This window comes from Nocardia sp. JCM 38205, assembly GCF_058222935.1.
Genome location: NZ_JBYHFL010000005.1, coordinates 1 through 56572 on the forward strand (window position 1 = coordinate 1; position 56572 = coordinate 56572).

Sequence of the window (56572 nt, forward strand, 5' to 3'; positions counted from 1 at the left end):
TCACCCACGTGTTACTCACCCGTTCGCCGCTCGTGTACCCCGAAGGGCCTTACCGCTCGACTTGCATGTGTTAAGCACGCCGCCAGCGTTCGTCCTGAGCCAGGATCAAACTCTCCGTTGAAGACTCACAATCACACCCACAAGGGGTGCAATCAGAAGAATTAACCAGAGTCCGAAAACCTTGGCAAAACAAAACACCAGCAAAAGATTTGCTGACTAAATGTCCGACCCCAACACACGGGGGTATGCGAGGCCGGAACCAATAAATTATTGGCACTGACATTCATCGACACACTATTGAGTTCTCAAAGAACAGGCGCACACACATCCACTCCAGGTTCTATCTGGGGCTTCTGTGAGGCAACTTTTCTATCCTAGCCAGTCCATGACTCGGAGTCAAACACCGGCTGGACCTGCTTCGTCAGGCGCTCCTCGTCCTACCTCGTTTCCCAGGCCCTGTGGGCTCCGGGTCGGTGTCCGTGTCGCTCTGACGTTGAATAAGTTACGCGGCGGAGAACACCACGTCAAATCGCCACGTCAGCGGGCGGTTCATGCAGGTCAGGGGCGTGCGAATGGGCCAGGAAACGGCCTGAATCACATGGATGTGACTCAGGCCACCAAGATCAATTTCCGGCCGCCCGCAGTACGCCGGCGAAGTTGCGCTTGCCGCGACGCAACACCAGCCACCGTTCGTGCAGGTAGTCCCCCGCTTCGGGGGTCCACTCGATATCGGTGACGCGCTCGTTGTTCACCGAGGCGCCGCCCTCGTTCACCGCGCGACGGGCCGCGCCGCGGCTTTCGCACAGTCCGGAGGCCACCAGCAGGTCGACGATCGTGTTCGGCTGGCCGGGGACGACCTCGGCGACGGTGCCGTCGACGGCGGCCTCGCGCAGCGCCGCCGCGAGGGTCGGTTCGTCGAGTTCGCGCAGGTCGGCACGACCGAACAGGGCCTGGCTGGCCAGCTGCACCGAGCGGGTGTGCTCGGGGCCGTGCACCAGGTCGGTCATCTCGGCGGCCAGCCGGCGCTGCGCTTCCCTGGCATGCGGACGTTCGACGGTGGCCTGTTCCAGTTCGGCCAGTTCCTCGCGGTCGAGGAAGGTGAACCAGCGCAGGTAGCGGATGACGTCGGCGTCGGCGGTGTTCACGAAGTACTGGTACCAGGCGTAGGGGCTGGTCATCTCCGGGTCGAGCCACAGGCTGCCGCCGCCGGTGGACTTGCCGAACTTCTTACCGTCGGCCGAGGTCACCAGCGGGACGGTGAGGGCGTGCACGTGCGCGCCGTCGACGCGGCGGTTGAGCTCGACGCCCGCGATGATGTTGCCCCACTGGTCCGAGCCGCCGACTTGCAGCACACAGCCATGGTTGCGGCGCAGCTGTAGGTAGTCGTTGGCCTGCAACAGCATGTAGCTGAACTCGGTGTAGGAGATGCCCTCGCCGTCGAGCCTGCGTTTGACGGTGTCGCGGGCGAGCATGACGTTGACCGAGAAGTGCTTGCCGATATCGCGCAGGAAGTTCACGGCCGAGAGCTGACCGGTCCAGTCCATGTTGTTGACGATCATCGCGCCGGTCGGCGAATCGTCGATGTCGACGAAACGTTCGAGCTGCGAGCGGATGCGCCCGGCCCATTCGGCGACGGTGTCGGCGGAGTTCATCGTGCGTTCGCCCACGTCACGCGGATCACCGATGAGCCCGGTGGCGCCGCCGGCCAGCACGATCGGCCGATGACCGGCCCGCTGGAAACGCTTCAACGCCAGCAGCGGCACCAGATGACCGGCGTGCAGGCTGGCCGCGGTGGGGTCGAACCCCGCGTACAGGCTCTGCGGGCCCTCGGCCAGCGCGGCGCGCAGGGCGTCGAGGTCGGTGGACTGCGCGATCAAGCCGCGCCAGGTCAGTTCGTCGATGATGTGGCCGCTCACGCCGTCTCATCTTTCCGTACGGCGGTCCAGCACCGATGCGCAGGTCCCGGGGCAAATCCGTGACCTGCGCGTCACTCGGCGAAGCGACCGGGACGGCGACGGCCACCTGGTACGACGCCCGAGGGCATCGCGACCAGATGGCCGTCGGACCGATCAGCGCCAACCCGACACATGATCGATCGCCGAAAGCACGACACGGCGATCGGTGGTTACCGATCGCCGGTCGTGCTCAGGGTCGGGTCATCGCGAGACTGCGGTGCGCAGGTCGGCGATGGTGGCGCGGCGCTCATAGGCGATCCAGGCGAAGATCGCGGCCAGCACCAGCGGGAAGATCGACATCTCGGGAGCGTCGGCGATGAAGGCCTGGGTGGCGGCGGCCAGCACGGTGAGCACGGACAGGCCCGCGGCGGCCAGGGCGCTCAGCTTCGGCACCATCAGCCCGATACCACCGGCGACCTCGACCACGCCGATGAAGATCAGCAGTCCGATCGGGATGGTCAGGTTCTCCGGGGCATTGTCCACCAGCGACTGCGGCATCACGAGCTTCGGGCCGCCGGAGGCGATGATGAAGAACAGGCCGAGCACGATCTGCAAGGTCCACAGGACGCGGTTGCGAATGGTGCCGGGGCGGTGGGCGGTGGCGGTGGTGGCGATGTTGGCGGTCATGTCGTTTTCCTTCTGGTCGTGCGCGCCGGGTTGGTAGCGCGTTCACCAGAGAAGACGGAGACCTCTCGCGGAATTCATCGCATCGGCCGAGAAATTTTTTTTCCGGCCCTCTCGCCGTGTGTTGTCCGAGGTCAGGCGCTGCGTTCCGCGCGGGGAGCGCGCGGACTGCGCCGATAGGCCGAGACCGCAGGGGAATCGGGTAGCCACAATCGCCACGGGCGGTCGGCGGCCAGGCTCACACCGACTCTCGGGCCGACGGCGATCGCGGCCGGATCCAGCACCGGGCCGAGCTCGAGCCGGATCGGCGATTCCGGGTCGAACAACCGGGTTCCGTAGTCGTCCAAGGTGATTCCGAGTGCGCTGCCGAGATTCCCTGGCCCACGCGCGAGGTCGTGCCCGTTGCGGGCGGCGGCGCGGCGGGTGCGGGCCACGTCCTCGCCGGCGACCACCTCACCGGAGCGGATCAGCACGGCGCTGGCCACACCGTCGGGGCCGCTGGTGACGTTGACGCAGGTGTGCATGCCGTAGCTGAGATAGACATACAGCACGCCCGGCGGGCCGAACATCACCGCACTGCGCGGGGTGCGGCCCCGCCCGGAGTGCGCTGCCGGATCGTGCCACGGCCCCGCCGGATCACCCCCGTACGCTTCGACCTCGACAATGCGCACGCCCACCGGGCCCGACCACAGCGTCGCGCCGAGCACTCGACGCGCGGCCGCCAGCGGTTCGACGGCAAGTTCCTCGGCACTCACCCCTTGGATTCTCCCAGCCGAGTGGAATCGGCTCGCGCACAGACCGATGTCGGGGTCGCGTCAGGGTGGAAACGGGGCCGCTGTCAGGGACGTTCCCGGATGTGCCGACCGGCGGGTAATCCCTAGCGTCAGATTATGTTTCGCAGGTCGCGGGCGGTGCGCCGTCTGATCATCACCGTCGTTTCGGCACTCTCGGTCGCGGCGCTCGCCATAGGAGGCGGCGTCACGCTCGTGTATCAGCGGGCCGATGTCTCGACGGTCGGCAGCGTGGACTTCACCGACGAGTTGCCGATCCCGCCGTTGGCCGATTCCCGGATCGCGGCCGACGGCGCCCGTGTGTTCGACCTGCAGATGCAGGCCGGTCGCACGGAGTTCCGGCCGGGGCGCTTCACCGAGACCTGGGGATTCAACGGCGACTACCTCGGCCCCACGTTGCGTGCGGCGCGCGGTGAGACAGTGCGGGTCCGGGTGCGCAATGCGCTGCCGGATGCGTCGACAGTGCACTGGCACGGTATGCATCTGCCCGCGGCGATGGACGGCGGCCCGCATCAGATGGTCGCGTCCGGCGCCGAATGGACGCCGCAGTGGACGATCGATCAACCAGCGGCGACCCTGTGGTACCACCCGCATCCGCACGGCGAAACAGAATCGCATGTGCGGCGCGGACTGGCAGGCATGTTCATCCTCGACGACCCGGCGGCCACCGCGACGCTGCCGCGCACCTATGGGGTGGACGACCTGCCGATCATCGTCCAGGACGTGAAATTCCGCGGCGACGAGTTCGACGGCAGCCACGCGATGTTCCGTGACGTGGGGTTTCTGGGAGATCAGACCATGGTCAACGGCTCGCTCACGCCGTACCGCGTGGTCGGCGACGAGCTGGTGCGGCTTCGCCTGCTCAATGCCTCCACCGCGCGCACCTACACTTTCGGTTTCTCCGACGATCGCCCATTCGCGCTCATCGGTACCGACGGCGGGCTGCTGGAACGGCCGGCCGAGCTGAACCGGATCCGGCTGTCGCCGGGTGAGCGGGCCGAGATCGTCGTCCGATTCGAGCCGGGCGCGTCCGCCGTCCTGCGCAGCTATCCGCTCGATGCCGGCCTGAGTTTCTGGACCCAGCGCTTCAGCGGCGGCGACGACACGTTCGACCTCATGGAATTCCGGGCTGCCGCCACCTTGCGGCCCTCACCCCCACTGCCGGCCACCCTCATGCCGCCCGGCCGAATCGACGTGGCGGGTGCAACCGAGCGTGCGTTCGACCTCAGTTTCGGTTCCATCAACGGACAGGCGATGGCGATGGACCGCGTCGATTTCGCGGTGACGCGCGGCAGCACCGAGATCTGGACGATCCGCAATATCGACGGGATGCCGCACAACTTCCACGTCCACGATGTGCAGTTCCGGGTGCTCGAACGCGACGGGGCGCCGCCGCCGGTGGACCTGTCGGGTCCCAAGGACACCGTGTTCCTGCCGCCGGGTGGTTCGGTGCGGCTGGCCTTGCGCTTCGACGGACCGGCCGACCCGGAGACGCCGTACATGTATCACTGCCATCTGCTCTGGCATGAGGACACCGGAATGATGGGCCAGTTCGTCGTCGTGGAGCCGGGTGGTGTGGCCGGCACGCCGCCGGTGCACGGGCATTGACCAGCGCCCATTGCGCTTGCGCGAGCAGCGGCGCAGAATTCATCACATAGTGAATTCAACACTCGATGAATTGAGGCGGCCATGTCGCAGATCCCGTCATCGCCTGCCGTCGAAGTAGACGGCCTCACCGTTCGCCGCGGCGGACGCGACGTGCTGCACAACGTGTCACTCACCATTCCGCGCGGGTCGATCACCGGGCTGCTCGGGCCGTCGGGATGCGGGAAGACCACGCTGATGCGCAGCATCGTCGGCACCCAGATCGTCGCCGCCGGTGACATCAAGGCGCTCGGCCTGCCCGCCGGATCGGCGGCGTTGCGCAAGCGCATCGGGTACGTCACCCAATCGCCGAGCATCTATTCCGATATCAGCGTGCGCGATAACGTCGCCTACTTCGCCGCGCTGTACGGCGCCGATCGCGGCGATATCGACGAAGCGCTCGGGGCGGTTGGCCTGCTGGACCACCAGTATCAACGCGGCGACGAACTGTCCGGTGGGCAACGCACCCGCGCTTCGCTGGCCTGCGCATTGGTGGCCGCGCCGGAACTGCTCGTGCTCGACGAACCGACCGTCGGGCTGGATCCGGTGTTGCGGGTCGACCTGTGGAAGCAGTTCCGTGAGCTGGCCGCGGGCGGCACCACCCTGCTGGTGTCCAGCCACGTCATGGACGAGGCCGAGCATTGCGATCGGCTGTTGCTCATGCGCGAGGGCAACCTGCTGGCCCAGCTCAGTCCGGACGAACTGCGGGCCGACACCGGCGAACAAAATCTCGAACAGGCCTTCCTGAGCCTGATCACGATGGGAAAGACAGCATGAGCACCGTCGTCGACCGCGTCCCGGCCCGCCGGAAGACGCTGCGCCCGTACCTGGCGACCACCACCCGCATTCTGCGGCAACTGCGCAACGACCACCGCACGGTGGCGATGATCCTCGTCGTACCCGCCCTGCTGATGACGTTGCTGTACTTCATCTACAAAGACACCCCGAAGGCGCCGAACCAAGCCACCACGCTGTTCGACCGGGTCGGCATCAGCATGCTCGGCATCCTGCCGTTCATCGTGATGTTCCTGATCACCGCGATCGCCATGCAGCGCGAACGCACCTCGGGCACGCTGGAGCGGCTGCTCACTACCCCGCTGTCGAAACTCGATCTACTCGGCGGTTACGGCACCGCGTTCTCCTCGGCGGCCGCGGCGCAAGCGGTGACGGCCTGCCTGGTGTCGTTCGGGTTGCTCGGACTCGACGCGGCGGGCAGCCCCGGCTGGGTGGTGCTGATCGCGGTGCTCGACGCGGTGCTCGGGGTCGCGCTCGGGCTGCTGGCCAGCGCGTTCGCTCGCACGGAATTCCAGGCGGTGCAGTTCATGCCGGTGGTGGTGGCGCCGCAGATCTTCCTGTGCGGGCTGCTGGTGCCGCGCGATCAGCTGCCGGGCTGGCTGGAGGCGATCAGCAATGTGATGCCGCTCAGCTATGCGGTCGACGCGTTGCAGCAGGTGTCGGTGCACCCCGAACCCACCGGCGCGATGTGGCGGGATCTGGCGATCGTGGCCGGATTCGCGGTGGTGGCATTGATTCTCGGGGCGGCGACACTGCGGCGGCGTACCCCGTGAGCGCGGCGACACCAGGAAGTGGTGCCGCGCGAACGCGCCGCGAGCGTCCCGCCGATACGCGCGGGACAGCCAACACGACGCGGACCGGACGCAGGCCGGGCCGATCCGGCGCGAAGCAGGCCATCCTCGAGGCGGCCCGCGCGCGCTTTGCCGACACCGGATTCGACAAGACCTCGATCCGGGCGATCGCCGCCGACGCCGGCGTCGATCCGGCGCTGGTCCATCACTATTTCGGCACCAAACAGCAATTGTTCGCCGCGGTGGTGCAGTTCCCGGTCGATCCCGAGATCATTCTGCGTGCCATGGACGACACGCCGCTGGATCAGCTCGGCGACACCCTGGTGCGGACCGCGGTGGGGATCTGGGATTCCCCGGCCGGGGCCGGCGTCATCGCGGTGGTGCGCAGCTTCCTCGGTGGCAGCGGGCCGGAGCTCACCCGCACCTTCCTCATGGAGGTCATCCTCGAGCGCATCCGTGCCCGGATCGCGACGCCCGACGACGACGGCAGGGTGCGGGCGAATCTCGCCGCGTCACAGATGGTCGGGATTCTGGTCGCACGCAAGATCGCGATGCTGGAACCGATAGCGACGATGCCGCTGCCCGAGTTGGTTGCCTTGGTGGGGCCGACGGTGCAGCGCTATCTCACCGGGGAGCTCGGCGCCGATCGTCCGGCCGTCGGCGCGCCCGGGATTCAGGATTCGGCGAACTGAGCGCTGAACTTCTCGTGCTCGGCGTCATCGACGTCGCGGGCCTCGTCGATGAGCAGCACCGGGATGCCGTTGTCGATCGGGTAGGCGCGGCGCAGGCGCGGGTTGTAGAGCACGCTCGCGCCCTCACCCGTGCGCACCAGATGCAGCGGACCCTTGTCCTGCGGGCAGGCGAGCAGGCTGAGCAGAGTCGGGTCGACGGTGGTTTCCTCCGGCATGAGGGCTAACCTACCCGCCGCCGGAACGAGATATGACGGTGGCCGAAGAAGCTCACCACCGCAACGAATCCCATCACCACCACCGCGGCCGGTTTCTCCGGGAATCCGAGCACCGTCACGGCCAGTTCGAGCAGCACAACGTTCATCAGCAGCCCACCGGAATTGACCGCGACGAAGGCGAGGAAATCGCGCAGCAGCCGCCCGCGCACCCGGAAGACCAGCGTCCGGTGCAGCACGAAGGCGACGACGACGCTGAGGCAATAGGCCGCGACAACGGCCACCGAGGGCGGCACCCCATCGCCGAGAATCGCCAGCCAGGCGACGGTGAGCACGATGCCGAGCAGCGTATTGAACGCGCCGACCACGGCGAAGGCCAGCTCCTGACGGCGGACCAGGCGCAGCAGCGGGCCCTGATCGGCCGGCACGATGCCGTCTGCCTCGGGCGTTCGACCGGTGTTCGCGGTGCCCGGCAAATGGTCCGGTGCCCGATCACTCGACGCGCCAGAGCCGGGCTCGACGGCACCCGCATCCCGGGCGCGTCCGTCGGCGGTGTCGGCGAGCAGTTGTCTCCTGGGCGCTGAGGGCTGCGGCGCGGCCGGCGCCGGCTCCGCGGTGCCGAACCCAGGTATCCCGCCGTTGTGCACCCGGCCCGGCTGATGCGGGTCCGGCCGGGTCGGGACGCCACTCACGGGCGGGCTTCCACGAGGTCGGGTCGGTCGGGTTCGGGTGCTTCTGGTTCTGCCGGAAGGCCCTCGGCCGGTTCTTCTTTGTCACGGCGGCGTCCACGCAGGTAGGCCCACTCCATGACGGCGAGCCCGAGCAGCCCGGCGACAATGGCCGCGCCGCCGATCTTCCAGCCCGGCGGACGCCAGCTCAGCACCAGTTCCGCGCCCTGGGTGCCCGGCGGGATCTGCACCGCGACGAACGTTTTCGCGACGACGCTGATCGGCACATCGCGGCCGTCGAGGCTCGCGCGATAGCCGGGCCAGCCGAGCCGCGCGAACACGACCTTGCCGCCGTCAGCGGAGTCGACCCGGACCCGGCTGGTCAGATCGGTTTCACCGAGCGAGGTGGCGGTGACGCCGTCGGTGTGGGCGATGCGGCCGTTGACGGTGGAGACGGGCCCGTTCTCGCGTTCGAGCACCCAGATGTAATCCTCGTGGCCCGGGTAGTCGACCCACTTCCAGCCGGTGGGCGCGGGCTGCGAGCGCGCGTCGGGGAACAGGGCGCGCTGCAACACGACTCGATCGATCTTCATCAGGTCGACGAAGGTGCGGCCGGTGTCGGGTTCGGTGGCGAAGGCGCGGCGGTAGGCATCCGGGCAGACGCTGGTGTCCCAGCGCATGCACAGCAGTTCACCGAAGTAGAAGTGCCCGTTCGGGGTGTAGCCGCCGACGTAGGTCAGTTCCAGATCCTTGGCGTAATTGCCGAAGACGAGCGAACCGTAGGCGCCGTCGAGGGTGTTCTGGCCGGGCTGGATCAGCCCGCGCTCACCCAGTTGCAGTGTGGTGCCAGCGAAGTCGGGGAAGGCCGCTTTCGCCTCGTCCCGGTCGGCCGGCAGGTTCCAGCTCATCGGTGTGGGCTGCGCGGCCCGCACCTGGAGATAGGCGATGGGCGCGACCGCGATGATGCTGAGCGCGCAGGCCAGGGCGGTGCCGCGGGTGCGGCCGAGCCAGACCACGGCAGCGCCGAGGATCACGACCCCGAGCGCCGAGACGATATGCCACACCGCCTCCGACGGCGCCGCCGCCAGCGAGCGCAGCAACAGCACGCCGATCAGCAGCCCGGCGCCGATCCCGCGTCGACGCCATCCCGCGGTGGTGCCGTAGCGGCCCAGCAGCACGCACACCAGCAGCAGCAGGCCGAGCGCCACCATCGGCAGCACCCGCGCCGGCCAGCGCAGCGGACCCATCGTGCCCGGACCCGCGGTCCACAGCAGCGCGGCCACGGTGACAACGCCGACGGCACTCAGTTCCCTTGCCGCACCGGCCGCGCGACGCCAATCGATGAACGCCAGCGCCGGAATCAGGAACCAGGCGATGTAAACCATCGGCAACGGCTGCACGAAACCCCACCACGAGGTGAACGCGGGCAGGGTGCTCGGCAGGCTGGCGTTCAGCGATTCCGACCACGGCACCGTCAGGAACGGGTCGTTCTTGATCTCGTCGGCGCCGCGCCAGGTGACGTCGGCGGTCAACAGGCTCGGCAGATAGGTCGCCAGACCGGCCAGCGCCGCACAGCCCGCGACCATCGCGAGCCGCAGCGACGGACCCCAGCGCCGCTGGTAGATCACCTCGCCGACGACCACCGCGGCGATCACCACCCCCGCCTCCACCGCCGGGAAGATGTACTGCACCGAGATCGCCAGGTACAAGAACACGAATACCGGGATCGGGCCGCCGCGCCCGCGCGCGTACCGCACCCCCGACGCCCAGGCGTGCACCAGCCACGCCGTGCCGGTGAACGCGGTCATCCAGCTGGCGGCATCGAAGAACAGGAGGAAACCGGTGAACGGAAACGACACGCCCGCCACCGCGGACCAAGCCGGGCCGGCGCCGTAGGCCAGGGCGACGCGGTACACGCCGAGACCGAGGATCACCGCGAAGATCAGCTTGACGATGGTGGCGTAGAGCCCGATATCGGGTACCGAGGGCGCGATCAGATCGATCAGCAGCTGCGGCGGATTGAGCAGCCCCGCTTCCTCGATGGTGTAGTTGCCGGCCAGCCAGTGTTCGGGCACCATCGCCGGGAAACGGCCTTCGCGCAGGTAGCGGCCGGTCATCACCCACAGCGGGGCGTATTGCGATTCGGTGTCGTCGGTGTAGAAATGCCGGACGTTGGCGGCGAGCACCGCCAGATACGCCACGACCACCCCGGCCGCGGTGATGATGCCCCACCTGAACACGTCCGACCGGGTACCGGCTCGACTTTCCACCACGAGTTCCAGACCATACATGCCCCGCATCGGCCGGTCGCGGACCCGATGACGCACCGGCGAATCGGGTCGGCGGCGCGGCCGCGACCCCGTGTTATTGTTCACGGCGGCTCGGGCTCACCCATCCGTGACGAGTACCGGCACGTGCACCGTCATCGAAAGTCGATCTCGCCAATGCCGATTCCTTCCCAGCCGGTTCCTTCGCAGCCGCCGGCGTCAGCTCCGGATACCGCCGCGTCGGCTCGGGAGTCGGATTCGGCCAATGGTTCCGCCGCCGTGCGTTCGGTGTCGGTCGTGGTCCCGGTGTACCGGGGCGAACACACCATCGCCGCGCTGGTGCGTGAACTCGACCGGTTGTCGCGGCCGACGCTCACTCCCGACGGCATCGCGTTCGTCGTCGACGACATCGTGCTGGTGCACGACCACGGTCCCGACCGCTCCGACGTGGTCCTCGAACAGTTGCGCCGCGAGTACCCGCAGGTGCGGGTGGTGTGGTTGAGCCGCAACTTCGGCCAGGACGCGGCGACCATCGCCGGCATGTCGGCCGCGCGCGGCGAATGGATCGTCACCATGGACGAGGACGGCCAGCACGATCCGGCCTGCATCGCCGCGTTCCTCGACGCCGCCCTGGCCGGCCGCGCCGACCTGGTCTACTCCAAGCCCACCAACACCCGCCCGCACGGCTTCCTGCGCAATCTCACCTCGCGTGGCGCGAAGATCGTGCTGGCGACGGTGTTCGCTTTCCCCGATTCGACCCGGTTCGAAAGCTTCCGGCTGATCCGCGGCGATATCGGCAGACAGCTCGCCGACGTCGCCGCCAACGGCGTCTACCTCGATGTCGCGCTGACCTGGGTGGTCGGCACCACGGTGACGGTGCCGGTGACGTTGCGCGCGGAAGGCCGCGAAGAATCCGGCTACAACTATCGGCGGCTGTTCTCGCTGTTCTGGAAGATGGTGCTGTGCACCGGCACCCGCGGACTGCGGTTGGTGAGCCTGCTCGGGATCACGCTCGCGCTGGCCGGCGGAATTCTCGCCGCCGTCATCATCTACACCGCCCTGACCAGCGACAACAATGATCCAGAAGGCTGGGCCTCGATCATCGTCGTGCTGCTGTTGTGCTCGGGTGCGGTGCTGTTCTCGCTCGGTTTGATCGCCGAATATCTCGGTGTCGCACTCCATATCCTGGTGGGCAAGCCGTTATATCTGACCGTCGCCTCCCCGCCGCCGCGCGGCGACGAGGTCACCGCCGACGCCCGCGAGGGGGCCGCATCGTGAACGCCGACCGCATCATCTTCAGCAGGCCCTACCGTGCCGGCGCCGAACTGGAGAATCTGCGCGCTGTCCTCGACTCCGACCACAGCCACGGCGACGGCCGGTTCACCAAGGCCGCCACCGCCAAGATCAAGGCCATCACCGGCAGCCCGCACGCACTGCTGACCACCTCGTGCACGCACGCGCTCGAATTGGCGGCGCTGCTGCTGGAACTGGGCCCCGACGACGAGGTGATCGTCCCCAGCTTCGCCTTCACCTCCGCCGCCACCTCCATCGCCTTGCGCGGGGCGACCTGTGTGTTCGTCGATATCGACCCGGAGACCGGCAATATCGATCCGGCGGCGGTCGCCGCGGCCGTCACCGCCCGCACCAAGGCGGTGCTGGTGATGCATTACGGCGGAGTCGCCGCGGAGATGGCGCCGCTGCTCGATATCGCCGCCCAGCACGGGCTCGAAATCATCGAAGACAACGCACACGGTCTCGGCGGCACCTGGCATGGCCGGGCGCTCGGCACCATCGGCACCCTCGGCACGCAGAGTTTCCACGACACCAAGAACGTGCACTGCGGCGAAGGCGGGGCGCTGCTGCTCTCGGACGAGATCCTCATGGGCCGCGCGGAAATCATCCGGGAGAAGGGCACCGACCGGGCCAGGTTCCTGCGCGGGCAGGTGGACAAATACTCCTGGCAGGACATCGGATCGAGTTATCTGCCCAGCGAACTCAACGCCGCCGTGCTGGATGCGCAGCTGGCCGAGTTCGATCGCATCCAGGCCGGGCGCCACCGCGTGTGGAATGCCTACGCGGCGGCACTGCCGGACTGGGCGCGCCGCAACGACGTCCGGTTGATGCGGGTACCCGGCGACCGCGAGCACACCGCGCACCTGTTCTACCTGCGGCTGCCCACCGAAGATGCCCGCGACGCGATGATCGGGCAGCTGGCCGAGCGCGGCATCGTCGCACCGTTCCACTACGTGCCGCTGGATTCCAGCCCCGCGGGCCTGAAGTACGGCCGCACGCCGGTGCCGTGCACGCGCAGCGCCGAATTCTCCGCCACCATCGTGCGTTTGCCGCTGTGGCCGATGCTCGCGGATTCCCAGATCGAGCGGGTGGTCGACGCGGTCACCGCCTTCACCGCCTTCACCGCCTGAACGCCCGGGACCGCCCCGCGGCCCCGGGCTCGCCGAGCTCAGCCGAGTAGTTCGCGCGCGGCCGTTTCCGTCAGCACCTCGTAGGACTCGGTGCCCGCGTCGTACCACCAGGTACCCGGCCCCGGCTGCGGCCGCCCCGCCGCCTGCACCGCACGGGTGGACGGCCGGTAGGACGCGCTGCGCGGGATGTCGTCCACCACGTACACCAGATCGGGGCGCTGCCGCGGATCGAGCGCGCGCAACGCCTCGGTGACGTCCTTGGGCTCCAACCGGAATCCGTCGCGCACACTGACCGCAGCCACCGCGAGCGTGCGATCCCGCACCGGCAGCCCGTAGGCGACCTCCATATCGACGGCGGTGATGTCGTTGAGCACATCGACGATCGGCTGGGTGAACACCGGCCCGCGCGGAGTGAGCATGACCGTATCGGTCCGGTCGACCAACCAGTAATCGCCGTCGGAGTCGCGGCGGAACAAATTCTCGGTCGGCATCCATGAATCACCAGCGGTGAACACCCCGCGCAGGCCGCCGCGCGAGAGATCGACGCCCTCGGAGGCCGAGCCGATGAGCAGACCCACCTCGTTGTCGGCGCACCGCCGGGCGAAACCGGATTCGTCGACCTCGATCTGCTCGGTCACCGGGTCGTAGGCCACCAGTTCGACGCGCGCGGTGCCCGGCACCGGCCTGCCCTTGCAGCCGGGCTTGCTGCCCGACACATGCGCCAGCACGACATCGCCTTCGATGGAGGCGTAGAACTCCAGCACCCGGGCGGGCGCGAACTGCTCGGTGGTGCGCCGCCACAGTCCGGCGGGCATGCCCGAGCCGATGAACAACCGGATCGGATGCCGGTGTCCGGCCGGGAAGACCTGCGCGTCGAGGATGTCGCGCAACATCGTCCAGGTGTAGGTGACCACGGTGACGCCGTAGCGGTGCACCTCCTCGGCGAAGCGCGCCGGGTCCAGCGACCGCGCCAGCGCGATCCGGCTACCGCCTGCGATCGCACCGCCCAGGCTCACCAGCAGCCCCGACGAATGATGCAGCGGCGCCAGGCAGTAGACGGTGTCGCGGCGGTCGAGGTCGGCCGCCGACGCGGTACCGAACGCCGACAGCGCCCACCGGTGGTTGGTGATGTATTTGATGTCGAGCCGGTCTCCCGTGCCGGTGACCAGGACGAACGCCAGCTCCCGTGCCAGCCCCGGGTTCGGGCGGTACCACGCGGGCAACCGCACCTTCGCCGGATCCACCTGCTCCAGATCGATGACGTCATCGCCGAGTGGGATATCGAGCCCGCGCGCGTCACCGCCGCCGAGGACCAGCACCCGATGCCCGGTCGCGGCCGCGTGCCGCAGATTCTCCGGATCGGAGATGAGGATCTTGGTGCCGGTCTGCTCGAGCGCACCGCGCAACTCACTGCCGGGCGCGAGCAACACCGCGACGGCGCCGAGCCGCGACAGCGCGGCCACCGTGACCAGCGCGCTGGGCCGGGTCTCCATCACCACGCCGACGCGGGTGGCGGGCCGGATGCCCACCGAGATCAGGCCGCGCACCACATTGTCGATGCGCACGTCGACGGCGGCGTTGGTGTGCACGCGATCGTCGAACAGGAAGCATTCGCGCAGTGGCGCCCGCTTGCACTGTTCGGCCATGAGTTTGCCGAGCGAGATGCGGGTGTGCGGCTGGATCATGCCGAGCCGGGTGAGCCGGGGCAGGGCGCGCGCGGCTTCGCCGGCCAACTCGAGCGAACCACGCACGGTATTGCCCGCGATGCCCTCGAGAGCGCGCCCCATCCCGGTGCCCGCCTCGGCGAGCGCGGCCGCGGTGTGCACCACGCGGGTGGCGGCGGTGCGTGGGCGTTTGCTGTCCACGTGCTCCGACATCCGGGTGATCTGTTCGGGCAGCGCCGAGCTGCCCTCCACCCAGCCGATCCAGTCCTTGACCATCGGCCAGGTGTGGTTGGTGGCGACGCTGCCCGCGACCAGCCCGAAATGCCCGGCCAGCAGGGTCGCCTCGTACACCTCGGCGTTCGGTGCGGCCCGGACGATGCCGCGCACGGCGGCGGGCTGGCCGATATCGTCGACCTCGCCGACGAAGGCCAGGATCGGGCATTTCAGTTCCGCGAGCGAGATCGGCTGATCGCGGATGACGAATCCGCCCAGCATCATCCGATTGTGCGCGACGAACTGCTTGAGCAGATCCGCCGCCGCCGGGCCCGCGTAGCCGACCCAGCCGTCGCTGTTGAGGAACCGGCGCTGACGTTCCTTGGGCAGCAGCGCCTCCCGGTCGTGCAGCTGGCGCAGGAAGTCGATCCGCGATTTCGCGGTCTTCACCGGATCGAGCATCTGGAAGCCGATGCGCACCATCGAATCGGTGATCGGCAGCCGGGTCACCACGTGGTCGGCCAGGAAATCGGCCACATCGGAGGCCAGGCCGTAGGGCAGGCCGAACGGCATGCCCGCGACGATGTCGACCGGGCTGCCGAAGGTCACGATGCTGGACACGCCCTTGCCGTAGCGGAAGGCGGTGGTCTGGTAGGCGAACATGCCACCCTGCGAATAACCCATCAGGTGCACGCCGGATCCGGTGGCCTCGCAGACGGTGTCGATGGCGCTGTCCACCGCGAGAACGTGATCGGCGAGATCGCGTTCCCAGCCGCCCTCCTCGATCGCCGGCGAACCGAAATCGACCACCCAGCAATCGATTCCGGCGTTGTGCAGGATGCCGACGGCGCCGCCTTCCGCGTTCACGTCCCAGATGTCGGCATTGACCATCAGCGGCGGCACCAGCACCGCCACCGGACGCCCCGGCGTGGTGTCGTCGGGGAAGTAATGGCGCAGCCGGTACATGCGGCGTCGCTCGACCACCTCGAACGGCGAGGACTCCACATCATGACTCAGCCCGCCGAAACGGATCACCTCCAGACCGTTCTGCGCGGTCGCCATCAGCCGCTGCACCGATCCGGCCATCTCTTGCACACTCAACTTCACGATCCGCTCCCAGCCCTACCCTGAAACGTGACGCCCATCACACACCCCGATGTGTTCGAACGAGCTTCCCATACCGCGCCTCGATCATGTGTCCGCTGTGACGTGTTCCATGATGGACCGCCGCGCGCAAGGACGGCGCAAATGCCGACGATATGGTGGGTTGGTGACCGAAACCCTCGCTCAGCGGATCGACCGCGAGACCATGGACGTCGAGCTGGTCGACGATGCCGGGCGCGCGGTCGGCGCGTGCCAGGTGGCGCAGGCGCACCGGGCGCCGGGCATGTTGCACCGTGCGTTCTCGGTCCTGCTGTTCGATCGCTCCGGACGCGTGCTGCTGCAACAGCGCGCGCACATCAAGACCCGGTTCCCCGGCCGCTGGTCCAATACCTGCTGCGGGCATCCCGCACCGGGTGGCTCGGTCACCGAGGCGGCGAGCGTGCGGCTGATCGAGGAGATGGGGGTGCGCGCCGAACTCCGCGAGACCGGCGTGTTCCGCTACCAGGCCGAGGACCCGGCCACCGGGCGGGTCGAGCACGAATGGGATCACGTGCTGGTCGGCCACCTCGACAGCACACCGCATCCGCATCCCGCCGAGGTCGCCGATTACGCCTGGGTCGACCCCGAGGAACTCAGGACCGCGCTCGCGGCGGACCCGGACAACTACAGCCCGTGGCTGGGTGGGGTCCTCGAGATCGCGACAGGCTCGGGTACCGCCGGCTGATCGGCTTCCGCGGCGGGCGTCATCATGCGTCGGTCGCGGCCGGGGGGTGGGCCTTGTCGATCCCGGCCAACGCGCGCCGGTCGGTCTTACCGGTGGTGGTCCGTGGGATCTCGTCCACGAAGACGACGTCCCGCGGCACCTTGAACCGCGCGGAGTTCGCCTTCACATAGGCACGCACGCCGGCCTCGTCGAGCTCGCCGGTCCGGACGATGAACGCCGCGAGCCGCTGACCGAACTCCGCGTCCTCGACCCCGATCACCGCGGCCTCCGCGATCGCCGGATGCGCGTACAGCAGGTCTTCGATCTCACCGGGGAAGACGTTCTCGCCGCCGGAGACGATCATGTCGTCGTCGCGGCCGTCGATGAACAGCCTGCCCTCGCTGTCGAAATGACCCAGGTCACCGGTACTCATCAGGCCGTCGATCGTCTTCTTCGACCCGCCGCCGGAGTACCCGGCGAAGGCGATGGCGTTGCCGACATACACGGTGCCGACCCGACCTGGCCCCTCGATGCGGGTCCCGTGCTCGTCGTAGAGGGCGACCCTGATGCCGACCGGAGGTTTGCCCACCGTGCCGGGGGCGGCGAGCCAATCCTCGGGCGTGGCGATCGTCGCGGTGCCGGTCTCGGTGCACCCGTAGAAGTTGTAGATCACCGGCCCGAAGGCCGCGATGGCCTGATTTCCGAGCGCAGGCGCCAGCGCGGCACCTGCGGTGAAGATGACGCGCACCGAACCGGTGTCGAACCTCGCCAGCTCGCCGGGACCCAGGTCGAGAATGCGCCGCAGCATGGTCGGCACCAGCACCACGCCGTCGCACCGGTGCCGTTCGATCTGCTCGACCGCCCGCCGCGCATCGAACCGGCCGGGCAGCACGACCGTGCAGCCGAGATTGAGCGCGAGAATGAATTGCGAGAGCGCGGTGCCGTGGAACAGCGGGGCGCACAGCAGCATCGTCGCACCCCGGCGCCACGGCACCCGGTCCAGGAATTGCGCTGCGGCCAGCGGTGACCGGACGGTGCGCGGCGCACCCTTCGGCGTCCCGGTGGTGCCGCCGGTGAGCAGCACGAATTCACCGGCGCGGGCCGGGACCGGCGGTGCGGTCACCGTCTCGTCCCCGGCCGGCGGCGCCGCGAGGTCGAGGCTGGTCACCGAATCCGGGAGCGCCGCCACCACATCGGCGAACTCGCCGGAGCCGACGACGGCGGTGACCGCTTCGCGTTCGGCGACCTCCGCCAGCTGGGCGCCGCTGAACCCGGTATTCATCAACACCAGCCGCGCACCGATCTTGGCGACGGCGATCATGGTGGCGACCAGATCGCGATCATCGCGACCGAGTGCGGCGACGACGCTGTCGGCGCTGATACCGCGGGCGAGCCAATGAGCGGCGATCGCGTCGGTCCAGCGGTCGAGTTCGCCGTAACCGATCGCACCGGCCGCATCCACCAGGGCCACCCGGTCCGGCGTCGTCCGCGCCGCCGATCGCACCCCTCCGGCGATCGGACCGAGTTCGCGCACGGCCTTGGCGGTGCGCGCCATCCGCAGCGGATGGCGCACATCGATGATCCCGGCCCGCTGGAGCACCGCCACCTGACGGCCTGCCACCGCAGCGGCCCGCACGGCGCTGGTCATACGTGTCATCGCAGGGGTCTCTCGTCTCGCCGGTCGGGGAACCCACTCAGCACAACGCAGCGCGGGGTGCGGCGACAATTGACAATCACTCGAAAACCGCCGCATCCGATTGGGCATACGACCAATCGGATGCGGTGGGGTCATCCGGTGAAGTGGCCGCTGTGGATGCGACGGGCCATCCGTGCGGCGGCGAGCTGCACCGCGCCTGCGGTCGAGGCCGGGTCGAACCCGGTGAGTTCGTGGATGCGGGAGAGCCGGTAGGTGACCGTATTGCGGTGCACATAGAGCGCTCGCGCGGTGGCGAGTTGATTGAAATCGGTGTCGAGGTAGAGCTCGAGGGTCTGGGCCAGTTGCGGCTGGTCGTCGAGCGGGTTCAGCACCGCGGCGAGGTCGGCGCGCGCCGCACCGCTGCGCGCCAGCGTGTATTCCAAGGGCAACTCCCGCAGCAGGCACACCCGCTGCGGTCGCGCCAGGCAGCGGCCGACCTCGGCGAGCACCCGAGCCTGCGCGAACGCCGCCGGGATCTCGGCTCTGGTGCCCGCCCGAGCGACACCGGCCCACCATCCGCAATCGGTGCGTGCGGCGAATTTCGGCACGAGGTCCGACAGCGACGACGGCACCTCCACATCGACGGCGGGGTCCCACGGCAGCAACGCCGTCCATCCGCGACGGTCCATCCGCACGAATGAACCCGCGGCCGCGTCGATGGCATTGCGCAGCTCGGTCAACTCGGCCGGATCACCGTCACCGACCCGGAACACCACGATGTGAAATGCCGTGCCGATCGGCGTCGGCGAACCGGGCAGCCACTCCCCCGGATCGGTGCCGGCGAGCAACGCGTCGGCCACCACGCGCGAGCGTTCCCGCTGCTCCCACCCGGGATCGTGGGCACCGTCGGCGGCGGCCACCGCGATCCGGCCGGTCACCGTCAGCAGGTACTGGATCAGCGGTTCGGTGACTTCCCGCAGGATCTCGACGTCCTCGGCCGAGCCCGACTCCGCCAGCTGCGAACGCAGCACGGACGCGCCGATCCGGTAATTGTTCAGGACCTCCGCAAGCGGCGCCCCATCCCGCACCCGCGCGACCGCCAGATTCACGATCTCCTCGGTATCGGATTCGTCGGGCAGCCGCCCGGTGCGCAGGTAGGCGAAGAACAGCTCCACGTTCAAGCGCGAACCGTGCAGGAAATCGCCTTCGATCAACGATTGCGGCAGTCCCTCGTAGAGCGGCAGCTCGGCGGCGAACCGGTCCACCACCGCGATCGCCCGATCGTGCAGCATCGCCAGCGCGGTACCGGAGATGTGTGGCTGCATCGCGCACTCCTTCGCTGCGTCGCGGGGGTCCGTCCGGGCGCCCATGCTACGAGTGGGCGCGGTGCTGCGGAGCGTATCGGTGCCGGTCGCGGTGGACGGCCGGGACCCTTCCCCGTCCTTGCACGCTTCGGGGGGCCAGCTGGCGGGTCCATTCCGGCCAACTGTGTCTGACATAGTGTGATGCGCATATCTACGTAGGCAGATTTTGCAATGCTGGGTGCCCTGATTCGGCTCGCGGAAACCGAAGCCTCGCGGAAACCGAAACTCAGTGCACCCCACCCAATTCCAGCGCCACAACGCCGAGGATCACCAGCACGATCCCGCCGACCTGCACCAGACTCAACCGCTCGTCCAGGAACAGCGCCCCGATGACGGCTACCGCCGCCACCCCGACAGCCGACCAGATCCCGTAGGCCACACCGACCGCCATCCCCCGCTTCAGGGCTTGCGACAGGAATGCGAAGGCCGCGCCGTACCCGATGACGACCACCACGGACGGAACCAGCTTGGTGAAGCCCTCGGACAGTTTGAGCGAGACCGTCGCCGAGATCTCGGACACGATCGCCAGCGCAAGGAAGAGGAAGGTCATGGCCGCAGACTAGCGAACGACCCGCTCCCCTCCCCCGGGCCACGAAACCGTTCGGGCACAGCGGCTGTCGGCCAGGCGAGCAATGAGCCGCCGCGCGCACCGCGAGCAGTGCTGTCGAACGGGATTCAGGACACCCAGGCGCGAGCTTCGGCCGCGGCGGCACGCACCTCGTCCAGCTGTTCGGCGACACGCACGCCCGCCGTACCACCGCGGGAATTACGTGAGGCGATCGAACCGCCGACCGTCAGCACCGCACGCACCTGCGGGGTGAGCGCCGGATCGACAGCGGCGAACTCCTCGTCGGTCAATTCGTCCAGACCGACGCCGCGAGCCTCGGCCGCACGCACGCACGCACCGGCGGCTTCATGCGCCACGCGGAACGGAACCCCTTGGCGTACCAGCCATTCCGCGATATCGGTGGCGAGGGTGAAGCCGGCGGGCGCGAGTTCGGCCATCCGCTCGGTGTGGAAGGTCAGCGTCGCGACCAGGCCCGCGATGGCGGGAAGCAGTAGTTCGAGCTGCGCCACCGAGTCGAACAGTGGCTCCTTGTCTTCCTGGAGATCGCGGTTGTAGGCCAGCGGCTGCGCCTTGAGGGTGGCCAGCAGCCCGGTCAGGTTGCCGATCAGGCGGCCCGCCTTGCCGCGGGTGAGTTCGGAGACGTCCGGGTTCTTCTTCTGCGGCATGATCGACGATCCGGTGGACCACGCGTCGGCGAGGGTGATGTAGCCGAATTCCGGTGTGCTCCAGATGATCACCTCTTCGGCCAGCCGGCTCAAGTCCACCCCGATCATGGCGAGCACGAACGCGGCTTCGGCGGCGAAATCGCGGGCGGAGGTGGCGTCGATGGAGTTCGCGGCCGCGGCATCGAAATCGAGGTCGGCGGCGATCTGCTCGGGATCGAGGCCGAGCGAGGAACCCGCGAGGGCCCCGGATCCGTACGGGGAGACCGCGGCCCGCTTGTCGAAATCACGCAGCCGATCGATGTCACGCAGCAGCGGATGGGCGTGCGCCAGCAGGTGGTGGGCCAGCAGCACCGGCTGCGCGGCCTGCAGGTGGGTCTTGCCCGGCATCACCGCGTCCGGATGCGCGCCGGCCTGCGCGACGAGGGCGTCGACCACCTCGAGCAGCCCCGCCGCGATCCGGCGCACCGCATCGCGCAGCCACATCCGGAACAGCGTCGCCACCTGGTCGTTGCGGGAACGTCCGGCCCGCAGACGGCCACCCAGCTCGGTGCCCGCGCGTTCGATGAGTCCACGTTCGAGCGCGCCGTGCACGTCCTCATCGGATTCGGCGGGGCCGAACGCGCCCGAGGCCACGTCGGCGGCGAGCTGATCGAGTGCGGCCAGCATGCCGTCGAGATCGCCGTCGGAGAGCAGCCCGGCCTTGTGCAGCACCTTGGCGTGTGCCTTGGAGGCGCGGATGTCGTAGGGAGCCAGCGCCCAGTCGAAATGGGTCGATTTGCTCAGCGCCGCCATCGCCTCGGCCGGCCCGGACGCGAATCGGCCGCCCCAGAGCGCACCTTCGTTGGTTGCACCGCTCTGCGTCATGGTGTGGGTGTCTCCTCGGATCTGGTTTCGGGTGTACGGCGCTGTTCGGCCCGGCGCCTGGCGCATCGAGCACTACGGTAATCGGCCGGATACCGCCCGCCCGCGCTGGGCGCGGGCCCGGGCATCCGGCGACCGACACGGCGATGCCGGGCCCCGTCCTCCGACGGCGGGCCCGGCATCACACGGTCACAGGGCTACTTCTGGTTGAGATCGCGGCGCGCGGCCACCTTGGACGACAGGCCGTGGATCTGCACGAAGCCCTTGGCCAGCGACTGATCGAAGGTATCGCCCTCGTCGTAGGTGGCCAGGTTGAAGTCGTAGAGCGACTGCTCGCTGCGGCGGCCGTTGACGACGACGTTGCCGCCGTGCAGCACCATCCGGATCTCACCGGAGACGTGCTCCTGGGTCTCGCCGACGAAGGCGTCGAGCGCGCGCTTGAGCGGGGAGAACCACAGGCCGTCGTAGACCAGCTCGCCCCAGCGCTGCTCGACCTGCCGCTTGTAGCGGCCAAGCTCGCGCTCGATGGTGACCGCTTCCAGCTCCTGGTGCGCGGCGATCAGGGCGATGGCGCCCGGCGCCTCGTAGATCTCGCGGCTCTTGATGCCGACGAGCCGGTCCTCGACCATGTCGAGGCGGCCGACACCCTGGCGGCCCGCCCGCTTGTTCAGCTCCACGATGGCCTCGAGCACGCTGACCTGGCGGCCGTCGATGGCGACCGGCACACCGCGTTCGAAGGTGACGATCAGCTCGTCGGGGGCCTCGAAGTTGACCGTCGGGTCGGAGGTGTAGTCGTAGACGTCCTTGGTCGGCGCGTTCCACAGATCCTCGAGGAAGCCGGTCTCGACGGCACGACCCCACACGTTCTGGTCGATGGAGAACGGCGACTTCTTGGTGACGTTGATCGGCAGCGCGTTCTCCTCGGCGAACGCGATCGCCTTCTCCCGGGTCCAGGCGTAGTCGCGGACCGGCGCGATGACGTTCAGGTCCGGCGCCAGCGCGCCGATGCCGACCTCGAAACGCACCTGGTCGTTGCCCTTACCGGTGCAGCCGTGCGCGACGGTGCTCGCGCCGTGGAACTTGGCCGCCTCCACCAGATGCTTGACGATGAGCGGGCGGCTGATCGCAGACACCAGCGGGTAGCGGCCCATGTAGAGCGCGTTGGCCTGGATGGTGGGCAGGCAGTAGTCGTCGGCGAACTCGTCGCGGGCGTCGACCACGATGGCCTCGACGGCGCCGCAGTCGAGGGCGCGCTGGCGCACCACGTTCATGTCCTCGCCGCCCTGCCCCAGGTCGATGGCCACGGCCACGACCTCGGCGCCGGTCTCCTTGCCGATCCAGCTGATGGCCACGGAGGTGTCCAGCCCACCGGAGTAGGCGAGTACGACGCGATCGGACATGATCTGGTGCTCCTAAGTCTGTGTGGGTCTGCGCGGCTGCTCGGGGCAGCATGCTGGTCGCCGGTTCGGCTCGCGCCTCAAATGATTATGCATGATGATGCAATCTCATTCACAACCGGGGTTGCGATGGCCGCTGCCTGCGCAGATTCTGCCCGAAGAGCCTTGGCCCCGCCTCGCCGCTGTGGAAATGTAGGCCGTGTCCATGCGCATCCATGCCGAAGGACCGACACCATGTTCACCAACATCATCGAACCACTCCGCGACCTGGCCGAACAGAACCGCGACCTCATCGGTTTCGTCGTCATCAACCTCGGCAACGCCGCCCTCGGCCTCGCCAAGCACGGGCTCGATGTCGCGACGCCGCTGTTGCAGCAGTTCTTCTCCGAGTATCCGCCGGGCCGCAACTACTGACGGTGCTGCGGCGTGGCGCCCGAAGGCCACCGCGCCGGATCACACACCGCCGCTACCGCGCAGTCCGCGCTGCCGACACCCGGCGCCCGGCTGTCAGCGCGGGCAATAGACCGCGGTCGCCATCGCCGCGAATCGCAGGAAACCGTCGTCGGAGCCCGACACCTCGAGCAGGCCGAAGGTGCGTCCGTCGTCGCGCCGGTAGGCGTAGGTGACGTAGCCGAGCAGCTGTCCGCCGTGGCCCCACACCTGGCCGCCACAGGGCAGGTCGAACCGTTCGAGGCCGAGCCCGTAGTGGAAGCCGGATCCCATCGGGACGGTCCGCCGCATCTCGGCGAGGGTCTGCTCGGAGAGCAGCCGGCCGCCGAGCAGCGCGTCGAAGAAGGTCGCCAGGTCGGGCTGGGTCGAGATCATCTCGCCCGCGGCCCAGTCGAGGGACTCGTTCTGCTCGGTGGCGTCGACGCGGCGTCCGTCGAGTTCCGCGACGGCGCGGAGCGCGGGTTCGGGCAGACGCGGATTCGAACCGGGTAGCGAGGTACCGGCCAGATGCAGCGGACCCAGGATGCGCCGGTCGATCTCGGTGCCGTACGGCCGCCCGGTGACGGCCTCGATCAGCAGGCCCGCGACGATGTAATTGCTGTTGGAGTACCGGAACTTCGCTCCTGGAGCGAAGTCCGGCGGCCGGGTGAAGGCCTGCTGGAGGAGTTGATCCGGGCGGTAATCGCGGAACCGGTCCTCGCCACGCCAGCGGTTGGTCGACCATCCCGGCGTTTTCATGTAGTCCGGAATTCCGCTGGTGTGCTGAAGGATCTGGCGCACCGTGATCCGATCGCCGTCCCGCACCGTCCCGGGAAGGTATTTCGCGATCGGCGCGTCCAGCGCAACCCGGCCCTCATCGACCAATTGCAGGACGACGGTCGCGACGAAGGTTTTGGTGATGCTGCCGATCCGGAAATGTTCGGATCCGCTGACCGGCTCTTCCGTGCCGGGGGTGCGCGTTCCGGCGGTCCTGGCCGTGCCGTCCACCGTCAGCACGGTCGCGGTTGCGTCGGTCGGTGCGTCGACGAGGATCTGCAGCGTCTCGTCGCGGGCGAAGGCCATGCGGGAGGTGACGATCGCCAGCAGGGCCGAGACCGTGATGAGCGCGGCAACGGTGAGCCACCGTGTGGGTCGAAGAACTGTGTTCACAGTGGAAAACGCTAGAAATGCGGGCACTCCCGCACACTGCGGTCGGCCTCCCGATGGGATGTGGTTTTCCACATGATCGCTGTCGAGCCGGGAGGCGACCCGGCCGCGCGCAGCAATGACGAAAGCCCACCCTCGCGCCGGCGAAGGTGGGCACAACCAGGGCCGTGTTCGCGCTCAGCCGCGGTCGGATCGCCCCGAGTCGTTCATACTCTCGAGATACAGCAGCACCGCGCCCACCCGTCGGCTGCGGTCGGTGTCCTTGGGCAGCTCGAGTTTGCCGAAGATCGAGTTCACATGCTTTTCCACCGCACTCACCGACATGTGCAGGCGGTCGGCGATCCCGGTATTCGTCAACCCCTGGGCCAGGGCCTCGAGTACCTCGCGTTCGCGGTCGGTGAGGGCGGCGAGCGGGTCGGCCCGCCGCATCGTGGTGAACAACTGCCGCACCACTTCCGGATCGAATGCGGTGCCGCCCGCCGCGACCCGCTCGAGATCGGCGAGGAAGGCGTCGACATCCGATACGCGATCCTTGAGCAGATACCCGATGCCGCCCAGCCCGCTGGTGAGCAGGCTGGTGGCATTGCGGTGCTCGACGTACTGCGACAGCACCAGCACGGCCAGATCCGGATGCTGCTGCTTCAGCCTGCGGGCCGCGTCGATCCCCTCGGTGGAGAAGGTCGGCGGCATCCGCACATCCAGGAGCACGAGATCGGGCACCTCGGCCGCCACGGCGTAGTCGAGTTCCACCGCAGTGCCCACCGAGGCCAGCACCTCGTGCCCCTCGTCGGCGAGCAATCGGGACAGCCCCTCGCGGAGCAGGGTCGAATCCTCGGCGATCACGATGCGCACGGAATCCTCGCTTCCACGACGGTCGGTCCACCCGCGGGGCTGCGCACCGATAGTGTGCCGTCGAGCGCGGCGACCCGGCGCCGCAGGCCGGTCAAGCCCGATCCCGACGGGTCGGCTCCGCCGCAGCCGTCGTCGGTGGCGGTGAGGGTGACGGTGTGATCGTCGGCGGTCACCCGCACCGCCACCCGGTCGGCCCCGGAATGTTTGGTCGCGTTCGTGACGGCTTCGGCGGCAACGTAATACAGCGCGGCCGCCACATCGTGCGGTGGCCGGACATCCGGCTGTAGCCCGAGGTCCACCGGAAGGAAGGTGTGCGCCGACAGCCCCTCCAAGGCCGCGACGAGACCATGCTCGTCGAGCACCGCCGGGTAGATGCGCCATGCCACCTCGCGCAGTTCGGTGAGCAGTGTCTGCGCCTGATCGACCGCGCGGTCGAGTTGGGCCGCGAGCCGCTGGTCGCCACGTTCGGCGGTGCGCCGGGCCCGGCCGATGTCAAGGGCGAGCGCGACGGCGCGCTGCTGGATGCCGTCGTGCAGGGCGCGTTCGATGCGACGTCGCTCGTCGTCGATCGCGGTCACCACGTCCGCCCTGGTGCGCTGGAGCTCGTGCAACCGGAACTGGGTCGCATCGCTGCCGAGGGTGCGCAGCGCCAGCCGGATATCCCACTGCCCGACGATCATCGCCACCCGAATCGCCAGATAGAACGCGATCGCGGCGACGATGAGCGCGGCGATGCCATCGGCGGCCGGGATACTGCCACGAACCAGCAGCACCAGCCCCCACCCCGCGTACCCGGTGCTGGCGATCAGCACCGCCGCCACCACGAGGCCGGCCGCCGGACCGTAGGCGAGGCGGACGAGCAGATACCCCGACGGGTCACGGTCCGGCAGATCGCGGACGACATCGGCGCCGAACCAGCGCACGAGCCGATCACGATCCCGCCGCGCCGCGCGAGCCAACGCGTCCCGCCCGCCACCGGCCAGTACCGCGGCCCCCGCGACGGCGGCCACCGCCCCCGCGACCACCCCGGCCACAGCACGGCACGAACGCTCGAACGAATGCCGAAGGTGCGCGATCACGCTCCGACCCTAACGGGCGCGCACGGACCGGACGCGACGCACGACGAACAGCCCCGCGGCTGCGATCACCGCGACGATCACCAGCTTCTGCAGGATGTCCGCGTACGGTTCGATACGAGTCCAGTTCTCGCCGAGGGCAAATCCGGAAAGCACGAACGCCGAGTTCCACAGTGCGCTTCCGGCGGCGGTCAGCACCAGGAAACGCCCGAGCGGCATCGCCTCGACACCGGCGGGCACCGACACCAGGCTCCGCACCAGTGGCACCATCCGGCCGAGAAACACCGCGGTGTTGCCGTGCCGGGCGAACCATTCTTCGCTGCGCGCCAGGTCGGCGGTGTTCACCAGCGGCAACCGGTCGAATATCGCGTACATCCGACGGCGCCCGAAGGCCTGCCCGATCAGATACAGCAGCAGGGCGCCGGCGACCGACCCGATGGTGGTCCACACGATGGCGGCGGCCAGCGAGATCTCGCCGCGCGAGGCCGCGAATCCGGCCAGCGGCAGGATCACCTCACTCGGAATCGGCGGGAACAGATTCTCCGCGGCGACCGCCAGCCCGGCCCCGGGGGACCCGAGCTGCTCCATCAGCCGCACGGCGGCGCCCGCGATTCCGTCCAGGTCACCGGTCTCGGTGTGCGACATGGCATGTACGAAGTTCATACATCGCACGGTACGAACGACGAACCCGCTGGTCGCTGCGGTTTTCCACCGGTTTCCGATGCCTCGGGGTGCGGATTACCGCACCCGGACGGCTAGGTGGTCGGTGGTGTGTAGGTGACCTGTCGGGCGACCGCGTCGTCGACCTGTTCGGGCGTGAGCAGCGGCACGGTGTGCGATATCGCGGCGCCGGACGCGGCGGTGCGGATGGCGAGCGCGGCGGCCGACACCTCGTCCGGCGCGTCACCGATGACGAACAAATCGTCCTCACCGAACGCGAAATAGCAGGCCTCCACATGCCCGCCCACACTTTCCACCATCTCCGTGATCGCCGCCCGGCGGACACTGCCGCCCTGCGCGAGCAACCCGGATGCCCCCTCCTGGGTGTAACTGACCCGCCACAAGTACTTCGGCATAACGCGACGCCTCCTTCTCGCAGGACGATCCCGGCCAGTCCCGACCCTAGGTTCGCGGAGATCGCCGCGCGGTCTTGCGGCGAGGCCGTCACCCCACTGATGCGGCACCGTGACTCCGGTGATATCCGCGCAGTCCCGGCCGCGTACGGCGATCGGTCCGGCCGACATGATGTGGTTCACGCCGGGCGTTCGGGCTCGGCGGCATCCATGGGATTCAGCTGGTCGTACCAGGCACGGAGCCGGTTGAGCGCTGCGGGCAGAGTGCCGTTGCCGAGTGCGGCGAGGATCGTGCCGTCACAGAATCGCTCAGCACACACCACGGCGGTGACCACGCGGGCCGCATCCGCGACGGGCGCGGTCGCCAGGCCCGCGCCCTGTGGGTAGACGCTACCGAGCGCCCATTTCCGGTACGGAAAGTCGACGATCGCCTCGACCGCGTGCAGGGCGCCGATCATGCGGCCGATTGCCGCGCTGTAGTTGACGTGGGGCATGCACAGCGAGCCGTCGGGGTTCTCGAATCTCCAGGTTCCTCGTTGCTCCTCGGACTCGGCCAGCACCTCGTCGACCGCGGACCACAGCCGATGCCAGGCTTCCGGTGGCGCGGCCTGGAGCGCAGCCTCTATACCAGGGTTATCGCGAGGGTCGGGATGGTAGGGATTCGCCCGCAGTTCGGCCTCGGCCTGCCGCAGCTGCCGGTCGAACTCCGCGAACTCCGCGTTGATCCGCGCCATGTCCCGCTTCGAAAATCCTGGCAGGACATGTCCCGAGCGCCTACCGAATATCCTGTTCCACCAGACGGCCATAGTCCCCCTACCCCTGATCTACACTGCGCCAACGGTTATCGAAAACCCGCGCGCTTCGTCAGCACCCGGACCGATCGTACTCGCCCGCCTGAACTGTCGACAGACCTTCCCCCACAGCCGATTTCGTCACCTGTCGGTGCCCGGGTGTAGCTTCGCCGGCATGGTCGAGTCCCGGTCCAACTCGCACGATGCCTATTTCCGGCATGTCATGGCTCGTCCCGAGAACGCGGCGAGCGAGTTGCGGGCCGTGCTACCCGTCGAGATCACCTCGCGCATCGATTGGTCCGGGCTCCAGCTGCAATCGGGAAGTTTCGTCACCCCCGAGCTGCGGTCCCGCTACAGCGACATGCTCTTCCGCACCCGGATCAACGGCCATCCGGCCTACATCTACTTGTTGATCGAACACCAGTCCAGCAGTGACCAGCTCATGCCGTTCCGCATGCTCGAATACATCGTCGCCATCTGGCGCCGCCATCTCGAGCAGGACCGCCACCGCCGGAAACGGGACGGCTCCACAGGCGAGAAGCCCTGCTCACTTCCGGCAGTGATCCCGCTCGTCGTCCACAATTCATCGAAGGGCAGCGCTTGGTCGGCCCCGACCGAGCTGATCGACCTGATCGACCTCGACGCGGCCTCCCGGCCCGCCCTGGCACCGTACCTGCCCCGGCTACGGTTCCTCCTCGACGACATCACGGCGGCCGATCTGACGAGCCTGCGCGCCCGCGACCTCACCCCACCGACCCGAATTCTGCTGATCCTGCAGAAGCTCGCCCCACATGATCACCTGCTCGAAGAAGCTATGCTGGACCTGCTCGACGACCTGCGCGCAGTGGAGACCGGACCGGATCCGGACGGCGATCTCGTCGCAATGATCAGGTACATCCTGACCGTCAGCGACGTGGCGGAAACGTCCCTCGCGTCGGTATTCGAGCAGCTCGGACCACGAGCAAAGGAGGCCCTCATGACCACAGCAGAGCGAATCGAAGCACGCGGTGAAGCACGCGGTGAAGCACGCGGCCGGGCTGAATTACTGATCGAGTTCATGACCGCGAAGTTCGGCACCCTGCCCGACGCCACCATCGACCGGGTACGTAGGGCCGATCCCGCCGACGTCAGCCGTTGGTCATCTCGTTTGTTGAAGGTCGAGACCGCCGACGAGATGTTTGCCGGGTAAGCAGACCTCATGACCACAGCAGACCGAATCGAAGCACGCGGCTGGGCCCGAGGGTGGGCCCGCGGCTGGGCCCGAGGCGAAGCGCGCGGCCGGGCCGAAATCCTGATCCTGGTCATGACGGAGAAGTTCGGCCCCTGCCCACCGCGATCACCGACCGCGTGAGCACCGCTGACCTCGCCGACCTCCGCCGTTGGACGTCCCGTGTCCTGAAAGCCGAAACTGCCGACGAGGTGTTTGCCGGATAACGGACGCGCCCCGGCGGCACCTCCCCCGGGGCCGCCCATCGGCAACGTCAGGCCGCGAAGAACTCGCCGTCACGCACGCCTGCGACGAAGGCGCCCCATTCGGCGGCGGTGAAGAGCAGGGTGACGCCGGACCCGGCGAGAGTGACCGAGCCGTCGAGGTGGTGAATGATCGCCGGGGCATCGGCAATCGCGTGCGGGGCGTTGGCGCATGCGGCGGCGAGGAAGGCCGGCCGGACGGAGACGGGCAGCGCGATAACTGGTTGGGCGGCAGGGTCGTTCGCGGGATCGTCGCCGTCCGGACCGGCATGGACGGCGGTGCTGGTTGGCATGATCCTCAGGTCCACGTTGTCCCGATCCATCAGGTCACGCAGGTGGCGGAGCTGTTCGGCCATGACACCTACACCCCCGACCAGACGGTCGAGGGTTTGCTCTTCGATCACCGTTTGCAACCAGAGCGGGTCAGACCCGACGAGACGCTGCCTGGCCATCCGAGCCCGAATCGCCTGAGGCAGATCCAATGGTGCGATCTGAAGCCGCCACCCAACAACGCCGTCGCATACCCCTCCGTTGGAGGGCCCAGTCAACGTCATTGCCTGATAGGTGAACTGACTCTTCGCCAGACCTTCCAGGCCGACGAAAGCTTTGAACCAGTTCGGCAAGACCTCACTGAACAGCGGCCCACCAGGTGCTTTGATCAGCGCGACCCGCAAGGGAGGCGATGCGGTCGATCTGCTCGACATCGGCGCCGTACCGGCGCATCACGTATGTCATTGCTGTCCCGCAGTCGGCCCGAAGAGCTGCGGGCAATTACGCTAGGCGTTCGATCTCCGCCGCCAGCTCCGCGCCGGTCATCGGTTCCCGAGCGATAACGGCGATCGTGTCGTCGCCGGCGATGGTCCCGACGACGTACGGCAGTGAGGCCCGGTCCAGGGCGCTGGCCAGGAAGTGGGCGGCGCCGGGTGGGGTGCGCAGGACGGCGATGTTGCCGCTGGCGTCGGTGGAGACCAGCAGGTCGCCGAGGAGTTTGGAGAGGCGGCCGGTGCCACCGGTGACGCCGCGGACGGGGCTGCCGTCCTCGGGGACGACGTAGACGCCCGCACCGCCGTCGGCGGCGCGCAACTTCACCGCGCCGAGTTCGTCGAGATCACGAGACAGGGTGGCCTGGGTGGTTTCGATGCCTTCGGCGGCGAGCAGGGCGGCGAGTTCGGTTTGGCTGCGCACCGAATGCGCCGACAGCAGCGCCACGATGCGGGACTGGCGGCCGGCCCGGGTCGCGGCGGTGGCCGGACCCGGGGCGCCGGTGTCGGAGGTGGGCACGCTCATCGTCGGCCGTTCTGTCTGTCGAGCAGCCACACCAGCAGCGCCTTCTGGGCGTGCAGGCGGTTCTCGGCCTCGTCCCAGACCACGCTCTGCGGGCCGTCGAGCACCTCGTCGGTGATCTCCTCGCCGCGATGAGCGGGCAGGCAGTGCAGCACAACGGCTTTCGGCTGCGCCTTGGCGAGCAGGCCGGCGTTGATCTGGAAGCGGCGGAACGGGCCGACGCGGTCGAGGCCGTCGTTCTCCTGGCCCATCGAGGTCCAGGTATCGGTGACCAGTGCGTCCGCGCCCTCGGCGGCGATGCGCGGATCGTCGGTAAGGGTGACGCTGCCGCCGGTGTCGGCCGCACGGGCCCGCGCGGCCTCCACGACCCACGGCAGCGGCGCGAAACCCTCGGGCGCGGCAATGGTGACGTGCAGGCCCGCGGTGACGCCGCCGAGCAGCAGCGAATGGGCCATATTGTTGGCGCCGTCGCCGATGTAGGCGAGCTTGCGTCCGGGCAGCGGGCCGAGCTGCTCGGTGAGGGTGAGCAGATCGGCCAGCACCTGGCACGGATGGAATTCGTTCGACAGCGCGTTCACCACGGGAACCGTTGCGGTGGCGGCCATCTCGTCGAGCCTGGACTGTTCGAAGGTGCGCCAGACGATGGCGTCGACGTAGCGCGAGAGCACCCGTCCGGTGTCGCCGAGGGTTTCCTCACGGCCCAGCTGGGTGTCGCGGCCGTCGACGACGACGGCGTGCCCGCCGAGCTGGGCGATGCCGAGCTCGAAGGAGAACCGGGTGCGGGTGGAGTTCTTCTCGAAGATCACCCCGACCCCGCGCGGGCCCTCCAGCGGACGACGCGCGAACGGCGCGCCCTTGAGTTCGGCGGCCAGGGCCAGCACCTCGGCCTGCTCGGAGGGTGTCAGGTCGTCGTCACGCAGGAAATGCCGTACCGCCGTGGCCGGGATCGAGCCGTTCACGGGGGTGGAATCGGACAGCGTCATGCGGAGGCTCCCTTCGCGTCGGCCGCGGCGAGATCGAGGATCTCGGGCAGATCGGCGACGAAGTTGTCGGATTGGGTTTCGGTGAGCACCAGCGGCGGCGCCAACCGGATGACGTTCGGCTTGGCCGGATTCACCAGATAGCCTGCGTCCCGCGCCCGCGCCTCGACCTGCGCGGCCACGTCCTCGGTGAGGACGATGCCGATCAGCAGTCCCGCGCCGCGCACGTGATCGATCAGCGGGTGTTCGAGCAGCGCGATGCCGTCGCTGAGCCGCTTGCCCAGCGATTCCACGTGCGCGAGCAGACCCTGTTCGTCGATGGTGCGCAGCACCGCGAGGGCGGCCGCCGCGCAGACCGGGTTACCGCCGAAGGTGGTGCCGTGCAGGCCGGGAGTGAGCAGGTCGGCGGCCTTGCCGGTGGCCAGCACCGCCCCGATCGGCAGCCCGCCGCCGAGGCCCTTGGCCAGGGTGATGACATCGGGGACGATGCCGACGGCCTGGTGGGCGTAGAACTTGCCGGTGCGCCCGATACCGGTCTGCACCTCGTCCAGGATCAGCAGCGCACCGTGCTTCGCGGTGATCTCGCGGGCCCGCACCAGGTAGTCCAGCGGCGGGACCACGACACCGCTCTCCCCCATCATCGGTTCGAGGAAGACCGCGGCGGTATCGGAATCGACCACCTTCTCCAGCGCGGCGGCGTCACCGTAGGGCACGTGCACCACACCGGGCGGCATCGGCTCGAACGGCGCCCGCTTGGACGGCTGCCCGGTGAGCGCGAGCGCACCCATGGTGCGGCCGTGGAAGGCCTCGTCGCAGGCGACGATCTTGCGCCGGCCGGTGAGCCGCGCGATCTTGAACGCGGCCTCGTTGGCCTCGGTGCCGGAGTTGCAGAAGAACGCTTTGCTGTCACCGGTGCGGCCGTCACCGAAGTGGTCGAGCAGCCGTTCGGCCAGTTCGATCACCGGCTCGTTGCCATAGATGTTGGACACGTGCCCGAGCGTGCCGAGCTGCTGGGTGACCGCCTCCAGGATCGCCGGATGGGCGTGGCCGAGACTGTTGACGGCGATCCCGCCGAGGAAGTCGACATAGCGATTGCCGTCGGCGTCGTAGACCACCGCGCCCGCACCGCGCACCAGCACGATGTCGGGGGTCTTGTAGTTGTGCATCAGGGCGGCCGACCACCGCTGCCGCAGGTCCTCTGTGCTCATGCTCCGGCTCCGTTTTCGTTCGTCCGCCCGGACGGTGCCGGGGTGACCATGGTCCCGATGCCCTCTCCGGTGAACAGTTCCAGCAGCACCGAATGCGGGACGCGTCCGTCGATGACGTGCGCGCTCGGCACCCCGCCACGCACCGCGCGCAGGCAGGCTTCCATCTTGGGCACCATGCCCGCATCCAGGCGCGGGAGCAACTCCGCCAGGGCGTCGGCGTCGATGGACGAGGTCAGCGACGAGCGGTCCGGCCAGTCGGTGTAGAGGCCCTCGACATCGGTGAGGACCACCAGTTTCTCCGCGCCGATGCCCTCGGCCAGTGCGGCCGCGGCGGTGTCGGCGTTGATGTTGTGCACGACGCCGTCGGCGTCGGGGGCGATGGTGGACACCACCGGGATGCGGCCGGCACCGATGAGGTCGAGCACGGCGGCGGGGTTCACCTCGGTGACGTCGCCGACCAGGCCGATATCGGTGGCCTCGCCGTCGACGTCGACGGTGCGGCGGGTGGCGGTGAACAGATGCGCGTCCTCACCGGAGATGCCGACCGCGTACGGTCCGTGCGCGTTGATCAGCCCGACGAGCTCGCGCCCGACCTGGCCGAACAGCACCATCCGCACCACATCCATGATCTCCGGTGTGGTGACCCGGAAGCCGCCGCGGAACTCGCCGGTGAGCCCGAGCCGCTTCAGCATCGCGTTGATCTGTGGGCCGCCGCCGTGCACGACGACCGGGTGCACGCCGACGGTGCGCAGGAACGCCATATCGGCGGCGAAATCGCGCTTGAGCCGGTCGTCGATCATGGCATTGCCGCCGTATTTGACGACGACGATCTTGTCGTGGAACTTCTGCAGCCACGGCAGCGCGTCGGCGAGGACGTGCGCCTTGTCCAGGGCCGAGAGGCTGTGCAGGATATCGCCGGTCATGAGCTGTAGGCCGAATTCTCTTCGACGTAGCCGTGCGAGAGGTCGGTGGTGCGGATGCTCGCGGTGCCGTCGCCGAGCCGCAGATCGATGTGGACCTCGATATCGGTGCCCGACAGGTCCACCTCGCGTGCGCCCGGTGCGCCCATGCCGTCGACGCACACCGGCTGCCCGTTGAACGACACCGAGATCAGGTTCGGGTCGAGGGTGATCGGTGCGATGCCGACGGCGGCGAGCACACGCCCCCAGTTCGGATCCGAGCCGAACAGAGCGGTCTTGACCAGACTGTCGCGCGCCACGGCGCGGGCAGCGATCAGAGCCTCGTCCTCGTCGACGGCACCGGCGACGGTGACGACCACGCGCTTGGTGACACCCTCGGCATCGGCCATCAGCTGGGCGGCCAGATCATCGCAGACCGCGAGCACGGCGGCGTCGAGTTCATCCTGCGTCGGGGTGACCTCGCTGGCGCCGTTGGCCAGCAGCAGCACGGTGTCGTTGGTGGAGCAGGAGCCGTCCACATCGAGCCGGTCGAAGGTGAGCCGGGTGGCCTTGCGCAGCGCCTGATCCAGTTGCTCGGCACTGGCCTGCGCGTCGGTGGTGAGCACGACCAGCATGGTGGCCAGCGACGGCGCGAGCATGCCCGCACCCTTGGCCATGCCGCCGACGTTCCACTTGTTCTTATGGTGGAACGACGCCTCTTTCGGCACGGTGTCGGTGGTCATGATGGCGTAGGCGGCGTCGGTGCCCCCCGACATGCCGCCGCCCATCTCGTGCACGATCTCGGTCACGGCCGGAATGAGCTTGTCCATCGGCAGCCGGTCACCGATCAGGCCGGTGGAACACACCGCGATCTCGCCCGCGCCGGTCTCGGTACCCCAATTGCTCAGTGCGGTGGCCAATTCCTCGGCGGTGCGGTGCGCGTCCTGGAAACCGCCGGGCCCGGTGCAGGCATTGGCGCCACCGGAATTGAGGATGACCGCGCGCAGCGCACCGGATTTCAGCACCTGCTGCGACCACAGCACCGGCGCGGCCTTCACCTTGTTGCGGGTGAACACCCCGGCCGCGGCGTACTCGGGTCCCTCGTTGAACACCAGCGCCAGATCGGGATTGCCGTTGGCCTTGATCCCGGCGGCGATACCCGCGGCGCGGAAACCGAGCGGCGCCGTCACACCCTGAGTGCGGATCAGCTTGCCGTCGGCGGTGTCGGTTGTCGTCACGGTGCCACTCCTACGGTGGAAAGTCCTGCGGTCTCCTCGATCCCGAGGGCCAGATTCATCGATTGCACCGCGGCGCCCGCGGTGCCCTTGGTCAAGTTGTCGACCGCGCCGATCACCACGAGCAGGCCCGCGGCCTCATCGATGGCGACCTGCAGGGCGACGGCGTTGGAACCGAGCACCGCACCGGTCTGCGGCAGCACACCTTCGGGCAGCAGATGGACGAAAGGCTCGTCGGCGTAGGCCTTCTCGTAGACCGCGCGAGCCTCGGCGGCGTCGACCTTCACCGGCGCGGTGCAGGTGGCCAGGATGCCGCGCGGCATCGGCGCGAGCACCGGGGTGAACGAGACGCTGACGTCGGTGCCGCCGGCGGCGCTGAGATTCTGCGCGATCTCCGGGGTGTGCCGGTGGGCGCCGGCGATGTTGTAGGCGCGCACCGAACCCATGACCTCCGAGCCGAGCAGGCCGACGTCGAGTTTGCGGCCCGCGCCGGAGGTGCCGCTGACCGCGACCACGTTCACCTTCGGCTCGATGATTCCGGCGGCGATGGCGGGGGCCAGCGCCAAGCTGGCGACGGTCGGGTAGCAGCCGGGGACCGCGATCCTGGTGGCGCCGCGCAGCTTGTCCCGGCCGCCGGGCAGTTCCGGCAGACCGTAGGGCCAGCTGCCCGCGTGCGGGCTGCCGTAGTACTTCTCCCACGCGGCAGCGTCGGTGAGCCGGAAGTCGGCGCCGCAGTCGATGATGACCGTCGAGTGCGGCAGCTGCTCGGCGAGCGCCGCGGACTGCCCGTGCGGCAGACCGAGGAAGACCACGTCGTGACCGGCCAGTTCCTCGACGGTGGTGGGCGCGAGCACACGGTCGGCGAGCGGCAGTAGATGCGGCTGGAGCGCACCGAGCCGGGTGCCGGCGTTGGATCCCGCGGTCAGCGCCCCGATGACGAGGCGCCCGGTTCGGTACTCCGGATGACCGAGCAGCAGGCGCAAGACCTCGCCGCCCGCGTATCCGCTGGCACCAGCAACCGCGACCCGCACGACGGGTCCGTCCGAGGAATCAACCATGTGATGATTATGCACGACCATGCAAGCTCATTCACCGGCGGTGCGGGAATTTCCCTTATCCACACTACCGCCGGATGCGCTAGGCTTAGAACATGCGTTCGAATCGCGTGTTCGACGATCGGTTGAAGGCCCTGGACAAGGCCACCGATGGTCTGCTCGCGCTCGACCTCACCCAGGCCACCGACGCCGACCTCGACGAGCTCCAGCGCCGGGTGGAATCGCGGACACGGCATCTGGCGGGCTTCGTCGTCCGGGTGGTGGCGCACCGTCGCCGACCGGGCGATCGCGAGGAATAGGCGCAGCGCGAGACCGGCGTCGCCGTTGCGGCCGGGCAAGACCGGCCCGGCGGGTTCACTCGCGCCCGGCCGCCTCGTCCCGCCCGGCCGCCTCGTCCCGCCCGGCCGCCTCGTCGGCCCCGGTCACCCTGTCCCGTCCGGTCACCCCGTCCCGTCTAGTCGCCCCGTCGGACCCGGCCGTATCGCCACGCGACCCCTGGTCGCCGCGCGCACCCACCCACCGGGCCAGTAGCGGGAACAGCAGCACCGTCGTCGCACCGGCCGCCACCATCGTGGACGCCAGCCCCTGTTCCATCAGACCGGTGCTGGTCGCCACCTGGGTGACGGCGACGATGATCGGCAGCCCGGTCGCGGCGTACAACGCCAGCTGCAACCGTTCGCGCGGGTCGCCGAGATTGGCGCCGTGCGGAACGAACCGCTCGCTGAACCACACCGGCACCCCGCGGGCCACCGCGATCGACACCACGAACAACGCCCAGGTGACCGGCTCGTCGGCCACCGCGGCCACGTCGATGCCCATCCCGGAGACGACGAAGAAGATCGGAATGAGCACCCCGTAACCAATGGTCTCGAGCGAGGCACCGATCTCCTGGCGTTCCCCGCCGAGCAGTTTGCGCAGGATGATGCCGGCGGCGAACGCGCCGAGCACCACATCGAGCCCGAACTCCTCGGCCAGCGTCATCAGCACCAGCAGCAGCAGGAACACCACCCGCACCGGCAGCTGCGCGGTCCCGGCCGACAGTTCGGTGAGCAACCGCCCGAAGGCGGGCACCCGGTCCAGGATGTGCTGATGCATCAGGCCGATCAGGGCGGCCGCGATCGCGAACAACACCAGCACCACGATCGCGGCACCGATATTGCGGCTGGTCAACAGGATCGACATGGCCACAACGGGGCCGAGCTCGCCGACGGCGCCGTGCGCGAGCACCGCTCGGCCGAGACCGGAGTCGCGGATGCCGCGCGCCTTGATGATCGGCAGCAGCGTGCCGAGGGCGGTCGAGGTCATCGCGATGGCCACCGCCGCGACCGCGGTGAACGTCGCGTCGTTGGCGACCACCGCGACGAACAGCATCGCCATCAGCAGGCAGGCGAGCCAGGTGAACCAGGCGGTGCGCCCGCGCCTACCGCGGAGCAGTTGTGGGTCGAGTTCGTAGCCGGCCAGCAGGAACAGCATGCCGAGCCCGAGTTCGCTGAGCAGATCGACGCCGCCACCGGTATCGGCCAGGCCGAGCGCGTGCGGGCCCAGCACCACCCCGAACAGCAGCAGGATCACCACGTCCGGCACATAGCCGCGCAGCAGGCGCGCGATCAGCGGTGCCGCGACGGCGGCGGTGCCGATCCAGAACAGCGACACGATCGGCGCCACGCTCGCGCTGCCGGCCGCCTCGGCCAGGTTCACCATCCGGTCATGGTGGCACGGCGCGACGACCGGTCACGGGTACGACACCGGCGATGGTGGCCGGCCGTCGTCTTCGGAGCAGAAATTTTCCGCTCGACGGTGTCGATCCGGGTGTGCGCCGTTCGTGTAGGGGATGAGACCGTGCATCGGCCGGTCCGGAAAGGAGCCGGAACAATGAGCAGAATCATTGCCGTGGTGAGCGTGACACTGGACGGCGTCATGCAGGCACCGGGGCGCGCGCAGGAGGATCCACGCGACGGATTCGCCCACGGCGGCTGGGCATACCGATTCGGCGACGAGGTGCAGGCCAGGGTGATGGCCGAGCACATGGCCGAGCACCAGGGCGCCCTGCTGCTCGGACGCCGCACCTACCTGGATTTCGCCGGATATTGGCCACACCGGTCCGGCAATCCGTTCACCGAAGTACTGAACAAGACCGACAAATACGTCGCATCGACGACGTTGATCGAACCGCTGCCGTGGCAGAATTCGATCCTGCTGGACGGAGACGCGGTCCAAGCGGTCCCCCGGCTACAGCAGCGGCGGCCCGAGCTGGATCTCGTGGTGCTCGGCAGCGGGAATCTGCTCCGATCGCTGATGGCGCACGGTCTGGTCGACGAGTATCTGCTGCAGATCCATCCACTGGTGCTCGGGAGCGGGCGGCGACTGTTCGACGGACGGACCACGCTCGGCGATCTCCACCTGGTCGACTGTGTCCGCACCACGACCGGGGTGCTGATCGCGACCTATCGCACCGCCGAGAGGAGCTGACGATGCCGCAATACCTGCTGGGGATCTACCAACCCGATACCGAGGAGGTGCCCGACGATCTCGACGAGATCATGCGCGATCTCGAGGCCCTCAACGAGGAGATCCAGGCCGCGGGCGCGTGGGTGTTCGCCGCCGGGCTGCACGCGCCGAGCGCCTCGACGGTGGTGCGGGCGAACGGGTCCGACACGCTGATCACCGACGGGCCCTACATCGAGGCGAAGGAACATATCGGCGGATTCACCATCATCGAGGTGGCCGATCTGGACGAGGCGCTGCGGTGGGCGAGCAGGCTGGCCGCGGTGGTGACCTTGCCGATCGAGGTGCGGCCACTGGCCGGGGGCTAGCGGTGCGCTCCGGCGAGCACGATCGGGACGACCGTGCGGCGCCGCCGGTGACCGAGGCGCACATCCGGGAAGTGTTCCGCGACAACTACGGTCGCGCGGTGGCCTCGCTGATCCGCGTCTTCGGCGATATCGGACTCGCCGAAGACGCGGTCCAGGACGCGTTCACCGCGGCGGTGATGCGCTGGCCGGCGGACGGGCTGCCGCCGAGCCCGCCCGGCTGGATCATCACCACCGCCCGGAACCGGGCGATCGATCGGCTGCGCCGCGACGCCTCCCGCGCCGACCGGCATGCCGAGGCCGCGCTGCTGCATGCCCGCGACGAACCGGCGCCACCGGAGACGGTGCCCGATGATCGGTTGCGGCTGATCTTCACCTGCTGTCATCCGGCGCTGGCGATGAACGCGCGGGTGGCGTTGACCTTGCGGCTGCTCGGCGGGTTGAGCACCGCCCAGATCGCGCGAGCGTTCCTGGTGCCGGAACCGACCATGGCGCAGCGACTCGTGCGCGCCAAGAACAAGATTCGCGATGCCCACATCCCCTACCGGGTGCCCGGCGCCGATGAGCTGCCACAGCGGGTGGCCTCGGTACTCGCGGTGATCTACCTGATCTTCACCGAGGGCCACACGGCCACCGGCAGCGCGGAATTGCTGCGCGCGGACCTGTGCGCCGAAGCGATTCGGCTGGGCCGGGTGCTGCGGGAATTACTGCCGGACGAGCCGGAAGTGCTCGGGCTGCTGGCGTTGATGCTGCTCACCGACGCGCGTCGCCCGGCCCGCACCGACGACGACGGCACCCCGATCGCGGTGTCCGAACAGGATCGCCGCCGGTGGGACCGGGCGCTCATCGCCGAGGGGCACGCACTCGTCCGGGAGTGCCTGCGCCGCAATACGCCGGGGCCCTACCAGATTCAGGCCGCGATCAATGCCGTGCACACCGACGCCGCGACCGCCGCCGACACCGATTGGGCGCAGATCGTGCAGCTCTACGACCAGTTGACGGCGATCGCGCCGAGCCCTGTCGTCGCGCTCAATCGCGCGGTGGCGGTCGCCGAAACCGAGGGCCCGGCCACCGCGTTGCCCCTGGTCGAGGATCTTCCGCTCGCGGACCACCATCTCTTCCATGCCGTGCGCGCGGACTTGCTGCGTCGCCTCGGCCGAGCCGAGGAAGCCCGCACCGCCTACGACGAAGCCATTCGCCGGACTACCAACGAGGCCGAACGTCGCTACCTGCTCCGCCGGCGCGAGGAGCTAGCCCGGCGGCAGGACGGCGGGCGGTGAGTCGTCCCCGGCTCGGGTGCCGACCTGCTTGCGTAGGAAGGCCTCCAGTGGAGTGAGCACGGCCTGCGGGTCGTCGACGAACGGCCAGTGCCCGAGCCCTTCCAGGATGTGGATCTCGGCGTCGGGGAAGAAGGTTCGCTGCTGGTCGGCGAAGCGCACCGGGATGTAAGGGTCGCCGTCACCCCAGATCACGCAGACCGGCAGACCATCCGCCGCGAGGCCGGAGTCCTTCTCCGGGAACGCACTGCTCGGATCGCGCGAATTCCGGTAGAGCCGCAGCACGGCCCGCTTGTGGGACCAGTCCGCGTAGCGGGCCACCCGCTCGACGTAGCTGCGCGGGATCGGGCGTGGGTTGTCGCGGCTGAGCGCGATCCGCATGGCGGGCCGGTTGCTCATCAGCTGGAACAGCTCGCCCAGGAGGGGCGTCTGCCAGATCTTGGCGTAGCGATGCCAGCGGTAGCCGTCGAGGACACCGCAGTTGATCACCGTGAGGCTCGCGAGTTCGTCGGGGTGGTCGAGCATCCACCGCATACCCCACGGCCCGCCGAAATCGTGCAGCACCAGGTGCACCCGATGCACACCCAGCTGGTCGAGCAGCACGCCGAGGAATCGCGCGTGCCCGATCACGCTGTGGTCGAACGTCCGCGGACGTTCGGAGCGCCCGAAGCCCGGCATGTCCATGGCGATCACCCGGGCGAACCCGGCGATGACCGGAGCCAGCTCGGCCCAATCGTCCATGGGACCGGGATTGCCGTGCACGAACACGACCGCTTCCGCGCTCCCGCCGGGATCACTGTCGTAGACGGCGCAGCGCACACCGTCGACCGTGTGCTGGGTGGGCTCGAGTTCCGAAATGGTGTCAGACAAGTCGCAGCATCCTTGATCGTCGCCCCCGCCAGCTCCGATGCCACTGGCTGTGCCGCGAAGCCTACCGCCACCGGAGGCCGGCGGGCCCGGCTTCGACCGATTGCCCGCCCGGCCGCGGGCGCGTTCAGCGCTTCTCGACGACCCGCTCCCCCGCGCCCGGCTTCCAGATGGTGATCTCGAGGCGATCGTCGACCACCTCCACCGATGAGGCGGTGGTGAGATCGGCGACGAAGAAGTGGTCGAACTCCTGGTCACGAATGTCGAAACCGCTGTCGTCGAACAGCTTCTGCGCGAATCGCGCATGCACCGCGCGGTCGGCGATATCGGTGACGCGCCCGAAGAGTTTGGCGTCACCATCGGAGACATGGGTGTCGACGGTGGCGGTGTGCAGGCAGAACCGGGGATCGCGGGCCAGATCCTTGAACTTCGTGGTGTTCGGCATGCCGACGATCACCAGCTGGTCCTCGAAGATCATCGGCTCGACCGGACTGATCCGCGGGAAGCCGTCGGAGCGGAGCGTGCCGAGCATGCAGAGGTTGCCGGTGGCCTTGTGGCGGCGCAGGAAGACGGTGGAGATCCGGGGCGCTTCTTCGGTGAACTGGCTCCAAGTGGTCATAACCCGACGGTACGAGCCATTGCTGACATCTTCTGTCAAGGTTTACGGCTAGTCTGCGGGTGTGCGGGCGAGCCGATTGGTGCAGTTGCTGCTGTTGCTCCAGACGCGCGGCCGGTCCACGGCGGCGCAGCTGGCGCGCGAACTGGAGGTCTCGGTGCGCACGGTCTACCGCGATATCGACGCGCTGTCGGCGGCGGGGGTGCCGGTGTACACCGAACCGGGACGGGCAGGCGGGGTCGAGCTGGTCGACGGCTACCGGACCCGTCTCACCGGGCTGACCAGCGACGAAGCCGATGCGGTACTGCTGGCCGGCCTGCCGGGCGCCGCCGCCGATCTGGGGTTGGGCACGGTGCTGGCGACCGCGCAGCTCAAGGTGCTCGCCGCGCTCCCGCCGGAACTGCGCGGCCGTGCCACCCGGATCGCCGAGCGCGTGCACATCGACGCACCCGGCTGGTTCCACCGGCCCGAACAGACTCCGACGCTGGCGACCGTCGCCGATGCGCTCTGGCACGACCGCAGGCTGGTGATCCGCTACGCCCGCAAGGACCGCACGGTCGAGCGCACCCTCGACCCACTCGGGCTCGTCTTGAAGGCCGGCACCTGGTACCTGGTCGCGCGCGAGGGCACGGCGGTGCGGTCCTATCGCGTCGGCCGCATCGAATCGGCTACACCGAGCGGCGAAACCTTCGACCGCCCGGATGATTTCGACCTGTCCGCGCATTGGACGGCGTCGGCGGGGGAATTCGCGCGGTCGATGCTGCGGGTGCGCGCACGATGCCGGATCGCCGGGACGCATCTGGGCCTGCTCCGATTGATGAACGATCCCGCGGCCGTCAGCGAGGCGTTGGCCTCGGCCGGCCCACCGGATGACGACGGCTGGGTAGAGCTGACGGTGCCCTCCGAATCCTGGGATGTGCTGATGACCGGCCTCCTCCCGCTGGGCGAATTCGCCGAGGTGATCGAACCGCCCGAACTGCGAGCCCGCTTCGCTGCCACCGCCGCCGGCATGCACGCGCTGTATCGCTAGCCGCCCGGTGGCCTGTTCACCGGCGTCCTCACTCGGGTGGTTGCCAGGTGAGCGCGGGCGCGAACGAGCCGAGCATCGCGCGCCCGGGCGTCAGCCGCAGGAGCGTATCGCGCACCAGCACCGCGGGGGCCGATGACAGATGCGCGGCGATGCCGATGCGGCGCGAGCGGCGGGCAATATCCTGGGTGCGGGGCCGGCGGATCCGGTCGTATTCGGCCAGCGCGGCAGGCACCGCATCGCTGCGGTCGAGCAGCGCCGCGAGGGTGACGGCGTCTTCGAGGCCCTGATTGGCACCCTGACCCATATTCGGGGTCATGGCGTGCGCGGCGTCACCGAGTAGTGCGACTCGCCCGAAGACGTAGCTCGACAGCGGAGGCAGTTCGTAGATGTCGTGCCGCAGCACCGAGCCGGGCGCCACGGCATCGAGCAGCGCCGGGATCGGATCGTGCCAGGCGCCGAAACGCCGCCGCACCTCGGCGTATTCGCCGTCGGATGTGCGAAGTCCCGGCGCCGAGTTGGCGACACCGAACATGTAGACGCGATCGTCGGGCAGGGCGATGACGCCGAAACGCTCACCGCGACCCCAGCTCTGGCCGCCGTCGTGCAGCGCGGGAACCGGATGCGCAGTGATCATCCGCCAGGCGGTGTAGCCGGCGTAGCGGGGCGCGGGCGCGCCGGGGAACACCGATTGCCGTACCGCGCTGTGGATTCCGTCGGCACCGATGACGAGGTCGGCGCTGGACACGCCACCGCTGTGCACTACCTCGACCTGATCATCGGCGTGTTCGACGCCGGTGACAGTGCAGCCGAGCCGCACGGTTTCGGCCGGTACCGCACTGCTCAGGATCTCGAACAGGTCCGCCCGGGGGATCATCACCACTTCGCCGAAGCGACGTTCCAGCTCGGCGGTGTCGGTGCGGGTGAGCCAGCGGCCATCGGGCCTGCGGATGCCCGCGTCGGTGTCGGCCATCGCTCGCTCGCGCACCGGGGCACCAAGGCCGATCCGGTCCAGTGCGCGTAATCCGTTGGCCCACAGGGTCAATCCCGAGCCCGCCTCACCGACCGCCGCGGCGCGTTCGAGGATCTCGATCCGCCAGCCCCGCCGGGCCAGGGCGACGGCGGTCGCGAGACCGCCGATCCCCGCGCCCACGATGATCGCGCGCTGTTCCGTGTGCCGCGTCGCCGCCATCCCAGCCTCCACTACATCCGTAGTAACAATTACTACAAATGTAGTATGGATTCCGTGGAACAGAAACACTCGGTGGGCCAGAACACACCCGCGAGCCCGCACCCGCCCGGTCAGGGCGCGGAACCGACCAGGCGCGAACGCGTGCTCGACGCCGCGATCGATCTGCTCGGCGCCCGCGGCCCCCGCGCACTGACCCACCGCGCGGTCGATGAAGCCGCCGCCGTACCCGTCGGCACCACCTCCAACTACTTCCGCACCCGCGAGGCGCTGCTCACCGGGATCACCGAACGCTTGGAGCAACGCGACTACGCGGACTGGTCGGCGCTGACCACCGCCCCGCTGCCGGACACGGTCGAGCAGCTCGCGGCCGGAATGGCGCGGTTCGTCGGGCACGCCGTCACCGCCGACCGCACCCGCACCCTCGCCAGATACGCGCTGTTCCTGGAGGCGCAGTCCGCGCCGGCGGTGCTGGCGTCCTTGCAGCGCGGGCACTCCCGGCTGTCCGCATGGGCAGGCGCGATGCTGCGGGCCGTCGGTGCGGGCGAATGGACGACGACGCCGATGGTGGACTATCTCGAGGGCCTCATCATGCATCGCCTGATCTCGGACGAGGCGGCCAGCGATCCGGCGCCGCAACTGCACCTGATGTTGCGCGCGCTGCTCAGCGCATCGGACGACAGCAGCGGTTGAATCGCCGACCGGGCCGGAAACACCTGCCCGCAGCAGGATTTCGCGTGCTAACCGGAGTTGCGCAGCGCCGTGGCCAGTCCGTTCATGGTGAGCAGGATCCCGCGCTTCACCAGTTCGGAGTCATCGCCCGCCCGCAATCGTCGCAGCAATTCCACCTGCATCTGGTTCAGCGGTTCCAGGTAGGGGAAACGGTTGTGAATGGATTCGGCCAGTGACGGGTTGTCCGAGAGCAGGTGATCGTTGCCGGTGATGGCGGCGTGCATGCGGATGGTGCGGGCATGCTCCTCGCTGATCATGCCGAAGATCTGCTCGCGCAGCGCCCGATCCTCGACCAGTTCGGCGTAGCGCTGCGCGATGGCGAGATCGCTTTTCGCCATCACCTGCGCCAGATTGGACAGCACGGTACGGAAGAACGGCCAGCGCCGATACAGATCGGCCAGGGTCGCCAGCCGTCGCGGACCGTCACCGACCCAGTCCTCGAGCGCGGTGCCGGTGCCGTACCAGCCGGGCAGCATCACCCGCGCCTGACTCCACGACATCACCCACGGAATGGCCCGCAGATCGGCGACCGAATTGGTGGGCTTGCGTGAGGCGGGCCTGCTGCCGATGTTCAGGTCACCGACCTCGGCGACCGGGGTGGACTGGCGGAAGTACTCGACGAAACCCGGTGTGTCGTGCACCAGCCGGGCATACGCGGCGCGCGCCCTGGCGGCCAGCTCGTCCATCAGCTGGTAGGACGGTTCGGCGTCGGCGCCGAGGCCCTCCACGTCCAGCAGTGTCGATTCCAGGGTGCCCGCGATCAGCGACTCCAGATTCCGGTGCGCCGAACCGGATTCGGCGTACTTGGCCGCGATCACCTCGCCCTGTTCGGTGAGCCGCAGCGACCCGTACACCGCACCGGCGGGCTGGGCCAGGATGGCGTCATAGCTGCGGCCACCACCGCGGCCGACCGTGCCGCCGCGGCCGTGGAACAGCCGCAATCGGATCCCGGTCTTGCGCGCCACCTCCACCAGATCCAGTTCGGCCCGGTACAGCGCCCAGTTCGCGGCCAGATAGCCGCCGTCCTTGTTGGAATCGGAGTAGCCGAGCATCACTTCCTGGCGCATCCCCTTGGCTGCCACCAGATCCCGGTACACCGGCACTTCCAGCGCCGCCGCCAAGGTCGCCGCACCCGCCCCGAGATCCTCGATGGTCTCGAACAACGGCACGATGCCGGCCGCGCAACTCGGCGAACCGCCGGGCGCACCCGGATCCAGCAGCCCGCCCTCCTTCAGCAGCAGCGCGGCCTCGAGCATGTCGCTCACCGAGGTGCACATGCTGATGATGTAGTTCGGGATGGCGGGCTCACCGAAGGTCGCGACCACCTCGGCCGCGGCGCGCACGATATCGAGTTCCTTGGCCGCGAGTTCGCTCAACCGCGCGTGCGGGCCGAGCAGCGGGCGGCGGGTGCTCAGCTCCGCCGCCAGGATGCGCACCCGCTCCGGTTCCGGCAGGCTCACGTAGTCCTGGTGCACGCCTGCCCACGCCAGCAGTTCGGCCACAACCTGCTCGTGCACCTCCGAGTTCTGCCGCATATCCAGGCCCTGGAGGTGGAAACCGAACGTTTCCACGGCATGGCGCAGCGCGGCGAGGCGGTCATCGGCGAGCAGGCCGTCACCGGAGGCGCGCAGGGAGGCGTCGATGGCGTCGAGATCGTCGAGCAGCGATTGCGGATCGGAGTAGGCGGGGGCGCCGGTGCCCGTCGCGTCGGGTGTGCCGGCGGTGACCTGGCCAACGCCGATGCCCGCTCCCACTCCGAGCGCGACGACACCGGTCGAACGCAACGGAACGCCGAGCGCGGCCTCCGCTGTGGTGGTCAACCTTTCCCGGATACGGTGCAGCGCACGGCGATACGGCTCGTCGGCGTGGATCGAGGGGTCGGCGTAGCCCGCGGCGGCCAGTTCCGCCACCGCCTCGCTCACCCGCACCAGCCGCCCGGACTGCGACAGCGTCTTCTCCAGCTCCACAAGTTCCCGCAGATAGCGGCCGAACGCCAGGCCGGCCGCCTGCCCGGCCGCGGTGCGCACCACCTCGGCGGTGACGTACGGGTTGCCGTCGCGGTCACCACCGATCCAGGAACCAGGCCGCAGGATCGGCTTCGGCAGCAGCTCGGCGTCGGGCCAGCGGGAGCGCAGCGCCGCCCGGACCTCGGCGTTGATCGCCGGGATGACATCGAACAGTGTGAGCTCGTAATAGCGCAGCCCCACCGCGATCTCGTCCTGGATCCGCAGCCGCGCCAGCCGGATCAACGCCGTGCGCCACAGGGTCAGGACCTGACGGCGGATTTCCACTTCGAGGCCCGCGCGGTCACGTTCCGGGTAGTGCTGACGCCTGCGCATCAGTTCGGTGATCCGGCTCTGCACGTCGAACACCGTGCGGCGCCTGGTCTCGGTGGGGTGTGCGGTGATCACCGGCGACACCAGTGCGTCGGTGAGCAGATCGGCGACCTTCGCAGCCGGCAGCGCGGCCGCGTCGAGCTTGCGGTAGGTGGCCGCCAGCGACGAATCCTGCGGCGGCTCCCCGGCCGCCTCGTGTGCGGCTCGGCGCCGGTCGCGTTGCAGATCCTCGGCGAGATTGGCCAGCAGGACGAAATAGCTGAAGGCCCGGATCAGCGGCAGGGCCACATCGATGTCGACCCCGTCGAGCATGTCGGCGACGGCGCTGCGCCCGACCTCCTCCCGGCGTACCCGGAACGCCTCGACCCTGACCCGTTCGATGAGGTCGAACACCTCGGGACCTTCGTGGTCCCGGATGGTGTCGCCGAGTACGCCGCCGAGGAATCGGATGTCCTCGCGCAGCGGCCGGGTCGCGTCCTGCTCGGTCTCGATCCGCGGTTCGGTCATGTTCCGACAGTACTGCCGGAGATTGCCGAACATCTGCTCGGTCGGGCGGTGCGCCGGGCGGGAGGAGACGGTGCGGCGGATGCTCGCGCACCCGTCACCGGCGAGGGCGCAACCTCACAGTTCCCGGATGATCCGCGCCGGGTTGCCCGCCGCGAACACCCGGTCCGGCAGATCGCGGGTGACCACGCTGCCCGCGCCGACCACCGTGTCGTCGCCGATGGTGACCCCGGGACAGACGATCACCCCGCCGCCGAACCAGACGTTGTTCCCGATGACGATGGGCGCCGCCGACTCCCACCGCTGCCTGCGCCGCTCATGGTCGTCCATCGGGTGCAGGGCCGTCAGCAGCTGGCAGCGCGGGCCGATCGAGACGTCGTCGCCGATGGTGATGGGCGCGCAATCCAGCAGGATCGCATCGTAATTGAGGAAACTGTTCGCGCCGATCTCGATCAGGTAGCCGTAGTCGCACTGGAAGCGGGGCATGATCCAGGAACCCTCCCCCAGCTTGCCGAGCAGCTGCCGCAGCACGGTCTCGCGCCGTTCGGTCTCCTCGGGGCCGGTGCGGTTGAACTCGTCGCAGAGTGCTTGTGCCCGCCGCCGCTCGGCGACCAGCTCCGGATCGTTGTCCCGGTACAGCTCGCCGGCCAGCATTCGCGCCTTCTGTTCACCCATGCGGCCAGGTTAGCGGCGCTCGACGATCAGCTGCCGTCGCGCGCGGACACCGGCTTCGGCACACCCTGTTCGGTATCGTTCTGCGCGTCGGCGCCAGATCCCATGGCCCGGCACGCAACGGGAGGGCGAGATGGTGGACGGGGAGCCGTTCGGTCGATACCGCTTGGGCCGGATCATCGGCGAGGGCGGCATGGGGCGGGTATACGAGGCGTTCGATACGGCGACAGAGCGCACGGTCGCGCTGAAGGTCCTGCCCGAGGCACTGGCGGGCAATCGGGAATTCCGCGAACGATTCCGGCGGGAAGCCCATGCCGCGGCCCGGCTCAGCGAACCGCATATCGTGCCGATCCACGACTACGGCGAGATCGGCGGACGGCTGTTCCTCGATATGCGCCTGATCGACGGCGTGGATCTGGCCACCGTGCTCGCCGAGCGCGGTCCGCTGAGGCCCGAGCGGGCGGTGCACGTCATCGAACAGGTGGCCGCCGCGCTCGACGCCGCGCACGCCGCCGGGCTGGTGCACCGCGATGTCAAACCGTCCAACATCGTGCTCGGCGATCGCGATTTCGCCTATCTGATCGATTTCGGCATCGCCCGCGACGATTCCGCGACCGCGATGACCAGCGTCGGCACCACCCTCGGCACCTTCGCCTACATGGCACCGGAACGCTTCACGCCAGGACAGCAGACCGACGCCCGCGCCGACCTCTACTCCCTTGCCTGCGTGCTCTACGAATGCCTCACCGGCGCTCGGCCTTTCCCCGGCACCGTGGTAGCCGAGCAGATCGCCGCCCATCTCACCGCCGAACCGCCGCGTCCCAGCCGCGCCCGGGACGAGGTTCCCGCCGCCCTCGACGCGGTGATCGCGCGCGGGATGGCCAAGTCGGCGGATCAGCGCTATCGCAGTGCCGGCGAGTTCGCGGTGGCCGCCCGGCGTGCGCTCGATCCGGTCGGACCGGTGGATGCGAGCTCGGGGCGGCAGGAGGCGGTGTCCGGTGGGTCGGTGGCGCCCACCGTGCGGGCTTCGCACGCGACGCACGAACCGGTCGCCACCCGCGAACCGGGGATCGGCGGGCTTGCGGTGGCCTGCCTCGTGGTGGTCTGCGGACTGTCGTCGGCGCGGCTGATCGCGGCGTTGGCGAGCTACGGTGAGCCGCACTCGCGAAGCTTTCCCGATTACTGGCTCCCGGTGTTGGTGCTGGCGGCGGTGGCGGCGCTTGCGGTCCGCGCCCTGATCGTGCGCAGGCGCTCCACCGTCATCGTGTTCGCCTGCGTGCTGTTCGTCGCGGCTTTTCCGATGGCGCTCGGCGATTGGCCCGCCGATGTCACCGCCGATGTGCTGACCATGCTGGGGGTGAGTCGTGCGCTGGTGTTGCTGATCGTGTTCGCTGCGGCGGCCGTGCTGATGGGCGTCGGCGTGGCCGCCGGCGCGCCGCGCCGCGCGGTGGTGCCAGGACCGGGCGGCGCTGGTTCCGGTGGCGGTGGCACCGCGATGGCGTACGCCTCCTGGACGCAGCGGGTGGGCGCCGCGCTGCTGGACGGTCTGCCCGCGGGCCTGCTCACGGGCTCGGGTATGGGGCTCATGCGGGCATCGAGCCCCTCTCCCGGCGAGAGCACCGGCGGTGGCGTCGCGGTGATGATGCTCTGCTATGCGGCGCTGCTGGCGTATCTGCTCTGGAACGTCGGATTCCGGCAGGGCAGGTCCGGGCAGACCTGGGGCAAGCAGGTCGTCGGTATCTCGGTGGTCGGCGCGCAGACGGGCCGCCCGCTCGGCGTCGGCACATCCGTCGGGCGGCAACTCGCGCACATCGTGGATGCCCTGCCGTGCTACCTCGGATTCCTGTTCCCGCTCTGGGATGCCAAGGCGCAGACCCTCGCCGACAAGATGATCGGCTCGGTGGTCGTGCGGGGGGCGATCGCAGAGACGATGCTGCCACCGGGCGCGGGCGGCATCGATATCTCGCACACACCGTCGAATCACGCTGTCGACGCCCCGCATCCGGCCATCAACCCCGTCCCGCATGCGGGTGCCGCCCAGCTGGACCCACGCATGGACACCACCCGCTCGGCTCCGTCTTCTGCCGCCGACTCACGCCACGCGGTCACGGAGGTGGCCCCGCATGCGGCGCCCGCCGACGCCGGTGCACGGGTGGCCGGCCCCTGGCCCGACCCTGGTTCGGCGGTTCCTCCGAGAGCCGAGGCCCGGACGACCGCAACCGATTCCGACCTCGGGCCCACGAGCCGGACGAGCACCGAGGTCATGATCGGTGCGGCGGCCCTGGCCGTGGTGGCGGTTGTCGGTGTCGCCGTGGCCGTCACCCAGGCCGAGTCGAGATCCGGCCGGGAGCGCATGCCCGCGATCACCTCCGCCATCGAGGTGCCGGCGGGAGCACACGACATCGCGCTCGATCCGGCCGGCCGGAAGGCCTACGTCAGGGGCAATCTCGGCGGACCGGTGTCGGTGATCGATACCGGGACGAACACGGTCGTCGCGACCATTCCCGTCGGTCCCGAAACCGGTGGTGTGGCGGTCGACCCGGGCCGCGGCACGCTCTACGTGACCGACCGCGGCGAGCGCACAGTGACGCTGATCGACACCGGAACGCACCGAGACGTCGCCACGATTCCCGTCGGCTACGACCCGCAGTCGGTGATCGTCGATCCCGATTCGGCGACGATCTACGTCATCGGTGGCAGCCAGGTGTCGATCATCGATACCGGCACTCGGACGGTGACCGCGACCATTCCGGTCGACAGCAGCACTCGCAAAGCTGCCCTCGATCCCGGCGCCGACACCCTCTACGTCGTCGCGGACCAGGGCCTGATGATGATCGACACCAGGAGCAACACTGTCACCGGCAGCCTGGACATCCCCACTTACGACGACTACACGAGCCCGCTCGATGTCACGGTGGATCCAGCCACGCACACCGTCTATGTGACCGCGTACGGCGGGAACGACTCCGAAGACCGGTCACTGTCGATCATCGACCCGAAGAGTGGTGCACTGCTGGCCGCCCCCACAGCCGACGGCAATGCCCTCGATATCGCCATCGACCCGAGCGAACACACCGTGTATATCGCCAACTACACCGACGTTCAGCTGATCGACACGCAGACGCGGACCCAGATCGGCTCGATCGAGCTCGTGGCCGGGCAGAGCGCCGAGGACATCGCGGTCGATCCCACCTCGCACACCGTCTACGTGGCCGACGGTCCGTCGGTGCAGGTGATCAGCCGCTGATGGCCGCGGCTACCCGAGGGCGGCGGCCAACCGATCGGTGACGTCGATCAACCACGCCTCGTCCCCGTGCCGCCGGCCCCACAGCGTGGACTCGACCGCCCGCACCTGCGCCCACCTGCGGGCCCGCTCGCGGTCGAGTTCGGCCGCCTCGCAAAATATTTCGAGCCCGCGCAGCAGCTGCGGCACCGCGTCGGGCGCGAACAGCAGATGCGCGAAACGCAGGCTGCGGATAACGGTGAACGTGTCGTACGCGGGGTCGCCGACGTAGCCCTTCGGGTCGATCGCCAGGAACGGCTCGCGGTCCCCGAGCAACACATTCGCATCGTGCAGGTCGCCGTGGACGAGCGTGCCCGGCTGATCCGGGCCGAGATCGCGCAGGGTTTCCAGGGCGGCGTCACGCACACGCGGCGGCAGCGGATCGCCGAATTCCATGGAGAGCTCGGTTATTTCGGTGGCCCACTCGGCGGTGAGATCGGCCAGCAGCGGAAGCCCGGGCGGGGCTTCGACCGCGAGCCGGCGCGACACCTGCCCGATGGCCGACACCGCGGTATCGAAATCCTCGATCTCGGCCAGGGTGCCGCAGGCACGTTCGAGCAGCATCGCGAACCGATCGTCGTCGCGTTCGAACAACCGGACCGCGCCGCGCCCGGCCCAGGCGGCGAACGCGTGCGGTTCGAACACGTTGCCCGGATGCGGGAACGACACCTTCAGCACCGCGGGCGGCAGATCCGCCCGCCGGACCGGCACCACCAGCCCCACCCGCCCGTGCAGCACCGGCCCATCCGGCACGCACGACCACCGGTGCAGCAGTTCGTCGACGAGGGCGGGCAGCGCGGCGATCCACCGCTGCCCGGATTCCCCTTCCCTGCCGACGGTCTCACGCACGAAGTCCTCCGGGATCGCGATCACTCCTCGACTCTAAGGACGCCGACCGCCGCGCCGGGTGTACGCCATCGGGACCACAGCCCCGCGCCCCAGGAGGCGGGGCGAGCCGGCGAGGGTCTACGACCGGGTGCGCTGGGCGGCGGCCGCGAACTTCGCCCGATAGCGGCTCGGCGAGATGCCGACATCGTGGGTGAAGACCGCGCGGAAGGTGACCGGCGAGCCGAAGCCCGCCTCCGAGGCGATCCGGTCGACCGTGAAATCGGTGGTTTCGAGCAGTTCCCTGGCCGCAGCCAGGCGTTCGGCCGCGACCCAGCGCATCGGGGTGGTGCCGATATCGCGGTCGAAGTGCCGCGCGAGCGTGCGCGGTGACATATTCGCGGCGCGGCTCAGCTCGGCGAGGCTGATCGGGTGCCGCAGCTGCCCGCGCAGCCAGGTGCGCAGCTCGTCGAGCCAGGTGGCGGCCGCGTCGAGGGGTTCGGCGTGCACGTATTGGGCCTGATCGCCGTCGCGGTGCGCGGCGATGACGAGGTTGCGGGCGATGGTGTTGGCCGCGCGCTCGCCGTGGTCCTGGCGGATCAGGTGCAGGCACAGATCCAGTCCGGCGGCAGAACCGGCGCTGGTGAATATGCCGTCGTCTTCGAGGTAGATGGCGCGTGCGTCGACCTCGACGGCCGGGTACATCCGTTGCAGCAGCGGTGCGTGCCGCCAGTGCGTGGTGGCCCGGCGGCCATCGAGCAGCCCGGCCTCGGCGAGCGCGAAGGTCCCGGTGCACAGTGCGGCGATGCGGGCACCCCGCCGGGCTGCCGCGCGCAGCTGCCGCACCAGCGGCGCACCGACCGAGCGGCCCGGCGGCACGGCGGGAACCAGCACGGTGGCGGCGGCCGACAGCGCGCTCAGCGGTCGCTGTGGGTGCAGGCGCGCGCCGGTGTGGGTGCGGACGCCGCGCGTATCGCCGCACAGCGTCACGTCATACAGCGGCGGCGCGCCCGGATCCCAGTCGTATCCAAGGGCTTCCAGTGGCATGCCGATCTCGAACAACGTCATTCCGTCGACGAGTGGTACCGCGATGGAGGGCTTGCGCAAGGTGTCGGTCGGATCGTTCATGGTGGCAAAATCCCATCACTTTATGTCGATTCTGCCACTCGCGACGTCGGGCGGGCAGTGCGATCGTCGAGTCATGACCACTCGCACGCCATCGAGGGAAACCGCCACGCCGCCGCGCCGGGCCCGAGATCGCGGCCGCCGGGCCGGACGGGCGCTGCGCAATACCGTCCGCCAGATCGCCGGCGGCGTGGACGCGTTCTCGCGGGTGCGCCACGGCCTGCCCGTGCCGCCCGGCCACCCTGCTCGCGACGACCGAGCCGCCGCCGGGCGAGGTGCTGTTGGTTGAGCGCGGCCGATCCGGCTATTCCGCCGGTATGAGACGCGGAGCAACCCTTGCGACCCTCGCAGCCCTGCTACTGGTAGCGGGGTGCGGCACCGACGACGCACCGGGCGAATCGAGTTCGCACGCGGCCGGTAGCGAGGCGCGCACCGGCGACATCACCCTGCGCAACGTGCACATCGTGCCCGCGGTGGTGCCCGGCCAGTGCGTCATCCAGGCCGACGCGCCGGCGATGCTGGCGTTCGCGGCCGTGAACAACAGCCCGACCGACTCCGATCGCCTGGTCTCCATCGACACCCCGGCGGCCGAATCGGTCCGCATCCAGGCCACCCAGCAGCAGCTGACGCTGCGCCCGGAAACGATGCTGACCGCGGGGCAGCCGGTCGAGCAGGTGCGGCAACCCTCGGCACCGGACCAGCCGATCCGGGTCACGCTGATGGATCCGGCCGATTCGGTGCGGCCCGGTAAGCACGTCGAGATGACCTTCACCTTCGATCGGTCCGGCACGGTCACCGTCGCCGTCCCGATCGACTCCTGCCCGACGCAGCTGTCGGAGTAGGCGATCAGCGCTCGGCGCCGCCCAGGATGCCCAGCACCTGATCGGACAGATAGAACGGTTCCAGCCGCTCCCGGATCAATCCAGCGAGCACCCCGTTCTTCTTGGCCGCCTCGATCACCGCGGGCCCGTAGCGCAGGATTTCGGTGCTGATGTCCTCGGCGGTGAGACCGAGTTCGGGCAGCATCGCGCCGAGGGTGTAATCGCCGTACTTGCTGAAGAAAACCTGCACGCATTCGTCGACGAGCAGGCCGAAGTACTCCTTCTCCCGCGTGGTGACCGCGATCTCGTAGCAGATCAGCACGAGTTCGCGCAGGTCCTTCTGAGTGAGGTAATCGCGCAGGCCGCTGACCGGCTCGTCGGCGTGCAGATCCCAGAATTCCATCGCCGCGCCGTGCACCGGGGCATCGCGCAGCATCTCGCGGATGGCGTTGTTGGTGCGGCGCAGCGCGAACAGCGCGCCCTTGCCCGCCATATCGCCGATGAAGGTGTTGTCGGCGGCGACCTTCTTGGCCCGGTTGGCCGCCGACTGCCCCAGCGACATCAGCGAGGAAACGCCGGGGATCTTCTCCGCGCGTTCCCGGTTGGCCTGCATGAAATCGTTGATCAGCTTATCGACGAACTTCGAGGCGACGGTGGCCACCAGCGGGCTCTCGGTGAGCCGGTCCAGGATGCGCTCCTGGGCCTGATGCATGGCGAAGATCTTCTCCAGCAGCGCCTCCACCGGCTCACGCTCGACGACCTGGCCGAGGGTGTAGTCGTGGCTGCCGGAGATGTTGTCGTAGATGGCGTCGGCGAAGACGCCGACCATATCGGCGATCACCGGGCTGCCGCCGATGAGGTCGATGACGGTGGCGACGGTGGCCTCGGCCTGTTCGATCGACACCACGTCACGGAAGACGATGGTGTCGGCGACCTCGAGCACCGCCGCCACGTCCCGGGCGACGACCTCGGTGAAGCGGTCGCCACTCACCTCGGCCAGCAGGAATTCCACCTGAGCGTCGAGCAGCCGTTCGGCGATGTCACGCGGCTCGGTCATCTGGTCCACCCATTCGTCGTCCGGCGCCGGCCAGACCACGGACGGATTACTCGTCGTTGTCGCGCAACGATTTCCGGATCTGCTCCAGGCGCTCACGCGCGGCCTCTTCGCGCGCCTGCCACTGTTCGTCGGCGCTGCGGCCCGCCGGGGTCTGCCGATCGAGTTCACCCATCCCCTGCGCGGTGCCGTAGCGCTGCTCGACTTTATCCCGAACTGACTCGAAAGTAGGTACGCCGCCGGAGGAATATCCGGCCGTCCCGGACAGTCCCGGCGAACCCGGTACCGGCGGTACCGGCGATACCGCTCCGACCTGCCCCGATGCGGTTCCGGACACGGCCGGATCATGCGTGGCGTCGATGCGAGTGATAGGAGACACATCCGGGTGCGGATGCACATGACCGGTTTCGGCGGGCATGTCGGCCGCGGCTTCGTGCACCGGTGCGAGCGCCGCCCGGCCCGCGGTCGCGATGCGGATGACGGCGAGCAGGTCGGCATCCGGCAGCTGCGCCAACCGCTCGGTGATCTCGGTGAACTCGCTCATACCGTCAGGCTACGCATGCGCCGCGCGCTGCCGCACCTGATCGCGGGCACCGGCCAGCGGTCAGGTCGGGCAGACCGTGCGAGCCCAGCTTTCGATGGTGTCGATCCAGTGCCCGGCCGCCAAGACGACGATGTCGTTGTGGCCCGCTCCCGGATAGATGACCAGTTTCTTGGGCTCGGGCGCGGCCTCGTACAGCATCCGCGCATGCCGCAACGGCAATAGTTCGTCCTGGTCACCGTGCATGAGCAGCAGCGGCGCGCGCAATTGCGGGATGCGCCGCAGGCTCGGGTACGCGTCCGGAACGAGCGGCGCGGGAAGGAAGGGATATACCGCG

General features: G+C 69.0%; 55 protein-coding genes and 1 rRNA gene (1 of these 56 cut by a window edge). 19 read left to right on the forward strand and 37 right to left on the reverse strand.

The features are described 5' to 3' along the window. The 4 genes from AC4HOU_RS18835 to AC4HOU_RS18850 form a co-directional block, all read right to left on the reverse strand. Positions 1-121: ribosomal RNA gene (locus AC4HOU_RS18835) — 16S ribosomal RNA — on the reverse strand; the annotation flags it as partial. A 502-nt stretch (positions 122-623) separates the two neighbouring features. Then, positions 624-1916 carry a tyrosine--tRNA ligase gene (gene tyrS, locus AC4HOU_RS18840; RefSeq protein ID WP_490724855.1) on the reverse strand — a complete coding sequence of 431 codons (1293 nt, stop codon included), beginning with the start codon at positions 1914-1916 and terminating at the stop codon, positions 624-626. Positions 1917-2156: 240 nt separating this feature from the next. Then, positions 2157-2582 (reverse strand): DoxX family protein, encoded by a 426-nt coding sequence (locus AC4HOU_RS18845; protein ID WP_490724856.1) that lies wholly within the window; start codon positions 2580-2582, stop codon positions 2157-2159. A 131-nt stretch (positions 2583-2713) separates the two neighbouring features. After that, complete coding sequence (locus AC4HOU_RS18850; protein ID WP_280499642.1) at positions 2714-3334, reverse strand: DNA-3-methyladenine glycosylase; 621 nt, start codon at positions 3332-3334, stop codon at positions 2714-2716. Between the two features lie 135 nt (positions 3335-3469). Between AC4HOU_RS18850 and AC4HOU_RS18855 the strand changes: the two genes are divergently transcribed. The 4 genes from AC4HOU_RS18855 to AC4HOU_RS18870 all read left to right on the forward strand — a co-directional run bounded on the left by AC4HOU_RS18855 (position 3470) and on the right by AC4HOU_RS18870 (position 7292). Continuing rightward, positions 3470-4978: a multicopper oxidase family protein gene (locus AC4HOU_RS18855; RefSeq protein WP_490724857.1), complete on the forward strand. Its 1509-nt coding sequence runs from the start codon at positions 3470-3472 to the stop codon at positions 4976-4978. 81 nt (positions 4979-5059) lie between these two features. Further along, positions 5060-5791 carry an ABC transporter ATP-binding protein gene (locus tag AC4HOU_RS18860; protein ID WP_163813812.1) on the forward strand — a complete coding sequence of 244 codons (732 nt, stop codon included), beginning with the start codon at positions 5060-5062 and terminating at the stop codon, positions 5789-5791. Continuing rightward, positions 5788-6582 (forward strand): ABC transporter permease, encoded by a 795-nt coding sequence (locus tag AC4HOU_RS18865; protein ID WP_163813811.1) that lies wholly within the window; start codon positions 5788-5790, stop codon positions 6580-6582. The genes AC4HOU_RS18860 and AC4HOU_RS18865 overlap by 4 nt, the downstream gene beginning before the upstream one ends. Before the next feature lie 122 nt (positions 6583-6704). Next, a complete protein-coding gene (locus tag AC4HOU_RS18870; RefSeq protein WP_324197454.1) occupies positions 6705-7292 on the forward strand; it encodes a TetR/AcrR family transcriptional regulator in 588 nt (195 codons plus the stop codon). Here the strand turns inward: AC4HOU_RS18870 and AC4HOU_RS18875 are convergent. From AC4HOU_RS18875 to AC4HOU_RS18885, 3 genes are read right to left on the reverse strand one after another with little or no spacing between them, the layout of a single operon-like run. Then, positions 7274-7507 (reverse strand): Trm112 family protein, encoded by a 234-nt coding sequence (locus AC4HOU_RS18875; protein WP_163813809.1) that lies wholly within the window; start codon positions 7505-7507, stop codon positions 7274-7276. The genes AC4HOU_RS18870 and AC4HOU_RS18875 overlap by 19 nt on opposite strands. A gap of 5 nt (positions 7508-7512) precedes the next feature. After that, on the reverse strand, positions 7513-8196 hold the full coding sequence (locus AC4HOU_RS18880) for a GtrA family protein (RefSeq protein ID WP_280499645.1): 684 nt from the start codon (positions 8194-8196) through the stop codon (positions 7513-7515). Then, complete coding sequence (locus tag AC4HOU_RS18885) at positions 8193-10463, reverse strand: hypothetical protein (RefSeq protein ID WP_228816008.1); 2271 nt, start codon at positions 10461-10463, stop codon at positions 8193-8195. Before AC4HOU_RS18885 ends, AC4HOU_RS18880 begins: the two co-directional genes overlap by 4 nt. Positions 10464-10718: 255 nt before the next feature. Between AC4HOU_RS18885 and AC4HOU_RS18890 the strand changes: the two genes are divergently transcribed. Then, complete coding sequence (locus tag AC4HOU_RS18890) at positions 10719-11717, forward strand: glycosyltransferase (protein WP_490724858.1); 999 nt, start codon at positions 10719-10721, stop codon at positions 11715-11717. Continuing rightward, on the forward strand, positions 11714-12862 hold the full coding sequence (gene rffA / locus AC4HOU_RS18895; protein WP_490724859.1) for a dTDP-4-amino-4,6-dideoxygalactose transaminase: 1149 nt from the start codon (positions 11714-11716) through the stop codon (positions 12860-12862). Before AC4HOU_RS18890 ends, rffA begins: the two co-directional genes overlap by 4 nt. 38 nt (positions 12863-12900) lie before the next feature. Here the strand turns inward: rffA and AC4HOU_RS18900 are convergent, their stop codons facing one another. Then, positions 12901-15846: an acyl-CoA synthetase gene (locus AC4HOU_RS18900; RefSeq protein WP_163813806.1), complete on the reverse strand. Its 2946-nt coding sequence runs from the start codon at positions 15844-15846 to the stop codon at positions 12901-12903. 163 nt (positions 15847-16009) lie between these two features. Here AC4HOU_RS18900 and idi point away from each other — a divergent pair, with 163 nt between their 5' ends. Next, the gene (gene idi / locus AC4HOU_RS18905; RefSeq protein WP_280499647.1) at positions 16010-16567 is read left to right on the forward strand and encodes an isopentenyl-diphosphate Delta-isomerase; all 558 of its coding nucleotides are present in this window, start codon (positions 16010-16012) and stop codon (positions 16565-16567) included. Between the two features lie 22 nt (positions 16568-16589). Here idi and AC4HOU_RS18910 read toward each other — a convergent pair whose 3' ends face one another. From AC4HOU_RS18910 to AC4HOU_RS18930, 5 genes are all read right to left on the reverse strand, one after another. Next, positions 16590-18194 carry an AMP-binding protein gene (locus AC4HOU_RS18910; protein ID WP_490724860.1) on the reverse strand — a complete coding sequence of 535 codons (1605 nt, stop codon included), beginning with the start codon at positions 18192-18194 and terminating at the stop codon, positions 16590-16592. A 140-nt stretch (positions 18195-18334) separates the two neighbouring features. Next, positions 18335-19507, reverse strand: a complete 1173-nt coding sequence (locus AC4HOU_RS18915) for a PucR family transcriptional regulator (protein WP_490724861.1) — start codon at positions 19505-19507, stop codon at positions 18335-18337. A gap of 265 nt (positions 19508-19772) precedes the next feature. Beyond that, a complete protein-coding gene (locus AC4HOU_RS18920) occupies positions 19773-20096 on the reverse strand; it encodes a DMT family transporter (protein ID WP_163813803.1) in 324 nt (107 codons plus the stop codon). A gap of 125 nt (positions 20097-20221) precedes the next feature. Further along, positions 20222-21643, reverse strand: coding sequence for an argininosuccinate lyase (gene argH, locus AC4HOU_RS18925; RefSeq protein ID WP_490724862.1), 1422 nt, complete (start codon positions 21641-21643; stop codon positions 20222-20224). 194 nt (positions 21644-21837) lie between these two features. After that, complete coding sequence (locus AC4HOU_RS18930) at positions 21838-23040, reverse strand: argininosuccinate synthase (RefSeq protein ID WP_195007349.1); 1203 nt, start codon at positions 23038-23040, stop codon at positions 21838-21840. Positions 23041-23271: 231 nt separating this feature from the next. On the opposite strand from AC4HOU_RS18930, the gene AC4HOU_RS18935 reads away from it, so the two are divergent. Further along, positions 23272-23451, forward strand: a complete 180-nt coding sequence (locus AC4HOU_RS18935) for a hypothetical protein (protein WP_036535955.1) — start codon at positions 23272-23274, stop codon at positions 23449-23451. Between the two features lie 93 nt (positions 23452-23544). On the opposite strand, the gene AC4HOU_RS18940 is transcribed toward AC4HOU_RS18935, so the two are convergent. From AC4HOU_RS18940 to AC4HOU_RS18965, 6 genes are all read right to left on the reverse strand, one after another. Next, entirely contained in the window at positions 23545-24636 is a 1092-nt protein-coding gene (locus AC4HOU_RS18940; RefSeq protein WP_490724863.1) for a serine hydrolase domain-containing protein, read from the reverse strand. Positions 24637-24810: 174 nt separating this feature from the next. Beyond that, positions 24811-25485 carry a response regulator gene (locus tag AC4HOU_RS18945; RefSeq protein ID WP_163813801.1) on the reverse strand — a complete coding sequence of 225 codons (675 nt, stop codon included), beginning with the start codon at positions 25483-25485 and terminating at the stop codon, positions 24811-24813. After that, the gene (locus tag AC4HOU_RS18950; protein ID WP_490724864.1) at positions 25473-26564 is read right to left on the reverse strand and encodes a sensor histidine kinase; all 1092 of its coding nucleotides are present in this window, start codon (positions 26562-26564) and stop codon (positions 25473-25475) included. The genes AC4HOU_RS18945 and AC4HOU_RS18950 overlap by 13 nt, the downstream gene beginning before the upstream one ends. A gap of 9 nt (positions 26565-26573) precedes the next feature. After that, the gene (locus AC4HOU_RS18955) at positions 26574-27224 is read right to left on the reverse strand and encodes a DedA family protein (RefSeq protein WP_194991380.1); all 651 of its coding nucleotides are present in this window, start codon (positions 27222-27224) and stop codon (positions 26574-26576) included. Positions 27225-27316: 92 nt separating this feature from the next. Further along, positions 27317-27637, reverse strand: a complete 321-nt coding sequence (locus tag AC4HOU_RS18960; RefSeq protein ID WP_194991379.1) for a GYD domain-containing protein — start codon at positions 27635-27637, stop codon at positions 27317-27319. A 176-nt stretch (positions 27638-27813) separates the two neighbouring features. Next, the gene (locus AC4HOU_RS18965) at positions 27814-28368 is read right to left on the reverse strand and encodes a DUF6508 domain-containing protein (protein ID WP_490724865.1); all 555 of its coding nucleotides are present in this window, start codon (positions 28366-28368) and stop codon (positions 27814-27816) included. On the opposite strand from AC4HOU_RS18965, the gene AC4HOU_RS18970 reads away from it, so the two are divergent. Further along, entirely contained in the window at positions 28367-29614 is a 1248-nt protein-coding gene (locus tag AC4HOU_RS18970) for an Rpn family recombination-promoting nuclease/putative transposase (protein WP_490724866.1), read from the forward strand. The genes AC4HOU_RS18965 and AC4HOU_RS18970 overlap by 2 nt on opposite strands. 9 nt (positions 29615-29623) lie before the next feature. Then, on the forward strand, positions 29624-29776 hold the full coding sequence (locus AC4HOU_RS18975) for a hypothetical protein (RefSeq protein WP_195020965.1): 153 nt from the start codon (positions 29624-29626) through the stop codon (positions 29774-29776). Between the two features lie 130 nt (positions 29777-29906). Here the strand turns inward: AC4HOU_RS18975 and AC4HOU_RS18980 are convergent, their stop codons facing one another. The 7 genes from AC4HOU_RS18980 to argC all read right to left on the reverse strand — a co-directional run bounded on the left by AC4HOU_RS18980 (position 29907) and on the right by argC (position 36559). Beyond that, a complete protein-coding gene (locus AC4HOU_RS18980; RefSeq protein ID WP_195020966.1) occupies positions 29907-30569 on the reverse strand; it encodes a DUF397 domain-containing protein in 663 nt (220 codons plus the stop codon). Between the two features lie 97 nt (positions 30570-30666). Next, positions 30667-31182, reverse strand: a complete 516-nt coding sequence (locus AC4HOU_RS18985; RefSeq protein WP_163813795.1) for an arginine repressor — start codon at positions 31180-31182, stop codon at positions 30667-30669. Continuing rightward, the gene (argF, locus tag AC4HOU_RS18990; protein WP_490724867.1) at positions 31179-32162 is read right to left on the reverse strand and encodes an ornithine carbamoyltransferase; all 984 of its coding nucleotides are present in this window, start codon (positions 32160-32162) and stop codon (positions 31179-31181) included. The genes AC4HOU_RS18985 and argF overlap by 4 nt, the downstream gene beginning before the upstream one ends. After that, on the reverse strand, positions 32159-33367 hold the full coding sequence (locus AC4HOU_RS18995; protein ID WP_195020968.1) for an acetylornithine transaminase: 1209 nt from the start codon (positions 33365-33367) through the stop codon (positions 32159-32161). Before AC4HOU_RS18995 ends, argF begins: the two co-directional genes overlap by 4 nt. Continuing rightward, complete coding sequence (argB, locus tag AC4HOU_RS19000; protein WP_163813792.1) at positions 33364-34290, reverse strand: acetylglutamate kinase; 927 nt, start codon at positions 34288-34290, stop codon at positions 33364-33366. Before argB ends, AC4HOU_RS18995 begins: the two co-directional genes overlap by 4 nt. Further along, positions 34287-35504, reverse strand: a complete 1218-nt coding sequence (gene argJ, locus AC4HOU_RS19005) for a bifunctional glutamate N-acetyltransferase/amino-acid acetyltransferase ArgJ (protein WP_195020969.1) — start codon at positions 35502-35504, stop codon at positions 34287-34289. Before argJ ends, argB begins: the two co-directional genes overlap by 4 nt. Then, positions 35501-36559: an N-acetyl-gamma-glutamyl-phosphate reductase gene (gene argC / locus AC4HOU_RS19010; protein ID WP_194992840.1), complete on the reverse strand. Its 1059-nt coding sequence runs from the start codon at positions 36557-36559 to the stop codon at positions 35501-35503. The genes argJ and argC overlap by 4 nt, the downstream gene beginning before the upstream one ends. Positions 36560-36651: 92 nt before the next feature. Between argC and AC4HOU_RS19015 the strand changes: the two genes are divergently transcribed. Next, positions 36652-36855, forward strand: coding sequence for a hypothetical protein (locus AC4HOU_RS19015; protein WP_195020970.1), 204 nt, complete (start codon positions 36652-36654; stop codon positions 36853-36855). Positions 36856-36910: 55 nt separating this feature from the next. Here AC4HOU_RS19015 and AC4HOU_RS19020 read toward each other — a convergent pair whose 3' ends face one another. Then, a complete protein-coding gene (locus AC4HOU_RS19020; RefSeq protein WP_195020971.1) occupies positions 36911-38257 on the reverse strand; it encodes a cation:proton antiporter in 1347 nt (448 codons plus the stop codon). 171 nt (positions 38258-38428) lie between these two features. Between AC4HOU_RS19020 and AC4HOU_RS19025 the strand changes: the two genes are divergently transcribed. Genes AC4HOU_RS19025 through AC4HOU_RS19035 form a run of 3 tightly spaced genes read left to right on the forward strand, consistent with a single transcriptional unit; the run spans position 38429 to position 40646 of the window. After that, entirely contained in the window at positions 38429-39025 is a 597-nt protein-coding gene (locus AC4HOU_RS19025; protein ID WP_490724868.1) for a dihydrofolate reductase family protein, read from the forward strand. Positions 39026-39027: 2 nt separating this feature from the next. Further along, entirely contained in the window at positions 39028-39369 is a 342-nt protein-coding gene (locus AC4HOU_RS19030) for a YciI family protein (RefSeq protein WP_490724869.1), read from the forward strand. Positions 39370-39416: 47 nt separating this feature from the next. Beyond that, positions 39417-40646 carry an RNA polymerase sigma factor gene (locus AC4HOU_RS19035; RefSeq protein ID WP_490724870.1) on the forward strand — a complete coding sequence of 410 codons (1230 nt, stop codon included), beginning with the start codon at positions 39417-39419 and terminating at the stop codon, positions 40644-40646. Here AC4HOU_RS19035 and AC4HOU_RS19040 read toward each other — a convergent pair. Further along, on the reverse strand, positions 40617-41513 hold the full coding sequence (locus AC4HOU_RS19040) for an alpha/beta fold hydrolase (protein ID WP_490724871.1): 897 nt from the start codon (positions 41511-41513) through the stop codon (positions 40617-40619). The two genes, AC4HOU_RS19035 and AC4HOU_RS19040, sit on opposite strands and share 30 nt — an antisense overlap. 124 nt (positions 41514-41637) lie before the next feature. Next, on the reverse strand, positions 41638-42129 hold the full coding sequence (locus AC4HOU_RS19045) for a pyridoxamine 5'-phosphate oxidase family protein (RefSeq protein WP_163813784.1): 492 nt from the start codon (positions 42127-42129) through the stop codon (positions 41638-41640). 61 nt (positions 42130-42190) lie between these two features. Here AC4HOU_RS19045 and AC4HOU_RS19050 point away from each other — a divergent pair, with 61 nt between their 5' ends. Beyond that, positions 42191-43156, forward strand: coding sequence for a helix-turn-helix transcriptional regulator (locus tag AC4HOU_RS19050; protein WP_194990249.1), 966 nt, complete (start codon positions 42191-42193; stop codon positions 43154-43156). Between the two features lie 28 nt (positions 43157-43184). Here AC4HOU_RS19050 and AC4HOU_RS19055 read toward each other — a convergent pair whose 3' ends face one another. Further along, positions 43185-44345, reverse strand: a complete 1161-nt coding sequence (locus tag AC4HOU_RS19055; protein WP_490724872.1) for an FAD-dependent oxidoreductase — start codon at positions 44343-44345, stop codon at positions 43185-43187. Between the two features lie 54 nt (positions 44346-44399). Between AC4HOU_RS19055 and AC4HOU_RS19060 the strand changes: the two genes are divergently transcribed. Beyond that, positions 44400-45035, forward strand: a complete 636-nt coding sequence (locus AC4HOU_RS19060; protein ID WP_324197418.1) for a TetR/AcrR family transcriptional regulator — start codon at positions 44400-44402, stop codon at positions 45033-45035. Positions 45036-45082: 47 nt separating this feature from the next. Here AC4HOU_RS19060 and ppc read toward each other — a convergent pair whose 3' ends face one another. Together ppc and AC4HOU_RS19070 are read right to left on the reverse strand one after the other, a co-directional pair. After that, positions 45083-47917 (reverse strand): phosphoenolpyruvate carboxylase, encoded by a 2835-nt coding sequence (gene ppc, locus AC4HOU_RS19065; protein ID WP_490724873.1) that lies wholly within the window; start codon positions 47915-47917, stop codon positions 45083-45085. A gap of 114 nt (positions 47918-48031) precedes the next feature. Continuing rightward, positions 48032-48589: a sugar O-acetyltransferase gene (locus AC4HOU_RS19070; RefSeq protein ID WP_163813779.1), complete on the reverse strand. Its 558-nt coding sequence runs from the start codon at positions 48587-48589 to the stop codon at positions 48032-48034. 130 nt (positions 48590-48719) lie between these two features. On the opposite strand from AC4HOU_RS19070, the gene AC4HOU_RS19075 reads away from it, so the two are divergent. Then, entirely contained in the window at positions 48720-51833 is a 3114-nt protein-coding gene (locus tag AC4HOU_RS19075; RefSeq protein WP_195020979.1) for a protein kinase domain-containing protein, read from the forward strand. Between the two features lie 9 nt (positions 51834-51842). On the opposite strand, the gene AC4HOU_RS19080 is transcribed toward AC4HOU_RS19075, so the two are convergent. Both AC4HOU_RS19080 and AC4HOU_RS19085 read right to left on the reverse strand, forming a co-directional pair. Then, positions 51843-52742 (reverse strand): aminoglycoside phosphotransferase family protein, encoded by a 900-nt coding sequence (locus tag AC4HOU_RS19080; RefSeq protein WP_195020980.1) that lies wholly within the window; start codon positions 52740-52742, stop codon positions 51843-51845. A gap of 93 nt (positions 52743-52835) precedes the next feature. Next, positions 52836-53822 carry a GlxA family transcriptional regulator gene (locus tag AC4HOU_RS19085; protein ID WP_195020981.1) on the reverse strand — a complete coding sequence of 329 codons (987 nt, stop codon included), beginning with the start codon at positions 53820-53822 and terminating at the stop codon, positions 52836-52838. Between the two features lie 73 nt (positions 53823-53895). Between AC4HOU_RS19085 and AC4HOU_RS19090 the strand changes: the two genes are divergently transcribed. Beyond that, positions 53896-54108: a hypothetical protein gene (locus AC4HOU_RS19090; RefSeq protein ID WP_163813775.1), complete on the forward strand. Its 213-nt coding sequence runs from the start codon at positions 53896-53898 to the stop codon at positions 54106-54108. A gap of 28 nt (positions 54109-54136) precedes the next feature. Further along, positions 54137-54661 carry a copper chaperone PCu(A)C domain-containing protein gene (locus AC4HOU_RS19095; RefSeq protein WP_163813774.1) on the forward strand — a complete coding sequence of 175 codons (525 nt, stop codon included), beginning with the start codon at positions 54137-54139 and terminating at the stop codon, positions 54659-54661. 4 nt (positions 54662-54665) lie between these two features. Here the strand turns inward: AC4HOU_RS19095 and AC4HOU_RS19100 are convergent, their stop codons facing one another. The 3 genes in view from AC4HOU_RS19100 to AC4HOU_RS19110 are tightly spaced (at most 60 nt apart) and all read right to left on the reverse strand, a layout consistent with a single transcriptional unit that may run on beyond the window. Then, the gene (locus AC4HOU_RS19100; RefSeq protein WP_163813773.1) at positions 54666-55697 is read right to left on the reverse strand and encodes a hypothetical protein; all 1032 of its coding nucleotides are present in this window, start codon (positions 55695-55697) and stop codon (positions 54666-54668) included. A 46-nt stretch (positions 55698-55743) separates the two neighbouring features. After that, positions 55744-56238 (reverse strand): hypothetical protein, encoded by a 495-nt coding sequence (locus AC4HOU_RS19105; protein WP_163813772.1) that lies wholly within the window; start codon positions 56236-56238, stop codon positions 55744-55746. Between the two features lie 60 nt (positions 56239-56298). Next, a protein-coding gene (locus tag AC4HOU_RS19110; RefSeq protein WP_195020982.1) for an alpha/beta hydrolase crosses the window boundary here: on the reverse strand, positions 56299-56572 show its 3' portion. 497 nt of this gene lie beyond the right edge of the window; 274 of the gene's 771 nt are visible here — the last part of the coding sequence; its start codon lies beyond the right edge, outside the window; it ends in the stop codon at positions 56299-56301.

What these genes read in the sequence shown, in the direction of transcription:
- AC4HOU_RS18930 (WP_195007349.1), bottom strand. Translation starts at nt 23,040, where the DNA reads ATGTCCGATCGCGTCGTACTCGCCTACTCCGGTGGGCTGGACACCTCC.
- AC4HOU_RS18915 (WP_490724861.1), bottom strand. Translation starts at nt 19,507, where the DNA reads ATGCAGCCACACATCTCCGGTACCGCGCTGGCGATGCTGCACGATCGG.
- AC4HOU_RS18885 (WP_228816008.1), bottom strand. Translation starts at nt 10,463, where the DNA reads ATGTATGGTCTGGAACTCGTGGTGGAAAGTCGAGCCGGTACCCGGTCG.
- AC4HOU_RS19095 (WP_163813774.1), top strand. Translation starts at nt 54,137, where the DNA reads ATGAGACGCGGAGCAACCCTTGCGACCCTCGCAGCCCTGCTACTGGTA.
- argH (WP_490724862.1), bottom strand. Translation starts at nt 21,643, where the DNA reads ATGACGCAGAGCGGTGCAACCAACGAAGGTGCGCTCTGGGGCGGCCGA.
- AC4HOU_RS18845 (WP_490724856.1), bottom strand. Translation starts at nt 2,582, where the DNA reads ATGACCGCCAACATCGCCACCACCGCCACCGCCCACCGCCCCGGCACC.
- AC4HOU_RS19100 (WP_163813773.1), bottom strand. Translation starts at nt 55,697, where the DNA reads ATGACCGAGCCGCGTGACATCGCCGAACGGCTGCTCGACGCTCAGGTG.
- argF (WP_490724867.1), bottom strand. Translation starts at nt 32,162, where the DNA reads ATGACGCTGTCCGATTCCACCCCCGTGAACGGCTCGATCCCGGCCACG.
- AC4HOU_RS18995 (WP_195020968.1), bottom strand. Translation starts at nt 33,367, where the DNA reads ATGAGCACAGAGGACCTGCGGCAGCGGTGGTCGGCCGCCCTGATGCAC.
- AC4HOU_RS18985 (WP_163813795.1), bottom strand. Translation starts at nt 31,182, where the DNA reads ATGAGCGTGCCCACCTCCGACACCGGCGCCCCGGGTCCGGCCACCGCC.
- AC4HOU_RS18910 (WP_490724860.1), bottom strand. Translation starts at nt 18,194, where the DNA reads ATGACCAGCGCCGTGCGGGCCGCTGCGGTGGCAGGCCGTCAGGTGGCG.
- AC4HOU_RS19090 (WP_163813775.1), top strand. Translation starts at nt 53,896, where the DNA reads ATGACCACTCGCACGCCATCGAGGGAAACCGCCACGCCGCCGCGCCGG.
- AC4HOU_RS19045 (WP_163813784.1), bottom strand. Translation starts at nt 42,129, where the DNA reads ATGACCACTTGGAGCCAGTTCACCGAAGAAGCGCCCCGGATCTCCACC.
- AC4HOU_RS18935 (WP_036535955.1), top strand. Translation starts at nt 23,272, where the DNA reads ATGTTCACCAACATCATCGAACCACTCCGCGACCTGGCCGAACAGAAC.
- AC4HOU_RS18975 (WP_195020965.1), top strand. Translation starts at nt 29,624, where the DNA reads ATGACCACAGCAGACCGAATCGAAGCACGCGGCTGGGCCCGAGGGTGG.
- AC4HOU_RS19015 (WP_195020970.1), top strand. Translation starts at nt 36,652, where the DNA reads ATGCGTTCGAATCGCGTGTTCGACGATCGGTTGAAGGCCCTGGACAAG.
- AC4HOU_RS19030 (WP_490724869.1), top strand. Translation starts at nt 39,028, where the DNA reads ATGCCGCAATACCTGCTGGGGATCTACCAACCCGATACCGAGGAGGTG.
- AC4HOU_RS18965 (WP_490724865.1), bottom strand. Translation starts at nt 28,368, where the DNA reads ATGGCGCGGATCAACGCGGAGTTCGCGGAGTTCGACCGGCAGCTGCGG.
- AC4HOU_RS19070 (WP_163813779.1), bottom strand. Translation starts at nt 48,589, where the DNA reads ATGGGTGAACAGAAGGCGCGAATGCTGGCCGGCGAGCTGTACCGGGAC.
- AC4HOU_RS18860 (WP_163813812.1), top strand. Translation starts at nt 5,060, where the DNA reads ATGTCGCAGATCCCGTCATCGCCTGCCGTCGAAGTAGACGGCCTCACC.
- AC4HOU_RS19025 (WP_490724868.1), top strand. Translation starts at nt 38,429, where the DNA reads ATGAGCAGAATCATTGCCGTGGTGAGCGTGACACTGGACGGCGTCATG.
- argB (WP_163813792.1), bottom strand. Translation starts at nt 34,290, where the DNA reads ATGACCGGCGATATCCTGCACAGCCTCTCGGCCCTGGACAAGGCGCAC.
- ppc (WP_490724873.1), bottom strand. Translation starts at nt 47,917, where the DNA reads ATGACCGAACCGCGGATCGAGACCGAGCAGGACGCGACCCGGCCGCTG.
- AC4HOU_RS18855 (WP_490724857.1), top strand. Translation starts at nt 3,470, where the DNA reads ATGTTTCGCAGGTCGCGGGCGGTGCGCCGTCTGATCATCACCGTCGTT.
- AC4HOU_RS18875 (WP_163813809.1), bottom strand. Translation starts at nt 7,507, where the DNA reads ATGCCGGAGGAAACCACCGTCGACCCGACTCTGCTCAGCCTGCTCGCC.
- argC (WP_194992840.1), bottom strand. Translation starts at nt 36,559, where the DNA reads ATGGTTGATTCCTCGGACGGACCCGTCGTGCGGGTCGCGGTTGCTGGT.
- AC4HOU_RS18865 (WP_163813811.1), top strand. Translation starts at nt 5,788, where the DNA reads ATGAGCACCGTCGTCGACCGCGTCCCGGCCCGCCGGAAGACGCTGCGC.
- AC4HOU_RS19075 (WP_195020979.1), top strand. Translation starts at nt 48,720, where the DNA reads ATGGTGGACGGGGAGCCGTTCGGTCGATACCGCTTGGGCCGGATCATC.
- AC4HOU_RS18955 (WP_194991380.1), bottom strand. Translation starts at nt 27,224, where the DNA reads ATGAACTTCGTACATGCCATGTCGCACACCGAGACCGGTGACCTGGAC.
- AC4HOU_RS18960 (WP_194991379.1), bottom strand. Translation starts at nt 27,637, where the DNA reads ATGCCGAAGTACTTGTGGCGGGTCAGTTACACCCAGGAGGGGGCATCC.
- AC4HOU_RS19085 (WP_195020981.1), bottom strand. Translation starts at nt 53,822, where the DNA reads ATGAACGATCCGACCGACACCTTGCGCAAGCCCTCCATCGCGGTACCA.
- AC4HOU_RS18970 (WP_490724866.1), top strand. Translation starts at nt 28,367, where the DNA reads ATGTCCCGCTTCGAAAATCCTGGCAGGACATGTCCCGAGCGCCTACCG.
- AC4HOU_RS19055 (WP_490724872.1), bottom strand. Translation starts at nt 44,345, where the DNA reads ATGGCGGCGACGCGGCACACGGAACAGCGCGCGATCATCGTGGGCGCG.
- AC4HOU_RS19105 (WP_163813772.1), bottom strand. Translation starts at nt 56,238, where the DNA reads ATGAGCGAGTTCACCGAGATCACCGAGCGGTTGGCGCAGCTGCCGGAT.
- AC4HOU_RS19020 (WP_195020971.1), bottom strand. Translation starts at nt 38,257, where the DNA reads ATGGTGAACCTGGCCGAGGCGGCCGGCAGCGCGAGCGTGGCGCCGATC.
- AC4HOU_RS18920 (WP_163813803.1), bottom strand. Translation starts at nt 20,096, where the DNA reads ATGACCTTCCTCTTCCTTGCGCTGGCGATCGTGTCCGAGATCTCGGCG.